58 protein-coding genes and 1 pseudogene (2 of these 59 cut by a window edge) are annotated in these 57,671 nt (G+C 40.4%); 42 read left to right on the top strand and 17 right to left on the bottom strand.

The features are described 5' to 3' along the window. Together KSK55_RS03345 and KSK55_RS03340 are read right to left on the bottom strand one after the other, a co-directional pair. Nucleotides 1-704, bottom strand: the 5' portion of a protein-coding gene (locus KSK55_RS03345) for a UvrD-helicase domain-containing protein (RefSeq protein WP_218608169.1). Its footprint begins 2,755 nt before the window's first position; only the first 704 of its 3,459 coding nucleotides appear in the window; it begins with the start codon at nucleotides 702-704; its stop codon lies off the left edge, out of view. Next, nucleotides 704-4,132 (bottom strand): PD-(D/E)XK nuclease family protein, encoded by a 3,429-nt coding sequence (locus KSK55_RS03340; protein ID WP_218608168.1) that lies wholly within the window; start codon nucleotides 4,130-4,132, stop codon nucleotides 704-706. Before KSK55_RS03340 ends, KSK55_RS03345 begins: the two co-directional genes overlap by 1 nt. 120 nt (nucleotides 4,133-4,252) lie before the next feature. Between KSK55_RS03340 and KSK55_RS03335 the strand changes: the two genes are divergently transcribed. Next, nucleotides 4,253-6,553 (top strand): PAS domain S-box protein, encoded by a 2,301-nt coding sequence (locus KSK55_RS03335; RefSeq protein ID WP_218608167.1) that lies wholly within the window; start codon nucleotides 4,253-4,255, stop codon nucleotides 6,551-6,553. Between the two features lie 16 nt (nucleotides 6,554-6,569). Here the strand turns inward: KSK55_RS03335 and KSK55_RS03330 are convergent, their stop codons facing one another. After that, a complete protein-coding gene (locus KSK55_RS03330; RefSeq protein ID WP_218608166.1) occupies nucleotides 6,570-7,475 on the bottom strand; it encodes a hypothetical protein in 906 nt (301 codons plus the stop codon). A gap of 601 nt (nucleotides 7,476-8,076) precedes the next feature. On the opposite strand from KSK55_RS03330, the gene KSK55_RS03325 reads away from it, so the two are divergent. Beyond that, nucleotides 8,077-8,727: a hypothetical protein gene (locus KSK55_RS03325; protein ID WP_218608165.1), complete on the top strand. Its 651-nt coding sequence runs from the start codon at nucleotides 8,077-8,079 to the stop codon at nucleotides 8,725-8,727. On the opposite strand, the gene KSK55_RS03320 is transcribed toward KSK55_RS03325, so the two are convergent. Both KSK55_RS03320 and KSK55_RS03315 read right to left on the bottom strand, forming a co-directional pair. Next, a complete protein-coding gene (locus tag KSK55_RS03320) occupies nucleotides 8,717-10,033 on the bottom strand; it encodes an ATP-binding protein (protein ID WP_218608164.1) in 1,317 nt (438 codons plus the stop codon). The genes KSK55_RS03325 and KSK55_RS03320 overlap by 11 nt on opposite strands. A 6-nt stretch (nucleotides 10,034-10,039) precedes the next feature. Then, nucleotides 10,040-11,413, bottom strand: a complete 1,374-nt coding sequence (locus KSK55_RS03315) for a PAS domain S-box protein (protein ID WP_218608163.1) — start codon at nucleotides 11,411-11,413, stop codon at nucleotides 10,040-10,042. A gap of 208 nt (nucleotides 11,414-11,621) precedes the next feature. Here KSK55_RS03315 and KSK55_RS03310 point away from each other — a divergent pair, with 208 nt between their 5' ends. Beyond that, nucleotides 11,622-11,873 (top strand): hypothetical protein, encoded by a 252-nt coding sequence (locus KSK55_RS03310; protein ID WP_214418789.1) that lies wholly within the window; start codon nucleotides 11,622-11,624, stop codon nucleotides 11,871-11,873. Between the two features lie 18 nt (nucleotides 11,874-11,891). Here the strand turns inward: KSK55_RS03310 and KSK55_RS03305 are convergent, their stop codons facing one another. Further along, nucleotides 11,892-12,494 carry a DUF2179 domain-containing protein gene (locus tag KSK55_RS03305; protein ID WP_218608162.1) on the bottom strand — a complete coding sequence of 201 codons (603 nt, stop codon included), beginning with the start codon at nucleotides 12,492-12,494 and terminating at the stop codon, nucleotides 11,892-11,894. A 122-nt stretch (nucleotides 12,495-12,616) separates the two neighbouring features. Here KSK55_RS03305 and KSK55_RS03300 point away from each other — a divergent pair, with 122 nt between their 5' ends. The 5 genes from KSK55_RS03300 (at nucleotide 12,617) to KSK55_RS03280 (ending at nucleotide 19,310) form a co-directional block, all read left to right on the top strand. Continuing rightward, nucleotides 12,617-13,060, top strand: a complete 444-nt coding sequence (locus tag KSK55_RS03300; RefSeq protein WP_214418787.1) for a universal stress protein — start codon at nucleotides 12,617-12,619, stop codon at nucleotides 13,058-13,060. A 67-nt stretch (nucleotides 13,061-13,127) separates the two neighbouring features. Next, nucleotides 13,128-14,006: a DUF4349 domain-containing protein gene (locus tag KSK55_RS03295; RefSeq protein ID WP_218608161.1), complete on the top strand. Its 879-nt coding sequence runs from the start codon at nucleotides 13,128-13,130 to the stop codon at nucleotides 14,004-14,006. Between the two features lie 35 nt (nucleotides 14,007-14,041). Next, entirely contained in the window at nucleotides 14,042-15,379 is a 1,338-nt protein-coding gene (gene pyrC, locus KSK55_RS03290; protein ID WP_256664168.1) for a dihydroorotase, read from the top strand. Between the two features lie 389 nt (nucleotides 15,380-15,768). Continuing rightward, complete coding sequence (locus KSK55_RS03285; RefSeq protein WP_218608160.1) at nucleotides 15,769-17,694, top strand: PAS domain S-box protein; 1,926 nt, start codon at nucleotides 15,769-15,771, stop codon at nucleotides 17,692-17,694. 140 nt (nucleotides 17,695-17,834) lie between these two features. Beyond that, on the top strand, nucleotides 17,835-19,310 hold the full coding sequence (locus tag KSK55_RS03280; RefSeq protein ID WP_218608159.1) for a helicase HerA-like domain-containing protein: 1,476 nt from the start codon (nucleotides 17,835-17,837) through the stop codon (nucleotides 19,308-19,310). Here KSK55_RS03280 and KSK55_RS03275 read toward each other — a convergent pair. Continuing rightward, nucleotides 19,311-19,907: pseudogene (locus tag KSK55_RS03275) on the bottom strand (NAD(P)H-dependent oxidoreductase). 86 nt (nucleotides 19,908-19,993) lie between these two features. Here KSK55_RS03275 and KSK55_RS03270 point away from each other — a divergent pair. The 3 genes from KSK55_RS03270 to KSK55_RS03260 all read left to right on the top strand — a co-directional run bounded on the left by KSK55_RS03270 (nucleotide 19,994) and on the right by KSK55_RS03260 (nucleotide 21,845). After that, nucleotides 19,994-20,416 carry an NUDIX hydrolase gene (locus tag KSK55_RS03270; protein ID WP_218608158.1) on the top strand — a complete coding sequence of 141 codons (423 nt, stop codon included), beginning with the start codon at nucleotides 19,994-19,996 and terminating at the stop codon, nucleotides 20,414-20,416. Nucleotides 20,417-20,471: 55 nt separating this feature from the next. Then, complete coding sequence (locus KSK55_RS03265) at nucleotides 20,472-21,500, top strand: hypothetical protein (protein WP_218608157.1); 1,029 nt, start codon at nucleotides 20,472-20,474, stop codon at nucleotides 21,498-21,500. A 63-nt stretch (nucleotides 21,501-21,563) separates the two neighbouring features. Further along, entirely contained in the window at nucleotides 21,564-21,845 is a 282-nt protein-coding gene (locus KSK55_RS03260) for a histidine kinase N-terminal 7TM domain-containing protein (protein WP_214418778.1), read from the top strand. A 4-nt stretch (nucleotides 21,846-21,849) separates the two neighbouring features. Here KSK55_RS03260 and KSK55_RS03255 read toward each other — a convergent pair whose 3' ends face one another. Beyond that, on the bottom strand, nucleotides 21,850-22,413 hold the full coding sequence (locus KSK55_RS03255; RefSeq protein WP_256664167.1) for a DOMON domain-containing protein: 564 nt from the start codon (nucleotides 22,411-22,413) through the stop codon (nucleotides 21,850-21,852). A gap of 85 nt (nucleotides 22,414-22,498) precedes the next feature. Between KSK55_RS03255 and KSK55_RS03250 the strand changes: the two genes are divergently transcribed. Then, nucleotides 22,499-23,767, top strand: coding sequence for a TIGR02710 family CRISPR-associated CARF protein (locus tag KSK55_RS03250; RefSeq protein ID WP_218608156.1), 1,269 nt, complete (start codon nucleotides 22,499-22,501; stop codon nucleotides 23,765-23,767). A gap of 23 nt (nucleotides 23,768-23,790) precedes the next feature. Here KSK55_RS03250 and KSK55_RS03245 read toward each other — a convergent pair whose 3' ends face one another. Beyond that, the gene (locus KSK55_RS03245; protein ID WP_214418776.1) at nucleotides 23,791-24,108 is read right to left on the bottom strand and encodes a DUF2769 domain-containing protein; all 318 of its coding nucleotides are present in this window, start codon (nucleotides 24,106-24,108) and stop codon (nucleotides 23,791-23,793) included. 129 nt (nucleotides 24,109-24,237) lie between these two features. On the opposite strand from KSK55_RS03245, the gene KSK55_RS03240 reads away from it, so the two are divergent. From KSK55_RS03240 to KSK55_RS03220, 5 genes are read left to right on the top strand one after another with little or no spacing between them, the layout of a single operon-like run. Continuing rightward, a complete protein-coding gene (locus KSK55_RS03240) occupies nucleotides 24,238-25,458 on the top strand; it encodes a YcaO-related McrA-glycine thioamidation protein (protein ID WP_214418775.1) in 1,221 nt (406 codons plus the stop codon). After that, nucleotides 25,412-26,053: a TfuA-related McrA-glycine thioamidation protein gene (locus KSK55_RS03235; protein ID WP_218608155.1), complete on the top strand. Its 642-nt coding sequence runs from the start codon at nucleotides 25,412-25,414 to the stop codon at nucleotides 26,051-26,053. Before KSK55_RS03240 ends, KSK55_RS03235 begins: the two co-directional genes overlap by 47 nt. Beyond that, nucleotides 26,050-26,799 carry a HesA/MoeB/ThiF family protein gene (locus tag KSK55_RS03230; protein ID WP_218608154.1) on the top strand — a complete coding sequence of 250 codons (750 nt, stop codon included), beginning with the start codon at nucleotides 26,050-26,052 and terminating at the stop codon, nucleotides 26,797-26,799. Before KSK55_RS03235 ends, KSK55_RS03230 begins: the two co-directional genes overlap by 4 nt. Beyond that, on the top strand, nucleotides 26,796-27,071 hold the full coding sequence (locus KSK55_RS03225; RefSeq protein WP_218608153.1) for a MoaD/ThiS family protein: 276 nt from the start codon (nucleotides 26,796-26,798) through the stop codon (nucleotides 27,069-27,071). The genes KSK55_RS03230 and KSK55_RS03225 overlap by 4 nt, the downstream gene beginning before the upstream one ends. Before the next feature lie 6 nt (nucleotides 27,072-27,077). Continuing rightward, nucleotides 27,078-27,479: a molybdenum cofactor biosynthesis protein MoaE gene (locus KSK55_RS03220; protein WP_218608152.1), complete on the top strand. Its 402-nt coding sequence runs from the start codon at nucleotides 27,078-27,080 to the stop codon at nucleotides 27,477-27,479. Nucleotides 27,480-27,481: 2 nt separating this feature from the next. On the opposite strand, the gene KSK55_RS03215 is transcribed toward KSK55_RS03220, so the two are convergent. Continuing rightward, nucleotides 27,482-27,649, bottom strand: a complete 168-nt coding sequence (locus KSK55_RS03215; RefSeq protein ID WP_214418770.1) for a hypothetical protein — start codon at nucleotides 27,647-27,649, stop codon at nucleotides 27,482-27,484. Between the two features lie 50 nt (nucleotides 27,650-27,699). Further along, nucleotides 27,700-28,623 (bottom strand): DNA-3-methyladenine glycosylase family protein, encoded by a 924-nt coding sequence (locus KSK55_RS03210; protein ID WP_218608151.1) that lies wholly within the window; start codon nucleotides 28,621-28,623, stop codon nucleotides 27,700-27,702. Nucleotides 28,624-28,786: 163 nt separating this feature from the next. On the opposite strand from KSK55_RS03210, the gene KSK55_RS03205 reads away from it, so the two are divergent. The 4 genes from KSK55_RS03205 to KSK55_RS03190 are packed head-to-tail and all read left to right on the top strand — an operon-like array spanning nucleotide 28,787 to nucleotide 32,654. After that, the gene (locus KSK55_RS03205; RefSeq protein WP_214418767.1) at nucleotides 28,787-29,722 is read left to right on the top strand and encodes an ABC transporter substrate-binding protein; all 936 of its coding nucleotides are present in this window, start codon (nucleotides 28,787-28,789) and stop codon (nucleotides 29,720-29,722) included. Nucleotides 29,723-29,755: 33 nt separating this feature from the next. Continuing rightward, nucleotides 29,756-30,442 (top strand): ABC transporter permease, encoded by a 687-nt coding sequence (locus KSK55_RS03200; RefSeq protein ID WP_218608150.1) that lies wholly within the window; start codon nucleotides 29,756-29,758, stop codon nucleotides 30,440-30,442. 3 nt (nucleotides 30,443-30,445) lie between these two features. Then, the gene (locus KSK55_RS03195) at nucleotides 30,446-31,540 is read left to right on the top strand and encodes an ABC transporter ATP-binding protein (RefSeq protein WP_218608149.1); all 1,095 of its coding nucleotides are present in this window, start codon (nucleotides 30,446-30,448) and stop codon (nucleotides 31,538-31,540) included. Beyond that, a complete protein-coding gene (locus KSK55_RS03190) occupies nucleotides 31,527-32,654 on the top strand; it encodes a putative sulfate/molybdate transporter (RefSeq protein WP_218608148.1) in 1,128 nt (375 codons plus the stop codon). The genes KSK55_RS03195 and KSK55_RS03190 overlap by 14 nt, the downstream gene beginning before the upstream one ends. Nucleotides 32,655-32,662: 8 nt before the next feature. Here the strand turns inward: KSK55_RS03190 and KSK55_RS03185 are convergent, their stop codons facing one another. Continuing rightward, entirely contained in the window at nucleotides 32,663-32,950 is a 288-nt protein-coding gene (locus tag KSK55_RS03185) for a SemiSWEET family sugar transporter (protein ID WP_218608147.1), read from the bottom strand. A gap of 64 nt (nucleotides 32,951-33,014) precedes the next feature. After that, the gene (locus tag KSK55_RS03180) at nucleotides 33,015-33,830 is read right to left on the bottom strand and encodes an amino acid kinase family protein (protein WP_214418763.1); all 816 of its coding nucleotides are present in this window, start codon (nucleotides 33,828-33,830) and stop codon (nucleotides 33,015-33,017) included. Nucleotides 33,831-34,053: 223 nt separating this feature from the next. Here KSK55_RS03180 and KSK55_RS03175 point away from each other — a divergent pair, with 223 nt between their 5' ends. The 8 genes from KSK55_RS03175 (at nucleotide 34,054) to KSK55_RS03140 (ending at nucleotide 40,278) form a co-directional block, all read left to right on the top strand. Next, entirely contained in the window at nucleotides 34,054-34,257 is a 204-nt protein-coding gene (locus KSK55_RS03175) for a hypothetical protein (protein WP_214418762.1), read from the top strand. 47 nt (nucleotides 34,258-34,304) lie between these two features. Beyond that, nucleotides 34,305-34,652 (top strand): hypothetical protein, encoded by a 348-nt coding sequence (locus tag KSK55_RS03170; RefSeq protein WP_214418761.1) that lies wholly within the window; start codon nucleotides 34,305-34,307, stop codon nucleotides 34,650-34,652. Nucleotides 34,653-34,979: 327 nt separating this feature from the next. Continuing rightward, on the top strand, nucleotides 34,980-35,678 hold the full coding sequence (locus KSK55_RS03165) for an ABC transporter substrate-binding protein (protein WP_218608146.1): 699 nt from the start codon (nucleotides 34,980-34,982) through the stop codon (nucleotides 35,676-35,678). Nucleotides 35,679-35,912: 234 nt separating this feature from the next. Then, entirely contained in the window at nucleotides 35,913-37,412 is a 1,500-nt protein-coding gene (locus tag KSK55_RS03160; protein WP_218608145.1) for a DUF2193 domain-containing protein, read from the top strand. Nucleotides 37,413-37,422: 10 nt separating this feature from the next. Beyond that, nucleotides 37,423-37,629, top strand: a complete 207-nt coding sequence (locus tag KSK55_RS03155; protein ID WP_214418758.1) for a DUF2180 family protein — start codon at nucleotides 37,423-37,425, stop codon at nucleotides 37,627-37,629. Between the two features lie 7 nt (nucleotides 37,630-37,636). Then, a complete protein-coding gene (locus KSK55_RS03150) occupies nucleotides 37,637-38,377 on the top strand; it encodes an MIP/aquaporin family protein (RefSeq protein WP_218608144.1) in 741 nt (246 codons plus the stop codon). Between the two features lie 77 nt (nucleotides 38,378-38,454). Beyond that, nucleotides 38,455-39,387: a hypothetical protein gene (locus tag KSK55_RS03145; protein WP_218608143.1), complete on the top strand. Its 933-nt coding sequence runs from the start codon at nucleotides 38,455-38,457 to the stop codon at nucleotides 39,385-39,387. Nucleotides 39,388-39,900: 513 nt separating this feature from the next. Continuing rightward, the gene (locus KSK55_RS03140) at nucleotides 39,901-40,278 is read left to right on the top strand and encodes a DUF7123 family protein (RefSeq protein ID WP_306128128.1); all 378 of its coding nucleotides are present in this window, start codon (nucleotides 39,901-39,903) and stop codon (nucleotides 40,276-40,278) included. Nucleotides 40,279-40,404: 126 nt separating this feature from the next. Here the strand turns inward: KSK55_RS03140 and KSK55_RS03135 are convergent, their stop codons facing one another. Further along, a complete protein-coding gene (locus tag KSK55_RS03135; protein ID WP_218608142.1) occupies nucleotides 40,405-40,797 on the bottom strand; it encodes a VOC family protein in 393 nt (130 codons plus the stop codon). 223 nt (nucleotides 40,798-41,020) lie between these two features. On the opposite strand from KSK55_RS03135, the gene KSK55_RS03130 reads away from it, so the two are divergent. From KSK55_RS03130 to KSK55_RS03080, 12 genes are all read left to right on the top strand, one after another. Then, complete coding sequence (locus KSK55_RS03130; protein WP_250545146.1) at nucleotides 41,021-42,115, top strand: glycerol dehydrogenase; 1,095 nt, start codon at nucleotides 41,021-41,023, stop codon at nucleotides 42,113-42,115. Nucleotides 42,116-42,295: 180 nt separating this feature from the next. Next, entirely contained in the window at nucleotides 42,296-45,235 is a 2,940-nt protein-coding gene (locus KSK55_RS03125; protein WP_218608141.1) for an AIR synthase-related protein, read from the top strand. Between the two features lie 2 nt (nucleotides 45,236-45,237). After that, nucleotides 45,238-46,086 carry a phosphoribosylformylglycinamidine synthase subunit PurQ gene (locus KSK55_RS03120; RefSeq protein ID WP_214418752.1) on the top strand — a complete coding sequence of 283 codons (849 nt, stop codon included), beginning with the start codon at nucleotides 45,238-45,240 and terminating at the stop codon, nucleotides 46,084-46,086. A 41-nt stretch (nucleotides 46,087-46,127) separates the two neighbouring features. After that, nucleotides 46,128-48,011 carry a molybdopterin biosynthesis protein gene (locus KSK55_RS03115; protein WP_218608140.1) on the top strand — a complete coding sequence of 628 codons (1,884 nt, stop codon included), beginning with the start codon at nucleotides 46,128-46,130 and terminating at the stop codon, nucleotides 48,009-48,011. Nucleotides 48,012-48,128: 117 nt separating this feature from the next. Then, nucleotides 48,129-48,776 carry a B3/B4 domain-containing protein gene (locus KSK55_RS03110; protein ID WP_218608139.1) on the top strand — a complete coding sequence of 216 codons (648 nt, stop codon included), beginning with the start codon at nucleotides 48,129-48,131 and terminating at the stop codon, nucleotides 48,774-48,776. Nucleotides 48,777-49,182: 406 nt separating this feature from the next. Continuing rightward, nucleotides 49,183-49,803: a DUF998 domain-containing protein gene (locus KSK55_RS03105; RefSeq protein ID WP_218608138.1), complete on the top strand. Its 621-nt coding sequence runs from the start codon at nucleotides 49,183-49,185 to the stop codon at nucleotides 49,801-49,803. Then, entirely contained in the window at nucleotides 49,800-50,744 is a 945-nt protein-coding gene (locus tag KSK55_RS03100; protein ID WP_218608137.1) for an ABC transporter ATP-binding protein, read from the top strand. The genes KSK55_RS03105 and KSK55_RS03100 overlap by 4 nt, the downstream gene beginning before the upstream one ends. Next, the gene (locus tag KSK55_RS03095; protein ID WP_218608136.1) at nucleotides 50,741-51,556 is read left to right on the top strand and encodes an ABC transporter permease subunit; all 816 of its coding nucleotides are present in this window, start codon (nucleotides 50,741-50,743) and stop codon (nucleotides 51,554-51,556) included. Before KSK55_RS03100 ends, KSK55_RS03095 begins: the two co-directional genes overlap by 4 nt. A gap of 116 nt (nucleotides 51,557-51,672) precedes the next feature. Further along, nucleotides 51,673-52,389 (top strand): endonuclease/exonuclease/phosphatase family protein, encoded by a 717-nt coding sequence (locus KSK55_RS03090; protein WP_218608135.1) that lies wholly within the window; start codon nucleotides 51,673-51,675, stop codon nucleotides 52,387-52,389. A gap of 149 nt (nucleotides 52,390-52,538) precedes the next feature. Then, entirely contained in the window at nucleotides 52,539-52,676 is a 138-nt protein-coding gene (locus tag KSK55_RS16670) for a DUF4258 domain-containing protein (protein WP_372238742.1), read from the top strand. Nucleotides 52,677-52,786: 110 nt separating this feature from the next. Continuing rightward, nucleotides 52,787-53,038: a type II toxin-antitoxin system MqsA family antitoxin gene (locus KSK55_RS03085; protein ID WP_218608134.1), complete on the top strand. Its 252-nt coding sequence runs from the start codon at nucleotides 52,787-52,789 to the stop codon at nucleotides 53,036-53,038. 468 nt (nucleotides 53,039-53,506) lie between these two features. After that, nucleotides 53,507-53,893 carry a hypothetical protein gene (locus tag KSK55_RS03080; RefSeq protein ID WP_218608133.1) on the top strand — a complete coding sequence of 129 codons (387 nt, stop codon included), beginning with the start codon at nucleotides 53,507-53,509 and terminating at the stop codon, nucleotides 53,891-53,893. A 181-nt stretch (nucleotides 53,894-54,074) separates the two neighbouring features. Here KSK55_RS03080 and tnpC read toward each other — a convergent pair whose 3' ends face one another. From tnpC to KSK55_RS03065, 3 genes are all read right to left on the bottom strand, one after another. Then, the gene (tnpC, locus tag KSK55_RS03075; protein WP_218607127.1) at nucleotides 54,075-55,553 is read right to left on the bottom strand and encodes an IS66 family transposase; all 1,479 of its coding nucleotides are present in this window, start codon (nucleotides 55,551-55,553) and stop codon (nucleotides 54,075-54,077) included. Nucleotides 55,554-55,682: 129 nt separating this feature from the next. Continuing rightward, complete coding sequence (locus KSK55_RS03070) at nucleotides 55,683-56,057, bottom strand: hypothetical protein (protein WP_218608132.1); 375 nt, start codon at nucleotides 56,055-56,057, stop codon at nucleotides 55,683-55,685. Next, a complete protein-coding gene (locus tag KSK55_RS03065; RefSeq protein ID WP_218608131.1) occupies nucleotides 56,050-57,039 on the bottom strand; it encodes a hypothetical protein in 990 nt (329 codons plus the stop codon). Before KSK55_RS03065 ends, KSK55_RS03070 begins: the two co-directional genes overlap by 8 nt. 340 nt (nucleotides 57,040-57,379) lie before the next feature. On the opposite strand from KSK55_RS03065, the gene KSK55_RS03060 reads away from it, so the two are divergent. Continuing rightward, nucleotides 57,380-57,671 carry the beginning of an IS1634 family transposase gene (locus tag KSK55_RS03060; protein WP_218608130.1) on the top strand. Its footprint extends 1,328 nt past the window's final position, so 292 of the gene's 1,620 nt are visible here — the first part of the coding sequence; it begins with the start codon at nucleotides 57,380-57,382; its stop codon lies off the right edge, out of view.

Genomic DNA, 57,671 nt, shown 5'->3' with positions numbered 1-57,671 from the left:
TCTCCGGTATTTTGATAGATCTTTTCAAATCGAATAAAGTCAGCAATGGCATCTCGTACTTCACCGTTCTGAAAAAATTCCTTTATTACTGGGGTTCTGACCTGTTCGAGAAATATTTCCCAGGTATTGATGATACCATCGGGATCTGACGTGATATCAGCACAAAATTGTGAAAATCTCTCACTTTCGGTAGATATAGATGTTAATATCTGGTATAACTGGTATTTTTCAACCTGCGCAAGCAGACGGACAAGTGGTTCATATATCTCTCCAGGTGGTTTTCGGACAAGTGTATCAAATGCTTCTCTTTGGACTGCGAGATTTTGTCCTTCATCAAGGATAACAAATCCTGGATCCAATCCCGCCTCAATTGCAAACTCACGAAGGATCTGTGCGCAAAATGAATGGAAAGTCATAACTGGTGCAATGACCAGTTCCTCATGAGCATCCTTCCAGATCTGGTTTTCAGGATCATCTCTCAAGCGGTCAGCAATAGTCTTCCTGACTCGTTCTTTCATCTCTGCAGCAGCCTTGTCGGTAAATGTAAGGGCCAGAACATCCCGAATTCGAAAACCTTCGTCCTGAATGAGGTTTAAATATTTTTCAACAAGAACAAATGTTTTTCCGGTTCCTGCTCCTGCTGTTACCACCATACTCATATCATGCCTGGTTATTGCCTGATGTTGACGGGGAGTAGCAGCCATTATGCATCACCTTTCTTCATGTCACTGTACTCTTCGGATGGATAGTGGGACCATTCTCCAAGTTGTGATCCCCTGTCCGGCTGAAATCTACAAATGGTCTTGTAGGGACAGTACCAGTCAGTATTGCATTCTGATGTTGCCTGAATGGGAAATTGTCCGTCACGAATAGTATGAACATGTGATATGGAAGAGTCAAGAGCACACTCGAGGATGTCACGCCATTTGGGCTCTGACTTTGGTAATTTTCCTTTTGGGAGAGTTCTTTTATGAGCTGGATCGTAGAGGATGAGACTATGCATAATTTTTCGTTGTAATTGCACATACGATCCAAAAGCCGGAGTGAGGTGTGAGATTTTGTGATATGCCAGGAGATAAAGGGGTAGTTGTAAAGCGGTCATCCGGGTGAGATCTGACGGGCCTGGAATTTTTTTTCCGGTTTTATAATCAATGATACCAAATAGTCCATCAGGAGTACAATCAATCCGGTCTATTTTTCCAATAAACCGTACGATATCAGATGATTTTTTGCCTATTTGATCTCCGTCAGACTGATTCCAGTCTTTTTGTATGTCTATGAGGTCAACTGGTTTATGGAGAGAATGTGGATCATCATCAGGTCCTTTCACTGCTCCAAATGAGAATTCAAAAAGGGAAGGTTTGTAAGGATGGGGTACTCTTCCATCATCATCTTGTTGTAACCGTTCAATCTCTGCAAAAACAAACCGATCAAGCATCCCATCACCAACCTTGTCATCACCCATGAGTTGTCTTTTTTTCGCATGCCAGAGCGGGGTTGCATAAGGGACTTTGTCACATTCTTCTATTGCAATTTCCTTTATTGTTGAAAGTGCTTGATCAATTATGTCTTCGTGTAATGGTAGAAGGTTTCGTTCATACATAGTACGTTCAAATCTGCTCAAAATTGTATGAATCAGATTACCTTTTGTTTCCGGGGGCAGATCGCTTCCTATGTCTGGGAGAGGTCTTATGTGAACTACTCGTTCGAGATAAAATCTGAATGGACATTTTGCATACGTCTCAAACATTGACGCTGACCAGTGATAGTCGGTACCAAATTTTTTGGAAAGCATTTTTCGTATCACGTGGTCGTATCCAATAATCCCATCATATTCTGATCGGTTCAGACGAAATCGATATGACCGTTCTATAGTAATCCGGTCAAAAAGAGAGAATAATGAAACATCATGAGGGATGAGGGACTGTGCCTCTCTCCATCTTTTATTGTGGATACATTTACCCGCGACTATGGATGCCTCAATCGCACCATACTCATATGGATGAGGAGGATTTTCGGTTTCATTCGTCGCTCTGTATTCCCATTCAGGAAGGAGAGTGGAGGTTCTCAGGTGATCAATGAATACTGATGGGAGCGTTGTTCGTTCATCTTTATGTTCATACCAACTGAGGTAGACATGGGACGTGCCTGAAAGAAGTGCAGCAATGAATTGATATTTTTCCTGTCGTAAGATATCGGAAAGAGTACGAGTATCCATCCGTGCATTTTCACTAGCATTGGTAAATGGTAGTCGTGTTGTAAGGCGGGGGATAAACCCTTCATTGAGAGAAATAAGGAACACATATGGATAATGCTGATGAACAATCTCCCGAATACCAGTTAACATTATTCCCGGAATACCTGGTTCTGTATTCAGGGTTTTATCCTGAATCAGGTGTCTGAAAGAACGTATAAATTTTATAAATGAAATGGGGCCTTTTGATGAGATGGATGATACGATACCTGCTCGTGAGATATTCTTCAATTCTTGATACACACTTTCAAAAGACTTCAAAAGAGAGAATTCTTCATCCGAAAGCCATGCATTTTCTGGAGCATCTCTATCTGTTCCAGGAACAGGTGATCCAAATTCGCGAAGAATGTTGTTAAACTGATCAATATGTTCAGGTATTGTTTGTTTTTCCTGAAGAGTTCGGAGTAAGGCAATAAACCGTAGGATCCCGCTGACTGTAATTTCAATTTGCTCAACAGGAAGTGGAGGACGAGGCGAATATGAATGAGAAGATTCAGACTTGCTTTTTTCTTCAGTATTCTGTTTTTGTTCCTTCGAAGGATCCTCCTTGGTTTCTTTGCACATCCGCACAATTTCGGAAAGTCTGAAATCCCAGTCTATATGACCTCCGTCAAGTCCATAACTCCGACATATAAGATCCACGTGGTCATATAATAATATACGATAATTTCCTGTTTGATCAGTAATTGCTTTATCTGGAGAAATGTCTGAATAGCCTGTTTCCCCATACTCAGTCCATCTGAATCTGCAATAGGGACTTTGGATTACCCTGATAAGTTCTTCATATCGGAACCCCTTCTCTATAACATCAAAAATTGTAAGATAATATGCAATGAGTGGGGTTGTGCTTATATGAGGGCCTTGTGAAGAGGTTATCGGAATATGAAAGTCTGCAAATGTTTCGGTTGCATATCCAAGAGAGGTTCGAACATCAGGAGATACAACAACAATATCATCATATGAAGCTCCTAATGATAACAATCGGGAAATTTCACGTGCAACACTATTCATTTCCATAACAGGATCAGAAAATCCCATTCCGGTTATATGAGAGAAGGAAAGCTGATCTCCGGTTTGGGAAGGTTCATATGAAAAAATCGTCGTTATCTGGGATTTTTCGATATGTATATCGAGATCCTCTTCATAATCAGGCGATAACCAGGATCCTGAATCTGAAAAAACTTCTGGATCTCTCCCGAATGGGATGGTATATGTCAGAGATGAACACACTTTTTTGATGGATGTAATCAGTCGTTTTTCAAGAGGCAGCGGCTCAAAAAGTCCATATAGGTGAACATGTCCGAGAATTGATGTCGCATGTTCCTGGTTTATTTTTGATAAAAAGTCAATCACCCAAATAAGAAGTGTATCAGGATCGACGAGGTTTTTTTCAACAAGTCTGTTTTTGTAGGCTGATATGAGAATATCAATCTGATAACTTTTTTCTGAAGCAAGTGAGCCAAGACAGGCCGGATAGTTAATCTCCCTTCTGATAATGACCTGCAACAATGTCTGAAGATCCTGAATCGCCCTCGGTGATGGATTTTTATTAGTGAAAAAAAGGGTAAGGTCATCTTCATGTTCATGCATGATATCTATCAGTAACAGTCGGGATGCTGTGGAGTTGATTCGGACAATTTCCTGCCCGTGTTGGTCTATGAGATGTTCACATAGTTCGTCTAATGTACAGATATGATCCGGGAGGAAAGACTGTTTCATTTCAATAAGTTTTCCCTGTACCATTTTGACAAGACGTCTGGTCGGAAGAATCATCCAGGAATTAAAGGGATAATGTGTTATTTGAGAACAAAATTTTAAAATCTCATGTTCAAGGGTTTCCCCTGGAATAGCATGAACAAGAACTGACTGACCAGCCATACGACTAATGGGTTGGTGCTGGTGCTATATCTGGTATATGTATAAACATCCTGCAGAAAAATCCCCAACGTCTGGTTATAAATCCTCATCAGTCAATAATCCATATAACCAGGACAATCCATGTTCTCAGTTCTGTATATTGATGATGATACACCACTTCTGGAAATAGGTAAGGTTTTTCTAGAGCGGTCAGGCTTTTTACATGTACAAACGGTTATTTCTGGAAAAAATGCTCTTGAATTATTGCAAAAAGAGTCGTTTGACGTAATTATATCAGATTATGAAATGCCTGAAATGGATGGATTGCAATTATTAAAAGAAGTCAGAAGTCGCTATCCACGCATCCCGTTTATCATCTTCACAGGAAGAGGAAGAGAAGAGGTTGTCATTGAGGCCCTTAATTCCGGAGCTTCGTTTTACCTTCAGAAAGGAGGGGATCCCACATCACAATTTGCTGAACTCATTCATATGGCTGAAAAAGCCATCACCCATTTTCAGGCAACATCTGAACTTGAAAAAAAGAATGAAGAATTATCATCTTTAAACGAAGAACTTGCTTCGATAGAAGAAGAACTTCGTCAGAATTTATATGAGATGAATATCCAGAGCAAAATTCTTCATGAGAGTGAAGAACGATACCGACTGGTTATGGAGGCGACCAGCGATGGAATATGGGATCTGGATTTGAAATCAAAAAAAGCATTTTTTAGTGATTGGTATTACAAAATGATTGGATATGAACCAGGTGAGTTTGAAGGGAGTTATGATAACTGGCGAACACTGGTTCATCCTGATGATATAAGCCGGGCTGAATCAGAGGTATCATATTCTATAACTCATCCGGGGGCAGAATTTAATGTTGAATTCAGAATAAAAACAAAGCAAGGATTTTATCGGTGGATTCATGGGAGGGGGAGAGTAGTCTCCTGGGATTCTGATGGAAATGCTGTCCGAATGGTGGGTTCACATATTGATATTACTGACCGGAAACGAATAGAGGATGCCTTACTTGTAAGTGAAGAAAAGTACCGGATACTTGCTGATAAATCCAAGGATCTCATCTTTTTGTTAAAAATTCCGGAAATAATATATGAATATATTAGTCCTTCAGTGAAAAACCTGACCGGATATAGCCAGGATGAGTTTTATCAATCTCCTGAGCTTCTCAAACATTGTATTGCACCATCATTTCAGGATTTTTTTGAGAAAGCATTTGATGATCTGATTCAAGGAAATATTCCTGATGAGTATGAATTTCAGATTATCACAAAATCTGGTGAGATCAAGTGGGTTAATCAGAGAAATACCCCTATTTATGATGATGGAAACCGACTTACCGGATTACAGGGAATTGTTACAGATATCACCGAACGAAAAATGAATGAGGAAATTATTCGGGAGGCGATGAAGAAATATGAAATACTTTTTAACAATGTTCCATCCGGGATTGTTGTAACAGATGAATCCGGAAAAATAATTGAAGCGAATCAGGATGCAGCAAAAATCCTTCAGGTTACACGGGATGAGTTGATTACTCGTGGTATTACAAGGCCTGAATGGTCAATTTTTTCACAGGATGGAACTCCCATCATCAATGATGACTCCTCTATCATTACTAACCTCAAAGTAGGAAGGGGGTTGTCCGGTATTGAACTTGGTGTCCAAAATCCTTATGGACACCTAGCCTGGATCGTCGCTACTTCATCAAATTTAAATATCAAGGGGTATGGCTCTATTATTTCTTTTCAAGACATAGGTGAACAAAAACGGACAAGTCAGGCTTTATCAATGGTTAATAAGAAATTATCACTTCTGACAAGTATTACACGTCATGATGTGAAAAACAGCCTGACCGCTTTGAAAGGATTTCTCTACCTTTTATCTGAGAATATGAAAGATGCTGGTGACAAGGAGTTAGTTCAAAAAATCACTTCTATTGCAGGTGACATTACCAGAAAAATTGATTTCACCAGCGCATATCAAAAAATAGGTGCAGAAAATCCTGAATGGCAAAACCTTTCTGCAATTATTGGATCCATCTCACTAAATGGCGTGCAGTTTTCTCATGACGTTTCAGGTATTGAGATTTTTGCAGATCAAATGCTTGGAATTGTGTTTGAAAATCTTATCCAAAATAGTGTTATGCATGGGGAGATCGTAACACATATTGCTCTTAAAATTGTGAATGACGGACAAAACCTGTTACTTGTGTTTGAGGATAATGGGGTAGGAATACCTTCATCTGAAAAAGAAATGATATTTGAGAGAGGATATGGAAAAAATACCGGCTTTGGGTTGTTTTTGATCCGGGAGATACTTTCAATCACTGGCCTTTCAATAAAGGAAAATGGAATACCAGGAAAAGGAGTACGATTTGAGATTACCGTTCCTCAGGGAGTATATCGAACTATTATGGAATAATATTAGTTTATAAAAATTACCTCTGAATCTGATGGTGTTCTCTCATCAGATGCTCGGCATTTCGAAGACCATATCCGTCCATAAAAAACCCGAAACCAATAATCCCGACAATTGCGGCAAGTATTCCAACCAGAATTTCAAGTAATATATCCGGTGCAATAATCGTCAGCCCCCCAAAAGCCAGTGACCCGAGTCCCATTCCCATTGATAGCCAGAAACCTTGCGGGATTTTTGTTTTATCTCTTAACACTCTTTTTATAGTTACAACAGCACTTCCGAAAAACCATATTGCCAAAATGAGGAGAATGATCGCGAGATAGAATACCCATAATAATGACATCAGGACAGCACCGACAATAATCAGGAGTCCATTCATAATATCATTCCTTGAATATTCATTTCTCCTCTGCATTATCAGACCGTTCATGAGGACGAGAATGCCTCCTATAAATACTATGGCAGGAAGGAGAGTTGAAAACAGCACAGTATTTTGCTCTAATGCAATCAATCCAAGTATACCTGCTGTTGTCAGTAGACCAATTCCAAGAATGATCCTGAACTTCCATGTTAATCGTTGATCCTGAATAAAATCCGGACCAGGATTTTTTTTAGCATCTCGAGCGGTTATGTATAGCGTTTCCAGAGTTTCATAGATCATGAGAACCAGCGGAGCATCGTCAATCAGATGAAGGAAAGGGTTTTTTTCTGGATCATACCTGTCCAAATGAATACGATATTCATCATTTGTCACATGCATATGGTATTGCCCGTTCCGGTAACTGGCAATGGTTTCATGGCTCGGTACATTAATGGGTGAAAACTTCCATTCTGGGCCAAGAGGGACTGTCAGGAGATCTTTTGGAATGACTACTTCCCATACTCCCTGGTGTAGAGCAGGCAAAAATTCGTAAATATCCGGCATACAAAATGCAACCTCTCGTAATACACAGGTAAAGTTATTTGAACATTTAGTATATCTGTGTTCATCAGATGAAAATTCACCGGTTCATTCGATCTCCTTATGAAAAATGGAAATAATATACTATATGGTGAATACCATTTTTGACTCTTCTAATGATGTGCCTCAATCTCATGAAGGAATATTATCATCCTTATCAGATGAGATAAACCGCTTATCTGGTATTCGAGAAGATATCTCACAAGAAAAAATAAGCCCTGTATCGTTTGGAGTGTTGATAGGAATATGTTTCCTTAATATTTTGTTAATTGCGTTTTTAAAATTTGATTATCTCTTCTTCTGGGTCGCATCAAGCCTTTATTTTTATTTATTTTATCCAATGTTACCTCTTTTTCTTTTTCCATTCAGAATGATATATCAAAAAGCTACCGGAACTGCGCCAATAAAGAAAAAAAGCCAGTCAATGGTAACCTGGGCAAAGAATCTGCATATTTTCTCCAATAAACGGATTGGATATAATCTGTTCATGAGATTTTTTCTCTTAAGCATGATTCCCATTACATATGGAGTATTATGCATCTATGGAATATCAATTACATTTACCATGATAATTGGGTATTTCAGTAATTTCTCAAATGAGACACTTTTTTTAATTTTAATACAATGTATGGGAATAATTTTATTTTATAGCGAAATTTTTTTATTTAAAGGCAGGATGCTTTATAATACTCATATCCGACTTCAAAGTAAGATTGAAAATCACAAAAGGCTGGTTTTTATGGCTATTATTGCGTGTGTCCTTATTCTGCTCTCTACAGTCCTTGTCATCCTGATGATAATTGCGATGGTGTTACCCGCATTTACATTAACAAAATTTGTGAATATGGCAGGTTTTTACTATGCAGGAAGAAGTATTATTGTTGTATTTTTGCTCTGTTCTCAGTTTGTGATTATGCAGTTTCTCCAAAGTATTCTGAGCCGAAAAATCGCTTATGATATGGTGGATCAAAAATATGAACAACTTACCGATGCTCAAAAAATAGTATTAACCTCTGAGACAACTCACATGGTTTCTTGTTTACAAAGAATTGAAAGTCTGGTATTAGAGAGCCGGCTATATGCATATAACAGACGAAAGATGCTAGGTTTATATCCATCATATTCAATCGGGGTAAATATCCCTGTTTTGTTATCTATCAATAATCTGAAATCATTACAGGATATCTTTTTACCTGATCAAAAATCTATGGAATAAATTCATGATGTCTGAAAAATCCAGATGGTACGACCAATTCAAATATAACTCCTTTTCCATTTATTCCAATCTCCTGGATTTTTATATGTGTTATAGACAATATTTCCCTAATTAAAAAGAGTCCGTAACCGGTGTGAGAACCGACCCCCCGGTCAAATATTTTTGATTTCATATGTTCTTCAATGCCCGTGCCATTATCAGAATACACAATTATCAAAGCATCATGCTCTTCTTTTCCTGAAATACGGATCTCAGACACCGTTAATCCGTGACGAAGAGAATTATCAATAAGATTGAAAAAAACTCTTCCAAGCATAGCATCAGCATAGAGATCATAGTCAATATTGTCAGTAATTAATGTGACATGTTCTGGGATGTTATTTCTGACCTGCTCTTCTATAAGCGTTGGGATGGATTGCCAGACTGGTGCAGTAACTCCAAGGTTTTGATAATCCCTGGTAAACAGTATTTGACGATATATTGTATCAAGTGCTTTTTCTGCAGGAACCATATAAGAAAAAACATCAAGATCCCGGATCTCATCCTTAATTAAATCCATTGCACCAGTAAGCACAGTCAGAGAATTCAGGATGTCATGACGGGTGGTTTCAGCGAGTAGATTGAGCTTTTTGTTTGCTTGTTTAAGACCTTCTTCGTTCATCATCTGTTCTGTAATATCTTCAAGAGTTTCGAGAGCTCCCCATACTTCACCATCAGAATCACGAAGCAATGCCCCGGTAAAATATAGCCATATTCCTTTATTACCAAGATGAGGGAAAAAATCAATGGATGAATATGCGTCCTGAACCAGCGTTGATTTTTTTGCCCGACCTTTATACCAAGTCTCAAGCTCATCCTCTTTTCTATCAAGAATGATGTCTGCGATACATGGACGCGGCTCAGGGTAAAATGCCCGCCAGTGTTTTGATGTTCCAACTATTTCATGAGATTGAATCCCGCTATATTTTGACAATGCCTGATTCCAGTATAATACCCGATGATTTTTATCTATTACAAACTGAGGGATTGGAGACTCCTGTAATATTGCATTGAGCATTGCCCGGCTTTCTCTGAGAGAATGTTCAACAAGTTCACAAATACCTTCAGCAAAATGAATTGTACCTATACAGGCATGTTTTCCTTTATATTCTCCAATTCGTAAGGAAAGCAGGACTGATATACGTTTTGTATTATCTTTATGCAAAAATTGTGTTTCATATGACTCCAGAATCACTTCATATTCATCAGTTGTATGACACCGCCAGATAAGTTCATCTCGATATTCCGGAGAAATATATTGAAACATTGGTGTTCACAGAATTTCATTTCGTGTGTAGCCAATAATTTCTGCAAATTTATTATTACAAAAAACTACAATATCATTTTGAACGATAAAAACCCCGTCTTCAATATGCTCCACAAGAAACCGGTATAACTCCTCACTTTCGCGGAGAGCATTTGAAGCTTTTTTCATCCTCGTAATGTCCCTGATACTCCCTTCTACCCCGGCAATAGATCCATCCTCATTGTAGTAAAAATGTGCATTCGTGGATACATATATCTGAGAGTTGTCCTTTTTTACGAGATATGCTTCAAAATTATAAACCTGTCCTTTTTCATGCAATATTTCCATCAGTCGGTCTCGTTCTGAGGGATCTTTATAGAAAGAATCTGCAATATTCTTCCCAATAATCTCATCAAGAGAATCATAACCGAACATTGCCAGTGCACTCGGGCTTGCCATAACAAGGTTGCCTTTATTATCACTGCGGTAAAAAACGTCCTGAACGTTTTCTACAACTGACCGATATCGCTCTTCACTTTTCCTGAGTTCTTCTTTACTTTCAAGAATCTCTCCAAACTGATGTTTTAACTCATCTTCTGATGATGCTATCTCTTCATAAGCTGCATTTAATTCATCAAGTGCTCTTTTTGTTTCTGTTACATCAGTTGCAACTTCAAGTCTTACATCTCGCCCGTCAGGCCATTGGATTATCCGGTCAACAATGGAGTAATACCTTTCATATACTGCATTAAAATGTTCCCATGAATATGGCTCGGGTTTATTTTTTAAAATAACTGTATTTGTACAAAATTCACAGGGAGACTTCTTATTCTGAAATTCTTCATAACATATTTTTCCAATTACATCTCTATTGAGAAAATTTCTGAAGTATTTATTTACATATAATATTTCGTATGTTAGGGGATCTGAAACATATACCATCTGTTCAAGACTATCAAATATTGATAGTAATTGTTCACGCTCTTGCTGAAGAATCCCCTCGGCCTTCTTTTGACGGATAGCATGTTCTAGTTTTGATTTTAGTTCTGCAAACTGGGATTTTGGATCTCCACCCTTTTGGAGATAAAAATCTGCTCCGTTGTTTAGGGCATCGATAACTACTTCCTCTCGTCCTCGCCCGGTAAAAATAATAAAAGGAATTGAAATGTCATTTTTTCTAATTTCTTTAAGAAATTCTATTCCATTCATTCCAGGCATTTCATAATCTGATATTATTGCATCATATTGTGTATCCAGTTGTTTATTAAGTCCTTCTGATGCAGACAGGGCCGTATCAACTTTAAAATCCCCTTCTCTTTCAAGAAACAGTTTGCTAATATCTAAAAGAAAATCCTCATCATCAACACATAAAACATGATAAGGAGCATCTGTTTTGGGCATCTGTTTCAAATCTCCAGTTATTATACCTAGCATACTCCAGAGGTATAAATCCTTTGCAGGTCTTAAAAAAAATAACCACTAACTATAAGGAATGATTCAAATATGAGATGAGGTTGTTATCATGTATTTTTTCTCCATACAGATAAGCCTTAATTTAAGAATAGTAAAAAGATAGGGAGAAAGGATACAATTTTTTGGATATATTCAAATGATACCTCCAGTTTATATCAGGCAAATCCGCTCGTGTGAAGAATGTGTCTTTTACAATACGCTGGAAGAATTCTGTACTCTTCATGAAGAGACATTATTTCCGGAAAAAATAGAGCGATGGGAGTATGACGATCAAACAGTACCTTGTCGGTATCATTTTACTCCGGATGAAATGATGGAATTTATTGAAGCAGAACCCTATAATGGTCATCACAATGGGGTCAATGGGAAGATTTGGATGGCGCAATGAATTAAGTGGTTAAAAGTTTTATTTTCTTTTACCAATAAAATAAAATGGTCTTTTAAAAACTGAAAAGGGATCATTATTCATTTCTATTGGGAAAATCCCCTCACAAGCAGATCGGACATCTTCTATCGTATAAAATGCATGAGGATTAAAATCACGAATGAGCGGTATAAGATGGGGTATCTTTGATCGCTTTACGACCATGAATATGATGGTGACTTGTCCATTTGCTCCCTCTGCAGAAATGTTTGTTACTCCATATCCATACTGACGTAAACGGGCGACAAAGTCAGTGGCGGGGAGTGGGGTAATGAGACGGATAATTGCCATACCCAGTTTCATTCGCTCTTCTATCTCCATACCGATGTATGTTCCTGAAGCAAATCCTGCTCCATAGGCAATATAGCAGATCGGATTTGTGATATTTGCCATGACCTGTCCTATTGCAAGAAGCCAGATTGTCACTTCAAAAAAACCAAAAATGGGTGCAATATACTTAAATCCCCGGGATATCATGATGTACCGGATAGTACCAATAGACACATCCACTATTCGGGCAAAGAAGATCAAGAGTGGAATTACGACAAATGCGAAAATGTCTGTTGATAAGAATCCTATGTCCATACGTAATCCTTTCAGGTCAATATTCAGGCTTGCAGCTAATTATAGATGATCTCTGGTCCTGATCCATAAATGATCTTCATTTCGGTATCCTCATATGGTCTTGGGTATATAACCATTCACGTATGTCAGGAACAATGCTTGTTGCTGTTGATGGATCGCCTGAAGGATATAATGCATTAATCTGGGTTTTAGAGCATATCAAAGAGGAAGGAAGAGCATGTGCCTTATATGTTATCTCTCCATCAAAATATGCTGCAATCGACGGAGCTGCAGGATATGAGGGTATATCAACACTCCATGAAATTCGTGAACGTATCGTTCAGGATGAGAAAGAGCAGGTTATCAGTCGGGTGAAAGAACTTGCTCATGATCGGGGAGTGGATGTAGAAGTGATTGTAAGGACCGGTGATCCAAGAAATGAGATTTTAACTGCCGCGGATGAGATCGGAGCAGATCTAATCGCAGTTGGGTCTACCGGAAAGGGACTGGGGGCCAGAATTTTGCTTGGTAGCGTGAGTACATATATTCTGAGTCATGCAAAGGTATCAACAATAGTTGTTCGATGAAAAATGTGACTTCAGAATATTCTGAAGTCAACAGTGCTCTTTTATTCATATCTCACCAGTATAGTGCATGAAATTGTATGTTGTATTGAGTCTATTGATTCTTACCGGTACACTTCTTTTTGCCGGATGTATAGGTTTTGAAGGTTCGCAGTCCAATCCAAAGACAAAAGAGGCATTTTCTCTTGATAGTGGATATGTAAGTGAAGAATATGCATATAGCCCATCTCCAGATGTCAAAAATGCACCTTCTTCATCTTATGGTGGAGAGATACCTTTAGAACAATCCTTACATGAACAAAAAATTATCAGAACTGCAAATATTCAGCTTGAAGTTAAAAATGTTACATTTTCAACAGGGGAAGTTCAGGAGATTGCAAAAAAGTTTGATGGTCTTGTTCAGTCATCATCTGTTCAGGCAACCAGCAAAAACCGGTATTCCGGAACAGTCACCATTCGGATTCCTGCCGAACATTTTGATCTGGCAATTTCAGAGATATCAGCAATTGGGATAATTCTTTCGAGCTCGGTGAATGCTGAGGATGTGACTGAAGAATATGTGGATCTCCAGGCACAACGTGATGCTTTGTCATATCAACTCGATCAGTATAACAGGTTACTGACGAAAGGACAAAATGTATCAGAAATACTTGAAGTACAAAAAGAGATTGAACGAGTCCAGGTAGAACTTGACCGGATTGTCGGAAAAATGAAATATCTTGATAACCGTATTTCACTCTCGACGATAACGGTCGGTCTTTCAGAACCTGCGCAACTTGAAACCCCAGGTGGGTATTCACTTCCTTCAGTCATCAGTGAAGGAATTGCTGGTTTTGTAAACACAGTTGTGTGGCTCTTCATAGCAATACTTACGATTCTTCCTCTGGTTCTCGTGGGAGGAGCAGGATATGTACTTTACAAGCGGTGGAAAATAGGGAAGACAGAGTAATGATATTCTGAGCTGATACGTACATAAGTAATATCATGGGAGATCAACAGGAAACTCTCATCCTCAGAGACGTTCTCATTCCTGGAGGGAGAGTTGCAGATATAACCATTCGGGATGGTCTGGTCCTTCACATTGGTGCTGCAGGAAGAGGTGATGTTGAGATTTTCTGTCAGGACACTACTGTTCTTCCAGCCGGAACGGATTTGCACGTTCATATGCGTGATGGTGTACAAAAATTTAAAGAAACATGGGAAAGTGGAACGAAGAGTGCCATCGCTGGAGGTGTTACTGCTGTTGTTGATCAACCAAATACCATTCCCCCGCTGATCTCACCGGACCTTGTCAGGGACCGGGTATTTCTTGCAGCCTCACAGGCTTATTGTCGGTTTGCAATCAATGGTGCAGTTACTGGAGATTCAGATCTTACCGGAATGTATAGAGCTGGAGTATTTGCATTTGGGGAGACATTTGCCGGGCCTTCTAGTTATGGTGAGGCGGTAGATTTTGAGGTACTTTCAAAGACCATGAAACAGATATCATCCTGGAATGGCATCATGACAATTCATGCTGAACAGGTTACTGAAGGAACAGATGATTCTCTGACTCGTCATGATGCTCTTCGATCAGTATCAGGCGAAGTCCAGACTGTTCAGGATGTCCTGAATTTGAATTCAAGTCAATGTAATCTTCATTTCTGCCATCTCTCATCTGCACAGGCCATTCAGTCAGTTCCAGTAGGAACAGCAACTGTTGAGGTTACACCTCATCATCTATTTTTGTCAAAAGATACTTTTTCACCCGATGATCCAAGAGGGAAAGTGAATCCTCCTCTTCGATCTGAAAAAACCAGGAAAGAAGTATTCTCATGTTGGGATCGCATCGATGTCATTGGATCAGATCATGCCCCTCATAGTATTGAAGATAAGGATCAATCGTTTGAAAAGGCGCCATCAGGAATTCCTGGAGTTGAAACGATGATTCCTCTCCTTATGGGATGGATGGTTGAGAAAAAAATAACGATTCCTGAAATTATCCAGAAAACTTCCACAAACCCGTCTGAAATGCTTGGTCTTTCACCTGCAGGGTTTTTACCTGGAAACCGTGCAGACTTTGCAATATATCCGGAAGATTGCACAACAATACATGCTGACAGTCTCCATAGTCGTGCGAAGTGGACTCCCTTTGAAGGTATGAAAGCGATATTTCCGGAAATTACAATATTAAGGGGAGCGATTGTTTTTGACGGGGGGGAATTTATCCAGCCTGATTTGAGTAGTTCAAGATGTGATATTCATCAAACTTCATTAGCAGATGATCCTGGTCTCTCGCTGTGGATTCCGGGAAGAGGTTATACACTCGAAAAACCAATATAGATATAGTGCCTTCTCCTCGTTTCCATAGGTCCCCGGGTGATACGATGAGGTCTCATAGAGTGATCTTCGGGACAACCCGGAAACGGTACATTATTATGGCACCGCCTGGCTGAGGGCGTTTAATAGGTGAAGTACGGTAAAATCCACTTGTGATCCATATTTGTTAGTGCCAGGCGACAAATCTTCAAAAAATCACGTTATTACTTTCGTTTTTTAAATTATCCATTCCTATTAAAAGTCAATTGGATTTTGCATATATCTCCTGATGTAGCGTACAGGGGAAATTGTCTGAAGATCTCATTCTATAAAAGCGTATATACCTGGGTTCTAATCCGCTGAACAGATCAGCATCTATTTCGTCAGTTAGTAAAAAATAAATTGTTGTATGTATGTATTCAGTTCTCTATGTCGATGATGAACCTGATTTACTAGAACTTGGACAGGTCTTTCTTCAGAAGTACTGGAATTTGTCTGTTACAACCGTTTCATCTCCGGAAGAGGCCTTTCATTATCTGAAGATCTCAACATTTGACATTATCATTTCAGACTACCAGATGCCCACAATGGATGGCATTACTTTTTTGAAAAATTTACGAAAATCTCAGTTCTATGAACCCTTTATCCTTTTTACAGGAAAGGGAAGGGAAGAAGTTGTCATTGACGCGATAAATAGCGGGGCAGATTTTTATCTTCAGAAAGGTGGCCCTCCAAAATCTCAATTTACAGAACTATTTAATATGATCCAAAAAGCCGTCGGAAAAAGGCGGGCTGAATTGGAATTACAACGGGTCAGTTATCAATCAAAGGCTATCATCAATCATCTTCCTGATCCTACTTTTGCAATAAATGAGCAGAGGGTAATTATTGCCTGGAACAAAGAGATGGAATCTTTAACAGGATTTCATGAATTGGAGATGATTGGGAGAAACCTTTCAGAATATTCACAGGTAATTTTTGGGATGCCTCGCCTGTCTCTAGCAGATTATATTTTATCTCCTGAAATCCCGATTCAAAAATGGTATTATCATATCCACAGTGATGCAAGGACAGTTACTGCAGAAACCCAGATGGACATCGGTTCTCTTCAGGACCGAACGGTCTGGATCAAAGCAAGTCCTTTGTATGATGAGCATGACTGCACTATAGGGGCAATAGAAACCCTTCGGGATATTACCATACGAAAAGAACTCGAACTCGAATTACAACGTAAATACGAAGAGCTTGCATCATCGTATGAAGAGATTGCTGCACAAAATGAAGAGATCCGGGCAAGTTTTGATGAAATTGAAAAACAAAAGGATCTTTTATCAAAAAGTGAGCGGAAATTTCGGGGATTTATTGAGCATCTTCCTGACGGGGTTATCATACACCACAATGATCACATCCATTATGTAAACCCAATGGCTGCACATATCTTAGGGTATAGTGATCCTGCTGAACTTACCGGGGTAGGATCCCTCGACGTCGTTCATCCCAGATGTCGTGATCAGTTATCGTATCGAATATCACGAACTGGAACCATTGAAAATCCATTTGTGAAAGAGTTCTTTTTAAAGAAAGATGGATCCGAAGTACCTGTAGAGGTTGCTGCAATTTCTATGTCGATGGAGGATTCTATTTCTGTTATGACCATATTCAGGGATATTACCAAAGAATTCGAAAGAAAAACTGCACTTCTTCAGGCACAGAATAAATTAAAGATCTTATCTTCAATAACTCGTCATGACATTAAAAATGAACTCGCGACTATTATGGCAATCGTTGATCTGGTAAGTTCAGGTGACATTCCTGAGTCTGAAGCAGAGTTGCTCAAAAGGGCGATTAATCCTTGTAAAAATATTCTTGACCAGTTGCAAACTACGTTTGAATATCAGACCATTGGGATTTTGGAGCCAAATTGGTTTTACCTTCGTTCACTCTGTTATAATGCTGCCAAATACCATCGGGTTGAGCCTACAATTTACTCATTTATCGGAGAAAATGTACAGATATTCGCCGATCCGCTGATTGAAAAAGTTTTTGAAAATCTAATTGATAACACCATTCGTCATGGGAAGGATGTGCAATCAGTTCGTTTTCGATCTGAAAGGCGGAATGGAGATTTGTATGTTCTGTATGAGGATGATGGCGGGGGAGTTCCAGATACAGAAAAACATAAAATATTCGAAGAAGGATTTGGAAAAAATACTGGTCTTGGATTATTCCTGATCAAAGAAATCCTTGCTATGACTGGTATTTCCATCTGTGAATGTGGAGAACATGGAAAAGGGGTAAGATTTGAGATGTATATTCCCCAGGGAAAATGGAGAATTTAAAAGTCTGACATTACTCTGACATTACAATAACATCTTAAAACTCGTAGTAGGCGATCAAAATTTTCCTTGTTCGCATTCCATAATTTCCTCCTTCTAACTGATCATAAAGAATTATCTGGAACCAATTCTCATATACTCACATGGCAGGATTCCTTTCCTCTCCAATTGCAAAAGGAGAGAGTGATATTTTTATCGAACCATCCATGGCGAATCGTCATGGTTTAATAGCAGGTTCAACTGGAACAGGAAAAACGGTAACTCTTCGTGTTCTTGTAGAACAGTATAGTTCAATGGGTGTTCCGGTTTTTTTACCAGATATGAAAGGTGATCTCTCCGGCCTGTGCAGACCTGGTGGTGGGAATAAGAAAATCGAGGAACGTGCTTCTCTTTTGCAATTATCTGGTTTTTCTTACGAAGGATATCCTGTTCGGTACTGGGATCTCTATGGGAAAGATGGTCATCCGGTTAGAACAACTGTTTCTGAAATGGGTCCACTTTTACTCGCTAGAATTCTTGATCTGAATGAAACACAGACTGGTATATTGTCCATGCTCTTTCGGTACGCGGATGATAACCAATTATTGCTGATAGATATTGCAGATCTTATCGCACTCATTACCTATGCTCTTGAGAATATTGCGGCAATAAAAGGGAAATATGGAAATATGACTCCTGCTTCCCTTGGGGCCATTCAACGTGCCATTCTGACTCTTGAAGAACAGGGGGGTGATCTTTTTTTCGGTGAGCCTTCGTTGGAACTGGATGATATAATGTCAGTTCACGATGGAAAAGGAACTATCAATCTTCTTGCTGCACGTAGTTTAATCAAAAGCCCGAAAATTTATTCTACATTCCTTCTCTGGCTTCTCTCCGAACTATATGATGATCTCCCAGAAGTTGGAGATCTGGAGAAACCAAAGTTCCTTCTCTTCTTTGACGAAGCTCACCTTCTCTTTTCAGATATTCCAAAGGTACTGGAAGAAAAGATCATTCAGATAGTTCGACTTATCAGATCAAAAGGAGTTGGTGTATACTTTATCACTCAGAATCCTGGAGATATTCCTGAAGATGTATTGGGACAATTAGGAAACCGGGTCCAACATGCACTTCGTGCTACAACTCCTGGTGAGATGCGGGCAGTTAAAACTGCTGCAAAATCTTTCAGGCAAAATCCAAAGATTGATACTGAAAAGATAATTGGACAACTTGGAATAGGGGAAGCATTGGTATCAGTGTTAGATAAATCAGGTGTACCAACACCGGTTGACCGGGCCCTTGTGCTTCCTCCTCATAGTAATCTCACTCCCCTTACTGAACCTGAGCAACAAAAAGAGATTCAATCCTCACCACTATATGGCAAATATGAGGAACAAATCAATCGCCACTCTGCTGCTGAAGAATTAGCCGGACGAGAGAGAGAAGTAGTTGTTGAAAAACAAAAAAATGCAACACCAGCACCCAGAAATACCACTCCTTCCCGGAGTACACGAAGAAAATCCAAAGATGTCGGGGATGTGGTTGGAACAATAGCGGTCAGGACTGCAACAAATATTGGTACCCAGATCGGAAAAGAGATTGTTCGTGGGATGTTTGGTTCCTGGCTGAAAAAAAAATAATTATTCTTTTGGAAAAGCCTGTACAACCATTTCTTTTACTTCAGTGAGCCAACTGGCTCTGCGGATTTCATCGCTAGTAACTATTATCCTGAACATTCGCCGATGGAACTGTGAAACACCACACAGATCAAAGATACAGTCTTTCCATATTCGCTCTAGTGGATCTCCAAACACAGCATTTTCCCGTTCCTCTGGTGTATTGGCTGTGTTAAATACTATCACAGCACGAGCTTTTAATAAACCGACCGGAATTCCTTCACCATTATCTCCTTCTAAAAACCGGTATGCTATACCCGGACGTATTACCCGGTCAACCCATCCTTTGAGAATTGCGGGGGGCTGACCCCACCAATTAGGATGCACAATAATGATACCATCAGCATTTGCAATTTCATGACAATGACATGCAATAATTGGATCAAGAGCTGTATCCCGAGGTATCTCTTCAGTATACAAAATTGGATCAAATTACTCTTTATAAAGATCATGAAATCGGACAGTATGACCACCATCGATAAGGGCATCAAGAGCGGTATGTGCAATGGCATGATTAAAGCTGTTCTGGTCCGGATGGGCTAAGATCAGCGAAATATCCATATAATTCTTGTTTATGTATGTCATATCTGGTTTTCGGTCAAAAAAGAATTCCGAAATTTTTTGTGGATCAACGTTGACCATGTACTATGACAGGAAAACCTTTTGCCCTCTGTGTCCGTCTTATTCTGTTTGACAATCAGGGCCATATTCTTGTATTAAAACGTTCTTCATCATCAAAGACCAATCCAGCAAAATGGGAACTACCTGGCGGAAAAATTGATGCCGGCGAAACATTTGATGAGGCACTCAAACGAGAGATCTTGGAAGAGACCGGATTTACCGTTGTAGTTCACTCTGCTGCCGGGACAGCTATGCAAGAGACTGAAGATTTTCGTGTTGTTCACCTGGTCATGATAGGGAGCATTCTTTCTGGTGGACTCTCTATTAGCAAAGAACATACTGAATATCGTTGGGTCGGACTTCCGGAACTTGCATCACTTGAAAAAGCGGATTGGTTTTCTGAATATTTTAATATGTACATGGGGGGCGGCGCAAAGCCGTCTGAATGATCGAAGGAGAAATCTTTATTGCATTCAGCCTACATAATGACGGATGGAGGTTATTATGAGTAAAACAACGATTCAAAAAATCCTGTTCATCCTGTTTTTGATTTTTCTGACCGGATTTTTTATCTCACCAGTGTCTGCATTTGATACAAGGTCCGGAGATAATATCGTCATTAGTGAGCCGATTGATGATGATCTCATTGCATCAGGTGGCTCGATGATTGTTAATGCACCGGTGAAGAGCATCACATGGGCGGGTGGAACACTTATCGTAAATGAACCGGTAGAACGTAATCTTGTAGCAGCAGGTGGAACGATTCAGGTCAATGCTCCGGTCGGAACCGATCTTTTCGCTGCGGGTGGGAATATAGACATTAACGGAAATGTCGGCGGCAAGGTGATGGCCGTTGGTGGATCAGTTACCATGTCCGGAAATGCTGAAAACATCGCTGCATCAGGTGGCACCGTTGTTCTCGGTAAAAATACCGTTATCTCGAAAGATGCCATCATAAGTGCTTCTGGCTATACCACCCAGGCAACAATCCAAGGCAACTTAACGATCGAAGAAGAAGATGAGTCCGGTTTTGATATAGATAAGATTGGTGAGGCAGTCGGAGCCTTCATTACCATGGCAATGATCCTGTGCTTTATTGGATTTTTGATTTTGGGCATCATTCTCATAAAAATCTGTCCGGCATTCTTTACCGCACTTGTAAAAACAGGAACTGAAAAAACTCTGTTATCATTAGTTGCCGGGATCGCAGGACTCGTTATCGGTTTCATTCTCTTTGTAATTCTGTTAATAACTCTTATTGGAATACCAATTGCCTGCCTCTTAATGCTTCTGATGCTTATAGGACTCTCACTTTCCACTATCATGTCTGGAGCAGTCTTGGGTTCGTGGGTTTTGAATATCGCGAAAAAAGAAACAGGATTAATTTGGGGATTTATCCTTGGTTTTATCATACTGCATATTCTGTTCTTTATTCCGGTTATCGGATTTTTCATCTGGGCGATAGCAGTATTTCTTGGATTTGGTATGCTGATTCTTACCTGTTATGATGTATATAGTGACTCTGGTCTCTAACCTTTTTTTGACACATTTAAAGCCCTCATAGATCCTAAACCAGATGTACCAAAGAGGCAGATCGTGACAGAAGAGATTGGAGCAGAAGCATCATTGCTGTTTGTTGGGATAATTCTGCTCATCTCCACTATCTTTTTGTATATATTTACAGGGAAGCCCCGGCTCCGGTTTTTACTCATCCTTAATATCAGTCTTCTTTTCTGGATTGTTAGTTATGGAATGAACCTCGCAACCAGTGGGCCACAAATGACCGGTACCTGGCAAATCATCAGTCTTATGGGATTGACTATGGTTGTATTATCATTTATTGCAGCATTTGTCGATTATATGAAAAAAGAGGAGTAATGGATCAAAGAGGAAGGCTGCCTTTTCCTTTAGAGGTATTGTGTTTGAATTTTGGATCATCATCTGAAGCCATTGCCCATATTATTGAAACATTTTCTCCGGTTGACAATTCTGCATCATAAACATCACCAGTTACGAGGTCTCTTGAAAACTCCAGTGTGGTAACTCCATCTTGTTCGGATACAGAAAGGTTGAGAATGTCATCTGTCCCCCCAAGTTCAGTATCGTCTGGATGCGGGCCGAATACTCCTGTTGAATAAGAATCGGTCCAGTATACCTCCTCTCCTCTCATTCCTGCAAGAATAATATCTGCATCTTTCATCATTTGTGTTGGTTTCAAACCGATACCTACCCATCCGGTTGTTTTACCCTGAATTGCCATTGAAATATGTTCATCCGCTACAGTCCAATAAAGTACATAATTCCCATTGTCAAATGAAATGGTGTGTGCATATTCATCAGTTTCAATTGCTCCATCAGACTTTTGTTGAGGTTCTGCATTTAGTGAAGGGAAACAAAGGAATAACGTCATCACTACAATCAGAAGTGTCAGTCCAAACTTGTGCATAGAATCAGAATGAGGGTCTCATGGTTAAAATTCTTTGTATACCGGATCAGAAGAATGATATCAGGGATATGCTGAAATACAATCTATGCTTCTTCTCATGACACTAGGGACAGGGATTGGCACCAGTCATGCAGATGCCTTGTCCCGACTTGTCAGATCCTGTAGTTATGCTATTCACTTTTATCATCCGGAAAAGATCATCTATTTTTGTTCAGAAGAGAGTAAAGGATCTATAGATCCCATACACAATGCCTTAAAAACTGAATATAATACTTCTCCTCCCTCTTCAACCCTCTGCATGATTCGAGATCCGAATGATTTCAATGGATGTTTTGAAGTCATGTACGGTGTTGCTTCTCTGTATCAATATGATGAGATGGTAATCGAAGCATCTACCGGAACCAGAGAGATGATTCTGGCAGCAGAGATTGTATCATTTCTCACCAGAAATCCCGTGTCTCATGTTACCGGGGATAAACCTGATGGAATGATTATTCCAGGAACGGAAACGGTCAAAGAGATGGTACTCTTTGCTGCATATGACCGGCTTTTAATTCATCGGGCAATCTATGCATTTAATAATAATCATTATGGAAGCTCACTCCGCCTGCTGGAAGGAATAAGCAATCTGCCGGAACGTGACATGTATTACACCTTATTTAATGGATATTGGCATTGGGACAAGATGGATTATGAGAAAGCATGGCGATATCTTCAACATGTCCCGGATCTTGATATTCTCATTCCTCTAAACAGGAAATTTCTTAAAAAACTCCTTGACCTTGATCGGATGGATGATACTATCCTCAACCGAAAGGAGCGGCTCCATGTCAGACAGCAAAAATATACCTATATGCTCATTGATCTGCTCCATAATGCCAAGCGACGGATTGACGGTGAGCGATACGATGATGCTCTTGCCAGATTATATCGTGTTGTTGAGTTAATTTCCCAGGTTTTACTGCTAAATTATGGTATTGATGACAATGAAGAGAAGATTCGGTTTTCAGATCTTCGAAAATTACTCAAAAAACAGGATATCTCTACCTATGCCAGGAAAGCTGATCGAAATGGGATTATCAGGATAGGGCTTCGGTACAAGTTCCTTCTTCTTGAAGACCTTGGAATGAAAGGGGCTGATCAGTGGTATTCTGACTTGCAGCAGTATATTATGATTCGAAATGATTCAATTCTGGCCCATGGACTCACGCCTGTTCCTGGTGATATCGCTCATGAGATGTGGTCTGAAGTGAGAAATGTAATTACGAAAGCCTGTAAAGGGACATGTGAAGATCTTGAAGAGTTATACCGGTCATCAGAATTTCCCATTCTTGAGAACCACCACTTGGAATAGAATTTCCAATTATGAAAAAATGGTTATTCCACGGTTGAGCCCCAGACTGAGTTGAGGTACCGCTGACCTTTTTCATCACCACGAGTGCAGAAATACTTATAATCAAGTCCGTATTCTTTTGCAATCGGGCATTCTTCACATTTACATCCCTCTTCGTATGATATACACAGGAAACTCTGTCCAATCATACAGAAGAGTTTTTCGCGCTCAACAATTGCGCATTTATTATAACTTGGACAAGTAGGACAGATACATTTTGTTTTTTTCTCTTCAATGATCTTATCCTGTTCTTCTGCCGGGAGTTTCTTTAAGTCCCGGATAAAGGTTGTAAAATCGTCCATCGAGATCCCTCGGTTGTGTGTTGTGATTTCATTCGTATAAATCTGTCCATCCTAATACTTTCAGGATCACACTACCTTATGCATGAACCCCGTACTCTTTTGTATCCAGATGAAAACGTATATGAGCACATGTTACTCTCGTCCTGTAAAAAACTCTACCAACAGGAGACTCATCGGACTAAGTCACCTGAAGAAACATATGAAGCGGTCCGCGATCTCACTGGGCCGGCCGGAATAACCAGGGTTGCTGATATCACGGGATTAGATCGAATTGGAATTCCTGTTTTTTCCTGTATCCGTCCCGTTGCTGCCGAAGGAGCAATTACTGTATATAATGGGAAAGGAGCAACACCTATTGCTGCCAGAGTATCGGCAATAATGGAAGGGCTTGAACGATATTCAGCAGAAGTTCATGACAGAACACCGGAGATTATGACATATGATCAGATCTCGTCAGTCAAAAAAACAATAAATCCTGACTCTCTCATTCTTCCGGAGAATACTCCCACTGACTGGCCGGTTCCCTGGTATCAGGCGTGGGATATCATAAAGAATGAGGAAGTCTGGGTTCCTGCTCATGCTGTATTCCACCCGGTTCCGCGTATTATGGGTAAATTATTCAGGACGAGTACAAATGGAATAGCTTCAGGAAATACTTATGAAGAGGCTGTCTTTCATAGTCTGTGTGAACTAGTGGAGCGTGATGCCTGGTCACTGGTTGAATCAGCAAACAATGCAGGACCAAGGATTACTGAAATAACTCATCCAGTGGCACAAAGCCTGCTGGAAAAGTTTGAGAAGGCAGGGGTTGATGTGATATTGCGGGATATTACGAGCGACCTTGGAATCCCGACCGTTGCGGCAGTATCAGATGATCTCCAACTTCGTGATCCTACCCTTCTGTGTATTGGGATGGGATCACATCTTTGCAGTGAAATAGCTATACTCCGGGCATTAACAGAGGTTGCACAGAGCAGGGCCACTCAAATTCATGGAGCACGAGAAGATACCCAATCAACCCATTTCCTTTCAAAAGTGGGATATGATCGGGCCAAGCGCCTTAATAAAAAATGGTTTACATTAGAACCTGAACTTCAATACCGTGAGATGCCTTCGTACCATACTGATGACTTCCTGGACGATATTCACATTGTCCTTGATCGGTTCAAAGCTGCAGGGCTTGAACGGGTCCTGGTAACCGATCTTACCAGGCCTGAAATTGGTGTTCCGGTAGTTCGGGTCATTGTTCCAGGACTTGAACATTTTGCCATGGATCCTGAAAGACGAGGAGAACGGTGCAAACGTGCACGACGTAATTATATTCCTGGGACCAAGCCTGTCGGTTCATAAGGCATCAGAGATACTATCTGCAGAGTATCGGCCTCCGGTCAGAAGAGTTGATCTGCTTGAAGTTATCAGGATGAAACCACGGATCATTGGAATCATCGACGGTGTCTTCTTTGAAGATGCAGCTGTCGGGCATCGGGAAGTATTGGAAGTTATGAAACATGGTATCACTGTAGTTGGTGCTTCGAGCATGGGTGCGCTTCGGGCTGCAGAACTTGAACCATTTGGTATGATTGGTATTGGTGAGATTTTCAGGATGTATCGGGATGGGATAATAGAATCAGATGATGAAGTGGCACTCATGTGTGATCCCACAACAAACATGGCTTTTTCTGAAGCTTTGGTAAATATCAGGGTAACCGTTCATTATGGAGAAAAGACCGGTTTTTTCACATCAGATGAATCCCAGTCGATTATCAGTATCGGAAAATCTCTTTGGTATCCTGATCGATCATGGCCCCGAATCCTGCAGGCAAGTTCTTTTAACCAACAGAGAAAAGATGAGATTCTCGCCTGGGTAAAAGATCATGCAATTGATCAGAAACAGGAAGATGCCAGAAAAGCTCTCAGTTATATCAAGGAAACGTTCTACACATGAATTCTACACATAATCCGGGATATCCAAGCCATCGGTTTGAACGTCAGATTCCTCTTATTGGACCTGATGGGCAAAAAAATCTTGAGGATGCAACTGTTCTTATTGCTGGAGCCGGGGGGCTTGGATCACCGGCTGCAACATATCTTGCTCTTGCCGGTATTGGAGAACTTATCATCGTCGACGATGATATTATCCAGGAGTCTAATTTAAACCGTCAGTTTCTTCATGCTGCTGGTTCGGTTGGTCTCCAAAAAGTATACTCCGCAGAGGCAACAATTCATGGATTAGCACCAGATACCTCCATAATTGCTCATTCAATCAGGATTGATGAGAATTCTGCAGACCGGCTTGTCAAAGATGCTGATATTGTTATAGATGCTCTTGACAATTATGAATCAAGGTTTATTCTTCATGAATCTGCATGGAATGCTGATGTTGCATTCATCCACGGAGCAATAGAAGGATTCTCCGGTCAACTGACCAGTATTATTCCGGGCTCATCTCCATGTCTGTCTTGTCTTATCACTGCCGTTCCTCCATCTGCAAAAGTCCCGGTTATTGGAGCAACTGCCGGAGTTATCGGTTCCATGCAGGCACTAGAAGCAATTAAATATCTCACCAAATCCGGAACGATGATTTCAGGCAGACTTTTGATATGGGATGGACTTTCTGGTAGAACTGAATTTCTGAAGATTGGCAAAAGAAATAATTGTCCTGTTTGTGAAGAGGGGAAAGATCGTAAATGAAGGTTACAATTCGTTGTTATGCCCGGTTTCGTGATGCTTTTGGTGATGAACAAGAACTTGTCATTCCTGACAGAGCTACAATTTTAGATGCCGTCAGAACACTTGCAGGGACCGGTCCTGATGCAGAACTTTTGATTGATGAAGATAAAAACATCCGAAGTTATGTGATGATCATGCATCGTGATATCAGGATTTCACCTATGGATGCAGGTACAGTGCCCCTGTCTGATGGTGATTCTCTTATACTCTTTCCACCGGTTTCAGGAGGATAATTTTAGATGATAGCAATTACCAGAGAACCAATAGATCCATATGCATTTATTGAATCTGCAAGAAAACCGGAGACCGGAGGTATTGTGACCTTTGTTGGTACAGTTCGGGATGATGGAATCGAAGCACTTGATCTTGAAGTGTGTGAAGAGGTTGCACTTGCAGACCTGAACACGATAGCAAAAAAGGCAATGAACGAATATCACCTCCAGACAATCGATATTGTTCACCGGGTCGGCAGAATGAATCTGACCGAAATTATTCTTGTGATCGTTGTCGGAGCTTCTCACCGACAGGAAGGATTTGCTGCCTGTTCATGGATTCTGGAAGAGATCAAAGCATATGTCCCCATATGGAAGAAAGATATCTGCACAGAAGGAGAAAACTGGCATTTTTCCCAAAAAAAATAAAATTAAAACCTTTTCCCTGTTTTATACCCATATGCACCCAGTATCAGGATGATAATACCGATGATAAATGTGACATAATGCCACCAGTGGGTGCCATTTACTATGTTTATGATCCCAAGACCGATGAAAATAACACCGGCAATCATGGTGATTATATTTGATGTTTTCACATCCATACACAATTATAGGCGTTTTCTAAATAAGAGCGTGCGCATAATCATCATACAAGGGTGGGTTTTATTCCACAATGCTCAGCAACTTCCAGATAAAAAGAGGCAAGTCCTTTATACGTACCCCATTGCATAGCGGTTTCTTCTGCTTTGGATGGAGAAATTTTCTCTCCATTAAAATACCATGCGGATATCATCCTGCGAAGAGCAATATCATCTGCTGGAAATGCGTCCATACAATGTAATCCGCGGATCATGGTTAATTCTGCAGTCCATCTGCCAATCCCTCTGATTGAACATAATGATTCAAGAATTTTTTTCGTATCTGAACATTTTTTTAAGATTTCCAGATCAAGTTCTCCATGAACGACATTCCGGGCTATATCTCTGATATACTCTCCTTTTCGTGATGTAAGACCACAAGACCGAAACTCTTCCAGTGGGATTTCTGCTAACCGGTCAGGTGTGGGATAACAATAATAGTCTTTCTTTTCAACCTGAAACTTTAGTCCGAATTTTCTAATAAACCGATATTCTAATGAGCGTGCTACATTAAGTGATATTTGTTGCTCTATTATTGAATCAATGAGAGCTTCAAAAACGGTGGGAGTTGTTGGACTTTTCAGCCCCATGAGTATCCGGGATACATATGTCATAACTGGATCTGTCAGAATGGATTTATAAAAACCAGAAAGATCATCATCAAGGCTGAAGTACCAGGTCATCAGGCTGGCTGCTTCTTTTTGAGTTTCTGAAGAGATTTCATGGTCTGATTGGATGGAGAGTATTATTGGTGAATTTGTATTGATGGATTTTGTAGTCAGTCTTAAAAGAACAGGTCCGGATGAAAGAAGTGCAGCATATGTAAATGACCTGTTTCGATATATCCGAATGGCAGGATCATGGTTCTCAAATATAATTGCACTCCAGTGCAGAGAAAAAGGTTCTTTGGCAACAATTGGTACGGTTATCATATATAGGGAATTATTAAATTTCTAATAAGGTTTTTATTGAATTTTTAATTCTTTATTGTGATATATCACATGATAATCAATTGTTATATCTGTTGATTAACATTTGGTTTACTTTTTAGCCAATTAAACAATTATATATTACTGCACAACGATCTGTTATTGTATGATCGGTAAAATATCGTTTGGGATCATTGCCCTCGTGCTGGGAGTAATGCTTCTCTGTGGGGTAGTATCAGCTGAGAAGCTTACTACAGAAGGACTTGAAGGATCCGAACACGCAAGTGACCGTCTCCTGATTGGAACAACCACAAGCCTTGATGCAACTGGAGCACTAGACGAACTCTCCAAACAATTTGCAGAGAAGTATAATGTTACCGCCGAGTGGGTAGCAGTTGGTACTGGACAAGCTCTCAAATATGGGGAAAGTGGCGATGTTGATCTCGTTATGGTTCATGACAGGGCAGCAGAGGATAAGTTCCTCGATGCTGGATACGGTCTTGATCGCCGTGTATTCGCATCTAACTACTTCCTTGTAGCCGGTCCCGAATCTGACCCGGCAAAGATTGCAGGTAAGACTGCTTCTGAAGCTTTCAAGTCAATTGCAGATGCTGGAGAAAAAGACAACTCAGTATTCTTTGTATCCCGTGGAGATGCTTCAGGAACTCACTCCCGCGAGAAACTTATCTGGAAAGCGGCTGGATACGATTATGCTGATGTAAACACCTCGTCCTGGTATATTGATGCAGCAGCTGGAATGGGTCAGACTCTTAATATGGCAGAAGAAAAGCAGGGATACACTCTCGCCGATGGTGCAACATGGAACACTATGGAGAAAAACCTGACAATTGTTCCATTCGTGACCGATGGAAAAGACCTTCTGAATATTTATGCTGTTATGAGAATCAATCCGGAAAAATTCCCTGATGTAGCTATCAATGTTGACGCAGGAAAGAAGTGGACGAACTTTATTATCAGTGATGAAACTCAGCAGTTCTTTGCGGATTTCAAGAAAGACGGAAAAGCACTTTTTGTTCCAGCAAAGGGTGATGCAGCTACATTAAACGTCGCTGAAGAAGAAATTTCAAGTCCGGTTGAGTAAATTCTTTAACCGTGACATCTCTTTTTTATATTAATGATTGATTTTGTAGCAGCTTTTTTTACGGCAATCAATCTGATAATCTCCCAAAATCCGGACGTTATGGAGATTACATTTAAGACGCTCGAGATTACATTTAGTTCTGTATTAATCAGTACCATTATCGCTTTGCCTCTGGGAACTGCGATAAATTTTAGTGAATTCTGTGGAAAAAAGACTCTTATTAGTCTGATCCAAACTCTTTATGCGCTTCCCACGGTAATTGTAGGGCTGGTCTGTTTCATGCTCCTTTCTAGATCAGGTCCTCTCGGATTTCTGGGATTTCTTTTCACTCCAAGTGGAATGATATTCGGGCAGGCTTTCCTTGTTATTCCTATCATGACAGGACTTACCATAGCAGCTCTGCAGGGAGTAAACCCAACCTTGACAGATACGATACGTTCGCTTGGTGCCACAAAAAGCCAGTTTCTTTTGAGTCATTTACGAGAGACAAGGTATGTGATCATGGCTGCGATTGTGATTGGCTTCTCAAGAGCTCTTTCTGAAGTTGGGGCAGCAATCATGATTGGAGGTAATATAAAAGGGCATACCCGTGTTCTTACAACTGCGATATCCTTGCAAACCTCAATGGGCAACTTTGAACTTTCACTTGCTTTAGGAATAATTCTTCTTGGAATTGCTCTTATTATAAACTTGGTAATGGGTTTCCTCCAGCAGCGGTGAATCATGATCAGATTGGACAATATTTCTAAATCCTTCGATGAGAAGATAGTTCTTGATCGAATATCTGCTGAAATTTTAGCCGGAGAAATTTTTACTATTATCGGCCCATCAGGGCAGGGAAAGACAACTCTGCTCAGGCTTATTAATCTGCTTGATACACCATCCGGGGGAGAAATTTACCTCGACGGCATCTCTCTACAAAAACCAGGTCAGGATCTTACTTCATTACGGCGAAGAATGGGGATGGTTTTTCAAACACCAATATCATTTAAAGAGACAGTTTTTGAAAATATCGCTTTAGGTCTTCGATACAGGCACGTTTCCTCCGCAGAGATTACCCGAAAAGTAGAAGAAAAGTTAGAAGAGATAGGACTATCCGGGTATGAAAAAAGAAAAGCCTGGACACTTTCAGGTGGAGAGATGCAACGAGTTTCACTTGCGAGAGTAATGATTACTGAGCCGGATCTCCTCCTTCTGGATGAACCAACGGCAAATCTTGATCCAGTTTCAACCAAAAAAATTGAAGAGCTCATCAGGTACTACAATCATGAATTTGGCACTACCGTGATTATGTCATCCCACGATCTCTTTCAAGGTCAACGGCTTGCAGATAAGGTCGCAGTGATGATGGGAGGCAGGTTTGTTCAGGCTGGTGATACAATCAAGATTTTTTCTGAACCTTGTTCTGCTGATATTGCACGGTTCATCGGGATTAGTAATGTCCTTTCTGGCACCATCACAGGACATGAAGATGGGATGATCCTGGTAGATTTGGGAGGTGTTACTTTACATGCACTCAGTTCCATTCAAAGTGGCAGAGTCACAGTTGCATTACGACCAGAGGATATTACATTATATAATGAACCTGATGGAAAAATGAGTGCAAGAAATGTAATTCAGGGAAGAATTACAGATATAAAGCCTTATGGTATTATAAGTCATGTTATCGTTTCATGTGGCTCCATCTCTCTTGCAGTGCAGGTAACCTGGCAGTCGATCAGGGACCTGAACCTGGCGAAAGGTCAGGATGTTATCCTCTCATTTAAAGCTCCCTCAGTCCACGTAATGCCGGAAGAGAACGATAATGGATGTCTTTGATCTGTCAATTCCCCGGCATTCATATATTATTTCAGAACTAGCTGGTTCAGCGGGGAATTTTGGGACCGTTCTCCCCTTACTTTTTGCTGTCTCTGTTGCCTGTGATATGAACATTACTCTCATACTTTCATGGGCTGGAGTCTGGTATATTCTGACAGGTTTATACTACCGTATTCCAATCCCGGTAGAACCACTCAAGGCAGTTGGTGCCCTTGCAATTGCAGATCATCTCTCTCCACATTTAATTGCTGCATCCGGAATACTGATGGGGATCATATGTATTGGTATCGGTTTTTTGGGATGGATGGATCGGGTCAGACGAATAATTCCTGAATCGGTTATTCGTGGAGTTCAACTGGGCCTTGCTCTAATTTTTATCCGAAGTGCAGTTATGGGATTTGTTCTTCCTGATATCCTTTTTGCAGGAGTATCCGCATTTATCGTTTTAGCATTTTTAATAGGAAAAAAATATGCTCATATTCCTGATCTTTCAGCTTTCTGTATTATTATTTTTGGATTTCTGGTGGCTTTTTATCTTGTGGGATTTCCATCTTTTTCATTCATACCAATCCCTGGATTTACAATCCCAACAGCAGATGAATTCATTATGGCTACAATCTTGCTCCTTCCTCCTCAGTTACCTCTGACTCTGACAAATGCAATACTAGCAACATCACTTTTGATTTGTGATCTCTTTCAAAAAACAGAATCTCCTGACCGACTTTCAAAAACAGTCGGCGTAATGAGTTTGAGCTCATCACTTTTTGGAGGTTTTCCAATGTGTCATGGAGCAGGAGGGCTTGCAGCCCATTACCGGTTTGGTGCCAGAGGGGGTCTGTCTTTAGTATTTGGAGGTGTCCTTCTGTTCCTTATTGCCGGAATCTGTACTGATTCGGATATTGTAAAGGCTCTACCTGTTGGGATTTTTGGAATTCTTCTTATTGTTGTTGCGACAGAACTCATCCGTCATGGATTGAAAACGAATAATTATCTGGTAACTATCATCATTGCGGCATTATCTGTCCCTTTTGGTCTGGCAGCAGGTTTTTTTACCGGTCTTATCCTTGCCTGGATAATTCAATATAGAGATGAAAGAAAAATCCATTTAATTTGATTCATACCTCATGGGGCGTTGCGGTGATCAAACCACCACTTCATCCCAACAATTGAGACAATAAATATACTTGTTACACCATTTGCTAGCATAACTGGAATATCTGCACTTACAATCCCATAAATCATCCAGAGAAAAACTCCGATAAGAAGTAAAAACAAAAGTCCCCAGGAGAGATCATGTGCCGACCTGCTGTTCCACGTCTTGACTACCTGGGGAAGAAATGCAATCGTAGTGCATATCCCTCCGATATACCCGGTATAGAGCAACATATCCATACCTGATATTTGTTCCATATTCATAAAGTGATATTCAGAATCAGGAGTGAAACCTCAAATCTTTATTTTATCAGGAACATTATTACTCAGCTCGGATGATTGTTCCTACTTTTTCCCCTTTAATCGCTCTGGTAATCATTCCTGGTTTGTGACCATTTACAATCTGAACCTCTTTCACATTCCTGCATTCTAGCATGAGTTCAACAAGTTTTCTTTCAAGAACCAGGTCTTCCATATCCATAGCTATAAGTTCACTCGCTGAGATCTCTGGAATTAACTTTGCATCAGGATACTTGAGTGGATGTTTGTCATATAATCCGTCAACATTTTTGGCTAGGATACAACTTCTGGCTCCAAGAACCTCAGCGGCGAGAAATGCACCGGTATCTGTTCTATGAGGTGGTATTCCACCGTTCGTTCGTTCAGATGGGTGTTCATAAAGTCCATATGGGGGTGTTCCATGAGTTACCGGCAATGCGCCCATTCCAAGGAGTGTTGGAAGTTCCAGAAGATCACTTGTATGAATTCTCTTTGCCTTGTATGGGGCTAAGAGAGTGGCAAGCATCATCGCATTTTGTTCAGAAATTTTACTGGTAAGTTCTGCTAACACTCCGGTTGGCATCCCGAGATCAAGCCCGATATCCATAATATGTCTGACTCTGACACCTCCTCCGGTTATGATCATGAGTTGATGATCTTTGGATAAGGCACCAATTTCGTCGACAAGAGGAAGAACCACATCCCGACCATAATCAATGATTCCATGGCCACCAATTTTGATTACATTTAATTCAGGAAGTATTCGCATGAGCGGCCGTTCATTATACCTGTCAAATAGTCCTTTTCTAACCAGGGTTTCTCCCTGAAGTTTGTTAAAAATTTCATGTCGTTCGTGCATGGATCACCAAAATATGATTTATAAAAAATCAGAAAAAATTTATCCTGATTCTTATCTGAATAGTGTACTATCGCGAAAATATCTTATTTCTTTTTGATATGGTGAGATATATCAACGAAGGCACACTTATATATATGGGAAGAGACTATAGATAAATTGTGACAAACCAGTTGCTATATCAGATGTAATTTTATATCAACTGGTAAACAGAGGTGACAAGCATATGAAAATTTTTGTGCGAGAAAGACAAAAGGTTGGTGCAGGTGTAAAACAGCCCAAATACCGGATCGTGGCAGTAACCGGCGGACAAATCCAGGTCGTAGCAACCCACTTCAGAAAAATTGAACTAGAAATGATAGCAAAAGAAGTTGGTGCTGAGATCGTGTGGCTCGAACCTGTAGCAGATGACCAGAAGAAAAAACACTAAACTTTTTTCCTGTATCCTTATTTGTTCAGAAATCTAATGTTGATCCCATGCCATCGCTCTCAATCGAAGGCCTCTTTGAATCTGCGGTTAAAATATTTCTTTTTGAAGATAATGCAATAACACTTACATTTTCAAAAGATGGGATACATATCAGATTTCCAACCACCCGTCGGCTTGCAGAATATCTTGAAGTTCCCCATTATTACATTCTCCCGTATTTTGCCATGATGGAAGAACAGGAACTTGTTACACGAGCAGAACGTGTTGGTATACTGACTACAAATAAAGGTTCAAGTAAACTTGTTTGCGTAATGCAGGAACTTCATCCTGAAGAAAGTAAAGCACTCCTTGGGGATCAAGTGTTTCAAGAGATTGTCCGTATTACCAGAAAATAAAAGAGGAATGAGAAATTAACTGCCGGACCGGAATGTTTGGATCGGATGTCCCGTTTTGGCAGATAAGTATTTAGTAAAAGTGATTTCTCACCTTCCCTATCACCTTGAATCTACATAATTAAATATTTTGCATTGATTAAAAAAAAATTGCGTTAAATCACATATATTAATCAATTGGTTTGCAATTGTTATATCAAGATATATTCTGTTTCCTTTTTAAGAAGATAATCAGTAAAATTCTGATACAGATCAGAAGTATGATACCTTTCCCGGCTTACCTGTAAGGAAGATCAAATCCGGAAGAATCCGGAAAATGGGATTAAAATCATGATTTTGTACATTGCACTTGATGATACAGATATGCCCACAAGTCCGGGGACCGGGAGACTTGCACGAGAAATTGCTCTTCATATAAACCAAAAATATACTGTTCTTGGGATAACCAGACATCAACTGTTTGTCCATCCTGACATTCCATATACATCGCATAATAGTGCAGCAGTTCTTCATCTCACTGGTGTTCAGGATGAATCTTTGGATTCTCTCTTTGATGAAATCGCAGAAATAATAAAAACCAAAGCAGCAGAAGGAAGTGATCCTGGTGTGTGTATGGCTTTCCATGACCAGGTAAACCCGGCAGTAGTGATATTTGGAAAAGATGCCAAATCGATGATTTTAACCAAGGATCAAGCTATAACGCTGGCAATGAATTCTGGAATCCGGCTATTGGGGCTTGGTGGTACAAATGGGGGGATTATTGGAGCACTTGCCGCAGTAGGTCTGGCAGCATCAGGATCAGATGGACGATATATTCAGGTTGGAACGATACGTGATCTCCATGGAGAAGCTGATGTTAAAGAAATTCTTAAAGCCGGGATCTCATCAATCATATCCGCTGATGGCAAAAGAGTATCTGAAGGCAGAATCCGGTTTAGAAAATTCCCCCAACCCATGAGGATACAAAATACACCCATACTTCTGGTTCGTGAAATCGATGGAGTGTGGGTTGTTGATCGTCGGGATTGATAATTAACATTTCTTTTTGTGTTCAATTCCAAGATCCTTATATATCACGAATACAATCTCTCCTATGTCAGGTCTGGTTTACTGGTGATCCTGTACAGTGTTGGACCGAGGATCGAAAGCATAGTGATCATCATCATCCAGGCCGGCTCATCTGGCTGAGGAAATTAATATCTGATTTCCTCTGTCCGTTCAGGAATATACCCGGACATACCAGATTATCCAGGAGAGAAAAAAATGAAAGACCTGTATGAGAAGATGATCCATGAAGCAATGGCTGCCCAGAAAGCAGACGTTGAAACGATAAAAAAGAAACGCGGCAACTCATTTAAATTAACTGACGCAAAGGTATACCTTGATGCAGTTTCTGGAATGAAAGCGATTGGAAAACAGAGCCAGGCGGTCATCGACTTACATAAGGAGTCAGTAAAAGCGCATTATAACATATTATCCAAATTAACAAAAACCGTCCGTCCTGAAGATGATCCTTTTGTAGAACATTATCAGACACCGGTTATCCTGGAAATTTTATACGAAAAAGATCCGGAGTTTAAAAAGAGCGTCAAGGCATTCATTGCCCAGATAAAAAAGAGTGAAGCAATCATCGGTCTTGAATCAACACGTAGGTACGGAGGTTTTTACGGACCTACCTGTGTTGTGGATTTTGCACTTGTTCCAGGAAGCACCAGTAATGTTGTAAATCAGATCTTACGAAACACCTCTATTCCGGATGATCATAAAAAGACGATATTAGCAGCCAAATCGTGGGGAATGAATACCAGTTATGGTGTCGGCGATGTGTTTGCCCATGCTATTGAGGGCGGAGATACACTCACGAATGCAGTTAAGAAAGAGATTGAGATGCTTTCTTCAATCTATGATCATCCGGTACGGGCCCAGGCAGAACTCATGGAGAGTGTGGGTCAATCATCCTTCGATGTCAAGGCATATATGGATCAGTATAAAACTGCCATGAAACCAGTGGTTGAGGCAGCTATTGCTGATAAGGTGCATTATGCCAATATTGTGACGATTCCTGCATATTGTGTCGGTGATGTTGCCCACCATATCTCCCAGTCCACATTTAATATGTGTAAGGATGATATGGTCATGGGAATCATCGAAGCAGTAACCGAGGTCATAGAAAAAACTCTTATTAACTCGGTTGGTAAGATTAAAACTCCTGAACAGCTCCTCTCGCTTGCAACCGGAGCAAGTGCAGCTGCAACAGAATACATTCTGGAACTTGATGGGTTTAATGCCCTGATGATTATTGATCTCCTCACCAAGCGGTACCACAATTATGTTCAGCTCTATCCAAAACGGGGAGCTGCTGCAGAACTGCATAACTGTGACTTTATGGACATGCTCTTTCGTGGATGGAATATTATGGACCGTTCACGAAAACTGAGAAATGGCAGTGGTAAAGATCTCAAGGTTACCGTTTCAGGATTACCTGTGGATCTTTCTCCGGTTTTGAGCCATGAGATAATTAATAATCCACAGTGGTATGCCTATCCGGCCTGTGCAATAACTGTGCGAATGTCTGCTCTTATGCGGCTTGCGGATTATCCCTGTCTTCTGACAAGTGAACCAATCACAGCCACACTGATGACAAATATTATTGCACTCAAAAAAGACGTAGCTGCAGCTCCGGCCCGGATCTGTAAGGGATGCGCATCTGCATCATGTGTTGATTTCAGGCATGAGTATTGTCAGTATCGTGAAGCAGTTTGAGGAATTCTCTATGAAATGCTACATATGTGCGAAAGCCGGAAAAGAAACTGATGCAGTGGGTATCTGTATCGTCTGTGGTATGGGTCTTTGCATGGACCATGCTATTCGAGAAGATATGGATATCTGGGAAGGAGGGTATCCCTTCCCTATAAAGAAGACAAAGGTGAAAATGCCCCGGATATTGTGTGAAGAATGCAAGAATGCCATGAATGGGTGATATTCTCATGAATCTTATAAAACGGTCAGTAGCTGAATGTATCGGAACCCTTTTCCTTGTTTATTTTGGAGCTGGTGCTGCGGCAATCACCCTCATGATCGCTTCCGGATTACAGACTCCAAATCCATTTAATATTGGTATTGGGGGGCTCGGAGGACTTGGTGACTGGCTTGCAGTGGGGCTTGCATTCGGGTTTGTCATCGCAGCGGTTATCTATGGACTTGGCAGAATATCCGGGGCACATATCAATCCGGCGGTTACCATTGCTCTTTGGGCAACAAAGCGGTTCCCAACCAAAGACATGGTGTGGTACGTTGTTGCTCAGATTATCGGCGCATCGCTCGGAAGTCTTCTTTTTGCAGCTTCAGTCGGGATGGATGCTGTCACTATTGGTGGCCTGGGAGCAACTGCTCCATTTCCAGGGATATCATATGGACAAGCGATACTAGCAGAATTTATCGGTACATTTGTTCTGATGATGGCGATTATGGGCGCTGCTGTTGATCGGAATGCACCGTCAGGATTTGCTGGATTGGTGATAGGATTTACTGTAGCAGGCGTAATTATCACAACCGGTAACATAGCAGGTTCATCACTGAATCCTGCCAGAACATTCGGACCATATCTGGGAGATCTGCTTCTTGGTGGTTCAAATCTTTGGGGTTTTTTCCCGATTTACATTATTGGGCCGATTCTTGGTGCTATATGTGCCGCTTTTTTTTATGATTGGGTATCAACAGAAGACTAGTCTCTTTTTTTAAATCTTATATTTTTTAAAAGATATAATCGAATATTTGATTATAAAAGAGATGAGAATAAAAATGGTTGTTAGAAAATAATTATCAGGCATATGAAAATGCCCTTCGTGAATATTACACATGGCACAATAGTATTCATAGTCAGAGTTCTCTTAATGTCTGTTCAGTATGTGGAAAACATGAAAAGGGAATACCATATATATCAAAACGTTCCCAGGTATGTCAGTCCTGTGTCGATAAAATTGCCTCACATAAAAAACTTATAAAAGATTTTCTTTTCAATAAAACAATCAGGCATGAAAAGGTGAACTCTCAGGAGATTCCTTTTCTGATATCACTCTCTGATGAGGATAAGTATGATTTTCTCTTCAGACTTCTTGATTTTCATGATCATCTGAGCTTAAAAGAAGCGCTTGAACTGGTCAGGGAATTTATTGCGCTGTTTCAGATTCCAACAGACACTCCTTATTTTTATGAAACATTTTTCCCTGCTTTTTTACAAGAATTTACCACTGATCCGAATCTTCTTCCCGTCTGGTGTGCTGATATCCCGATAGGCTTTCAAGATGTTAAAAAGCCAGGCGAAATGGTTCATTATATTGATAAAATTACTATTTTGCATCAACAACCTGTCCTGAAAAAGAAAAAAGCCGGGAAACTGTTCACGTTAACCTGGGGCCGTGAACAAATTTACTCTCATGCACGAGCTGGAGAAGGCACGGATTTTGAATTTTTTGAACAATATCAGGGAACAGTAGTGATTACATCTAACCGGATTATCCCTCTTCATTCTGATGGATCATCACCTTTTATATTCCTAATAGCCCGGATTTCATCCTTAAAAATTGTATCATCCGGCATAGAAATCACTCTTGATGGACATGACCGCCCATACCAACTTATCGGATTGAACGATAAAAGGGGACAAAATATTGGATTTTGTATTATGCATCTTGTTAAGAAAGGAACCCAGATAGTGTCACTGGTGGATACTTTCTGATGCTCTTTTCTACCGATGAAATCTTCCATACATCATGAAGTTTCTCCCATGAAAACTGGTTGCAACCAGTTGTAACATTAGAAATCGCGTGTTTTTCACCGAAAAGACGAATTATCTCACCTATGTTCTGATCACGGATCGAGATTTGCGAACTGGTTACAACAGGCAGTGTGGTTCATAATTCAATATACTGTGAAAAGATGTCATATTACTTCAAAATAGAACTAGATTTTAATAGAAATCAATTTCAGACTATTCATCACCGGTTTTGTCTACAGACCTTATACACTGTTTCATACAATACTTGTGTGTCACGGGGAGACCAGACAGACACGATTCACGTCTGAAGACCTGAACCACATGTGTCATCTTTCCGTATACTGGATCATACGTGTGCCTTTGCATGTCCTCCTACATTGCGATAATCATACACATCCGGTCAGGGAAAGAGAAACAGGGTATCTACCCGTAACTCATCCATAGGAAAAATCACAGGAAAAGTCAGATGCCATCATGAGTCTGGCAGGGTGCCGGACTCATCCCTCCTACATTCGTTATCTGATGTATCCTCACCTAACAAACACAGAGGCAAAAAAAATGTTAACAAAAAGCAGATTCAGCACCAAATATAATGAAAACCAGGTAACCCTTATCAATTATCTCAAGACCCAGCTTCACAATGGAAGATGCTTTCTAAAATCCAAATATATAGCAAAAGAGCTTGGATTATCTTCAAAAGAAGTAGGGACTAATATGGCTATCCTTTCAGAGATCTGCCCTGATTTTACCATTGAACGGTACAGTTATTCAAACAGTACAACATGGCTTGTATCTCCAGGAAGCACACAGGGTTTTCAGAGAAGAATGGAACATCCGGTTGCATCTGTATAAGTTGGTAGAAACTGCTCATACCCCCCCTCACTTTTCTTGTCAATTAGAAATTTCAATTTATAATTTTCACACTGGTTTTACGCATATATCATTTGTTAAAAAACGTGGGGATTATCATTACCGGGTTTATACCATATTGAATGGCTGAAGCACACCTACCCGGTTTCCTTCGGTATCCTTCATTGCAACATACATTCCAATGCCTGGGATTTCCATAGGGTTTCCAAGTATCGTTCCTCCGGCACTGGTGATCTGTTCAATCGATTTTTCCAGGTTTTCAACTGCAATCACAACAGAAGGGCATTTTGGCATGTCCTGGCCCATTGGGTAAAATCCTCCGCCAATGGCTCCTGCTTTTAATGGCATATTATCATTATCCATTTCCGTTGTTGCAGCGGTTACGTAATTTCCCATTTCCTGGCCATATGATCTCATCTCCCAACCGAAAACAGTGGAGTAGAACTTTTTTACCCGCTCATTATCCTCATATGGCATTTCAAAGTGTACTACCGGATCCATTTTTTTCTCCTCTGTTAGAAATGAACAGATAATGTATCCATTCTTTTTCCTTGTTAAATAATTTCTGATTTCTATAATGAATTGACGACAAAATGAAAATCCGAAATTTAAAATATAGTCTAGGTTTTTTTATTCTGCCCTTTTCTTCGAACGGTTTCGACTTGATTGGACTTATGAAATAATCAATCAAAAAGCTCTAATAGAAAAGAAAAAAGAGTTCCTCATGATGACCAAGGTGTTAGCGTCCCCTTCTCACTATATTCAGGGCCCTGGAGAACTTCTCCGCATCAACAAGCATATTGCCCGTATTCATGGACCGTACCTTTTTGTTATGGGAAATCATGCAATGCACTTTTTAAAAGGTATAATTGAGGAGAGTTTCCTTCAATCAGATAGATCATTAATTTTTGAAAAATTCAACGGTGAATGTACAAAAAATGAGATCCATCGGTTATGTGAAGTTTTTGATAACAATCACTGCAAATGTGTAGTGGGCGTTGGGGGAGGAAAAACATTAGATACTGCGAAAGGAGTTGCCTACTTTAAAGGATGCCCTGTAATATCGATACCCACCATTGCCTCAACTGATGCACCAACGAGTGCAATCTCTGTAACGTATACTGAAGATCATGTGTTTGATGGAAATTTGATCTTACCAAGGAATCCGGAGATCGTTTTAGTCGACAGCGAGATTATTGCTCAGGCACCGGTCAGATATCTCGTTGCAGGCATGGGTGATGCACTATCCACGTATTTTGAGGCCCGTGCAAATGTCAATTCTGGGCATGAGAATTTTGTTGGAGGATTGTCTACAAATTCATCTTATGCCCTAGCAAAACTCTGTTATGATATCCTTATTCGTGATGGCCTGAAGGCAAAGCAATCTGCTGAAATGAATAGTTGTTCAAAAGAATTGGAGAATGTTATTGAAGCAAACATTTACTTAAGTGGTGTCGGATTTGAAAGCAACGGGCTTGCCTGTGCACATTCGATATATAATGCAATGACGGCTCTTCCTCAGTGTCATAACCGGTACCATGGAGAACTTGTGGCATTTGGTGTAATTGTTCAGTTGGTATTAGAAAACCGTCCGGAATATGAGATAGCAGAGGTGATTCAATTCTGTACGAATGTCGGATTGCCAGTCACATTTGCAGAATTAAGTGACACACCTTTCGATTATGACGATCTCATGAAGGTTGCAGATATCGCATGTAGTCCGATTAATTTTATGAATAGTGAACCATTTGATGTCACATCAACAATGGTATATGATGCGATGGTTCAGACAAATGAACTGGGTTTAAAATTCCGATGAGAAACCTATCTTCACTCATAAACCCGAGAAATTATTCAATAAATTCAGGATAATCAGGATGATTGTTGGTAATTTTTAACAATCCTATAACTTATTATATAATAATCTATCCATAGGTTGAGATCTCTCATTTCTTGATACTTATTTTGCTATTCAAAACCAAGTACTACCCAGGTATACATGGCATATGTCCACCGGATAGAAGTCCAATATAAAACCGATCCCAGACTAAAGGTTAGAACTGATCGGATCCGTTCACTTGGGTTTCCCATTGATGAACTTCATGTGATTGATATCTATACCATCTCAACCCATTCCCGTGACTTTACTCCGGAAGAACTGCGTGAGATAGGTTCAAAGCTCATAAACCCGGTGGTGCAGACTTTTACCGTTGATAAAGCCACGATTGCACACTTTGATACTGCTATTGAAGTCGGGTTTCTTCCGGGGGTGACTGATAACGTAGGCACTACCGCACGCCAGACCATCGAAGACTTTACCAAAAGAAAATTCGAGCCAGGAGAAGCGGTATACTCATCTCAGATGTACTTTGTCTGTGGAAGGCTCTCCCCGACCAATGCCGAAAATCTAGCTGCAACACTTGCCAATCCGTTGATCAACCGTGTTCATATGAAAACCAGGACTGAGTATGGCACGAAAGGAATGGATATTGTTGTCCCTCTCGTCAACTTGCACGAACTCCCAACTGCTGAACCGGTTGACCTTGGTGTGGATGACCAGGAGCTTATCAGAATCGGAAAAGAAGGCATCATTGATTCAGAGACTGGACAGAGAAGGGGCCCGCTTGCATTAGACCTGGCACAGATGCATGCAATCCGTGACTATTTCACATCATTGGGAAGAAAACCAACTGATGTTGAGATTGAGTCACTTGCCCAGACATGGAGTGAGCATTGTAAGCATACGATCTTTGCCTCACCAATGGACGATGATATGCCAAAGGGGCTTTATAAGACCTGCATCCAGGCGGCTACCAATACTATTCGGGCACAAAAGGGTGACAAGGACATCTGTCTAAGCGTCTTTTCCGACAATTCAGGAGGGATTATCTTTGACGACCATTATCTCGTCACCCACAAGGTTGAGACACATAATTCTCCGTCAGCACTTGATCCCTTTGGGGGAGCTCTTACCGGAATTGTAGGAGTGAACCGGGACACCATAGGATTTGGTCTTGGAGCAAAACCCTGTATCAATATCTATGGATTTTGTGTCGGAGACCCGGAAAGCAATCCAGCCCTTTATCGCGGCAAAAACAATTCAAATCCAATCCTTTCCCCACGACGGATTCTTGACGGTGTCGTATCAGGAGTTGGCGTTGGTGGGAACTGCTCAGGTATCCCGACACCCCAGGGATTTGTCTGGTTTGATGATCGGTATGTAGGAAAACCCCTGGTCTTTGCCGGAACCGTAGGCATAATGCCCCGCAGTGACGGGACTAGAAATCTCTTTGAGAAACAGGCACACCCGGGAGATTACATTGTCATGATAGGAGGGCGGGTCGGGAAAGACGGAATTCATGGGGCAACCTTCTCATCAGAGGCATTGGACCCGGGCAGTCCGGTCACCGCCGTCCAGATTGGAGATCCCATCACCCAGAAGAAGGTATCAGACGTTATCGTCAAGGAAGCACGGGACCGGGGCCTCTATACCAGTATCACTGATAACGGTGCTGGTGGTATCTCCTGTTCGGTAGCAGAGATGGCGAAGGAATGTAACGGATGCCATGTCTATCTTGATAAAGTCCCACTTAAATATCCGGGAATGGCACCCTGGGAGATCTGGATCTCGGAATCACAGGAACGAATGACTCTTGCGATTCCGCCAGAGAAATTGAATGAGTTCATGGATCTTCTTGCCAGCCGGGAGGTGGAAGCTACGGTTATTGGGACTTTCACTGATACCGGCCGGTGTGTAGTGGAGTTTCATGGAACGGTTGTGATGGATATCGAGCTCTCCTTCCTGCATGATGGTCTGCCGATAAAACTCCTGAAGACAGAAGCACCAGTTCCTGTTCAATCAGATCCCATGCCGTCATGCCCGGAGCACCTGGATACGACACTCAAGGAGATGCTTGCCAGGAAGAATATCTGTTCCAAGGAGTTTATTTCTGTTCAATACGACCATACCGTGCAGGGCGGGCATGTACTGGGTCCGGTTCAGGGAGCAGGACGAGTTCAGGGGATGGCAACCCTTACCAAAGTTGTTCCGGATTCAAAGAAAGGAGTCGGTCTTTCACAGGGCATCTTCCCATCATACTCAGAGATTGATTCCTACCGGATGACGATTGCCTGTATTGACACCGCAATTCGTGGTCTTATCGCGCTTGGTATTCCACTTGATTCTATCGCCATCCTGGATAATTTCTGCTGGTGTTCATCAGATAAACCAGAGCGACTGGCCCAGCTCAAAGCTGCAGCCCGTGGATGTTATGACGGAGCCACCGGGTTTGAAACGCCGTTCATATCCGGAAAGGACAGTATGTTCAACGACTTCAGAGGATATGACGAAAATAACAATCCGGTGTTAGTCTCCGTGCCCCCGACGCTCCTTATATCCTCCATCGGTATCCACCCGGATGTGACAAAAGCAGTCTCTCTTGATGCAAAGATCGAAGGGGATCTTGTCTACCTGATTGGGGAGAACCGGGAGGAACTTGGCGGGTCGGAATATTCTGCTTATCTTGGTATCTCCGGTGGCATCGTCCCTGCTCTGGATATTCCAGCCATGAAAGTCCGGTACCAGCGGCTAACTCATGCCATTTTACACGATCTCGTTGTATCGGCATTCCCGGTTACCCATGGAGGACTTGCTGTGGCCTTTGCAAAGGTAGCAATCGGCGGAAAACTGGGATTGGATGTCACCCTCACCGGAGACCTACGACCAGATGTCCTTCTTTTCTCAGAAACCCTTGGACGATTCATCGTCACAGTAGATCCTGATAAGAAACGATCATTTGAACTGGCGATGGGATCTGACGCTACCCTGATTGGCAGAGTAACCGGGAAGAATCTGCAGATAACCGGACCGTCACTTCGGATATCTGTCCCGGTCAGTGAACTTGAATCAGCATATAAGAAACCATTCGGGGGGTATTAATCATGAATCCGATAGCGACAGGACAGGCCTTTGGACGGAAGGAACTGGAGTTGATCCCGGACAAGGCACTCATCATGAGCGGGTACGGGATTAATTCAGAGATGGAGACCCGGGAGGCCCTTTTACGTGCGGGTATGGATGCAGATATCATCCACATCAATGATCTTATCGACCGGAAATACCGGATGTGTGATTATCGTCTCTTGGTTTTCCCTGGTGGATTCTCCTATGGTGATGATACCGGGGCAGGAAATGCCTATGCCAACCGGGTCAGGAATAATCTCTGGAATGATGTGACTGAATTTCTCGAGGAAGATAACCTGGTGCTTGGTATCTGCAACGGGTTTCAAATCCTCGCTAATCTTGGGCTTGTGCCGGCATTTGATAAGCAATATAAGCGGGATATCGCACTCATGCCAAACCGGAAAGGAGTGCTTGAGTGCCGGTACGTGACCATCAAACCCGCTGCTGAAACGCTCTGGACGAAGGGCATTGAACGAATAGTCTGTCCGGTCTCTCATGGAGAAGGGAATTTTTCCTGTTCAAAGGAGGTACTTACCCAGCTCAAGAACCGGAAGATGATCGCGTTTACCTACTGTCGGGAAAATCTGAAACCAGCTGATGGAGAGTACCCCTATAATCCCAATGGGTCGGTTGCGGACATTGCCGGAATCACCTCTGCAGACGGAAAAGTCCTTGCCATGATGCCTCATCCTGAGCGAGCGATGGAATTTGTCAATGAATATGACTGGCCTTTACAAAAAGAAAGGCTACGCCGAAATCAGCAGCCCGTTCCGACAGAATCCATGAATATGAAATTATTCAGAAATATCGTAGGGTATTTCTGTTAATTTATTTCAATTTATTACAATAAAACAGGTTTGAAGACCATATGGTGAAAAAAGAGAAAAGTTCTCCTCAGGCTCCACCGATTACATCACTGTCCGGAGCACTTCGTATCTTTCAAAAACGATTCTCATTTTCACCACGAATGTCCCGTATTCCTGTTCAGGATTCTCTTGGACGGACAACTGCCGAAGCAATTTTTTCACCGCTTTCTGTTCCAGCGGCTCATCTTTCAGAAGTGGATGGAATAGCGGTTCGGAGTAAGGATACTCTTGATTCATCCGGAAAAAAACAGGTATTTCTTACTGATGTAATTCCAGTAAACACGGGTAATGTTGTACCCTATGGGTATGATGCGGTCATCATGCTTGAAGACCTGAAGGAGAAGAATGGAGGATATTGTATTGAGAAACCCATTCCTCCCTGGCATCACATCCGTCCCATTGGAGAAGATATCGTCCAAAATGAGATGATTCTCCCCAGAAAAAGCAAAATCCGGGCATCAGATATTGGTGCTCTTTTAAGTTTTGGGATTACTGAAATTCTGGTCTGTGATCTCAAAGTTGCTCTCATTCCCACGGGTGATATGATTGTTCCTGCAGGAACGCATCCTGAACCAGATCAGATGATTGCAAGTAATCTGCACGTTGTTGCTGCTCTGCTTGGTTCCATTGGAGTAACGGTCACTCATTATCCAATCGTACTGGATGATAAGAAAAAGATTACAAAAGTTGTAACACAAGCAATTGCGGATCATGACATTATTCTCATCTCCGGAGGATCTTCGAAAGGGACGAAGGATTACACTGCTTCAGTTATTGAGGAACTGGGGACCATTATTGTAAATGGTATTGCAATCATTCCTGCAAAAACGACTATTCTTGGAGATATCGAAGGAAAACCGATCATTGGAATGCCTGGATATCCTATTGCGAATTATACGATCCTTCGTGAGATAGTGCTCCCTCTTCTCTCCTGGTTCGGATGTGAAATTCCTGAGTATCCAGCTATTCCGGTTATTTTAGGAAGAGACGTTCACTCATCAACCGGTTTTGAAGAATTTGTGCTGGCATCGGTTGGAAAAATCAAGGATCATTGGATTGCAGTTCCATTTCCCCGTGGAGCTGGTGTCCAGATGTACATGGTCAGGGCACAGGCATACCTGAAGATTCCATCAAGCAAAGGTGAATTGAAGAGTGGTGATAAAACAACCGCATATCTTACAGTTCCTCATAAAACTGCAGATCAGGTGGTGCTTGTAACCGGGAGTCATGATCCAGCGATTGATTACCTGGCTGATCTTGCAAAGGATGCGGGGATTACTATTGCATCTTCTCATGTAGGAAGTACGGGAGGTTTGCTTGCGTTACAACAGGGATTTTGTCATCTGGCTCCGATGCACCTGCTTTCAGATGACGGTGAATATAACATTCCTTATCTCAAAAAACATTTTCACAATGAAGAACTCGTCCTGGTATGTATCGGTGAACGGATTCAGGGAATTGTCTCTAAAGAGATTCTTGGATTTGAGTCTATCACAACTCATCGGTTTATCAATCGCCAGGAGGGTTCAGGGACCCGGATGCTGTTTGATCATCTTCTGAAACAAAAAAATATACGGCCTGAATTAATTGACGGATATGATGAAGAAGTTCCAACGCACCTTGGTGTCTGCCTTGCAGTAATGAATGGTGATGCAGATCTTGGGATGACCATTTATAGTGCAGCTCGTGCATTTTCGCTTCCATTTGTTCCGGTCGATGTGGAACGATATGAACTGGTAACCACAAAGGAGATGTTTGAGAAGGATCATCGTATTAAAATAATTATCGAGTTGATAAAATCCCAGAAGTTTAAGGAGATACTCATACACCTTGGCGGATATGAGATAGATCAGACTGGTAATATCCGGTATTGCACTATTCGATGACGAGCATTTGCATAGATACACTGTTTCATTATGTGTCTTTTATAATTGCATGGTGGACTACCGTTTCTGATTCTCAAATCTCTTTATTTTATCATCATTGTCGCAAAATACCTTTTCATGAAAATTGATACTGATATTCTCACCACTTTTCCCGGGCTTTTTGTTGCAGAAGGTGATATCGGACCACTTGCTATTACCGATGTGAATCCTGAGCTTGAAGATCTGAAAGATGTAATTATCGCAGAAATAAAAGATCGATACTCACTTGAACAGATTAAAGATGAACCGCTCTTCAGAGCATATAGGGATTTCTTCTGGAGCGTCGGAGTAGACCCGACAAAAACTCGTCCGGCCTCTGAAGCTCTGGTCCGAAGGATACTCGCAGGAAAACCACTCCCAACAATAAATACGGCTGTGGATGCGTATAATCTTGCATCAATCCGGACCGGTGTTCCAATAGGGGCCTTTGATGCTCACCTTCTGCATGGGGATCTTACTATGCGGTTTGCACAGGAAGGAGAAGAATTTCTTGGGATAGGCATGAAAAAGCCGATAATTCTGCAAAAAAATCAGGTTATCCTCACCGATGAGAAAGAGATCATTGCAGTCTATCCATATCGGGATTCAGATGGAACAAAGATAACTCCTGCCACAAAGACGATACATATCGTAGCATGTGGTGTCCCGAAAATTGATAAAGAGACGGTATTTTCTGCATACAAACTGGCATCTGGTTACCTGAAAGAGTATAATCAGGGAAGATGATTGGAGAGTTATCCGGTTACATGCAGGTCAATCGGGAGGAAAAAACCACGAGATGAAAATCAAGCCGTGGAGTTCTATTCGATCACGACCAGATAATTCATTCACTCGGCTTTACCGATTCTCACATCCAGATCGGAGTATTATCTGCAGTTCCTTATTGTGCTACACTTATTGGCATGATTTTCTGGTCCCGTCATTCAGACAAAACCGGTGAGATTAAACACGATATGAAGATTTGAAAATGCGAGAACAATCCCAAGCACAATCGGAGAAAGACTCATGCCGACATATTCATGCTGGTATATATGTAAAAAATTACCTCCCTTTATAAAACAAAGGGTTGCATTGACTCCAGTTAGTAAACAATATCTAATTATGTGCTGAAATCCGATTATTGAGAATAGAAATGAGTACAGGGATTTCACCAGGTATTCCCGGAGCATCATATGCCGGGATTCTCTTTCTTCTGGCCGGTTCTCTTCTCTTCATGGGAATTATTACGGCAGAAATTTTTTATCCCCAGGGCTACACGACTGCCAACAGTGAAATAAGTGATTTAGGAGCCACCAGACCGCCGGACAGTATCTCATACCAGCCATCAGCCACTCTCTTCAACTGGACTATGATACTGAGTGGCCTTCTGATTATCGGAGGAGCACTTCTCTTATTCCGAAATAAAAGTGAACGGATATTCAAACTTTTTCCTCTTCTCCTCGGTATCGGAGTACTTGGTGTCGGGATATTTCCGGGGAATGTTGCAATATTACATCCCATTTTTGCCTTGATGACATTTATCTCCGGAGGGCTTTCCTGTATCCTCTCATGGAAGATGACAAAAAGCCCCCTAAAATTTGTATTTGTGATTCTCGGAGGAATGACATTACTCTTCTTATTCCTCCAATCGTTTTTTATTCCAATCCTTGGTGACGGAGGTACTGAACGCTTTGTTGCTTATCCGGTTATTATCTGGCTTATCGGATTTGGCGGATTTCTAACCGGAAAATACGGAACACCGGAGGAGATATGATCACCATAATTCAGGCGGACAATCTTCACAAATCATTTCCCACGACCACGGCAATCGATCATATCAGTTTTGAGGTTTTCGAAGGTGAGGTGTTCGGTCTGCTTGGTCCAAATGGTTCAGGCAAAACAACCCTTGTCCGTTTGCTGAACGGTGTGCTTACTCCAACCTCGGGAAGAGCATATGTCTTTGGGAAGGATGTCACAACGGACGGGTCATGGATACGGGCCAGGACCGGAGTTCTTACTGAAACCCCGTCACTGTACGAAAGACTAACGGCGAAGAAGAATCTCTCGTTCTTTGGAAGGTTTTACGGAATTCCTGATTATGAGATACCAAAACGAACAGACGAGATGCTCTCACTCATGCATCTTTCAGACCGGGCAGATGAACCGGTTGGCGGATTTTCGAAAGGGATGAAGCAACGGTTAGCCATTGCCCGGGCACTGATGCATGACCCGCCAATTCTGTTCCTTGACGAACCAACATCAGGACTTGACCCCGAATCATCCAGGCAGGTTGAAGATATTATCCAGGAGCTTGCATCAGACGAACAAAAGACCATATTCCTCTGCACTCATAATCTCTCGCAGGCAGAACGGTTATGCAGCAAAGTTGCGATGCTCAATACAGGGAAAATTCTTGCAGAAGGAAGTATTCAGGATCTTTCCCGCCGTCTGTTCTCTGCTGTTCCGGTTGAGATGGAATTCCTTCACGAACCTTCACCGGCAGTTATTCAGGCAGTCAGGAATACGAGGGGAGTCACAGTTGATTCTGTGGAAGGGACCACTATCCTCTTTCATGTCACCGATAAAGAACTGATTCCATCGGTTATCAGGGCCGTAATTCAGGAGGGAGGAGATATATTCCGGATAGCACCGCAGGATTATTCTCTTGAGGAGATTTACTTCACCGTCCAGCGACAGGGAGGAATGACCGTATGAATTACCGGATAATCAGGGCAATTGCAGAGAAGGATATCGAAGATGCACTTCATAACCCTATCAATATCTATGGTGCTCTTATCGTTTCATTCATCTTTGCAATCCTGATTCCCCTTATCATTACCAATGCACCGACATTTGATCCGAATTTCACCGGACAGGAGGCGTTTGATGAGATTGAATCACTCATCCCGACTACGCTCCAGTCACTCATCGATACCCTGACACCCGAAGCATTGTTTATTGTGATTATCCTGGGATATCTCATCGCTCCGCTCTTTCTGGTCATCCCCCTGATGATCTCCTGTATCATTGCATCAGAGGCATTTGTCGGAGAAAAAGAACGAAAAACACTTGAACCGCTCCTCTATACGCCGGCAACCGATACCGAACTGTTCCTTGGAAAGATTACAGCAGCCATGATTCCAGGGATAGTATTTACCTGGTTGAACTTTCTCATCTTTGCCCTGATCGTAAATATCGCAGGGCTTCCAATAATGGGCTCATTCTGGTTCCCGACCATGAATTGGATCGTCATGATGATCTTCCTGGTCCCAGTGATATCTCTTCTTGGGGTATCAGTGACGATTATCATCTCTACCCGGGTCAAAACCTTTATGGAAGCCTACCAGGCGACGGGAATCCTGGTCCTTCTTGTGGTCGGGCTGATGATTGCCCAGTCTATTGGGTTATTATTTCTCTCTCCGGAGGTTACCGTGTTTGTTTCGCTCGTGGTTTTGGTTGTCGATGCCCTTCTGATAAAAATTGGGATTAAAATATTCAGCCGAAGCGAGCAGATAACGAGGGTATAATTATTTTCTGACAGTAAAATACCTTGATTTTAATATAAAAATAAAATATATGGAAAGATATGGGTTGTGTGGATTTACCCATTTTTTAAAGTGATTATTTAAAACATAATCAAAAAATGGATATTGTTGGGAAAGATATGAGAATAGTGACTTGGAATTGTAATGGTGCATTTCGGAAAAAGGAACATAAATTAATAAGTACTTTATACCCTGATTTAGCCATTATTCAAGAATGTGAAAAACCAGACCTTAAATTTACCTCTCAATTTCCGCACTACCTTTGGGTAGGGGACAATAATAATAAGGGTCTTGGTATTTTTTCATTAATGCCAATTATAAAAAGTGAAGTCCACGATAGTAAATCTAAATATTACCTCCCTTTTTTACTTAATGATATTTTGATTCTTGCTTTTTGGACAAAAAACGATACTAATTCACCTCAAAACAGGTATATCGGTCAGGCATTTAACGTATTAAGAAATTATCATGATCACCTACAATCAAAATGTATGATTATTGGAGACTTGAATTGGAACGTTTGTTGGGATTCTGCAACTCAAAAAAATCCAGTAACGGGGACTCTTACTGAATTCAATGCGATTTTAGCAAATTTTGAAATATTCAGTGCATATCATTTTCATGAAAATATCAAATTTGGATTCGAAAAAAAACCAACATTATTCCTTTATAGAAAAAAAGAGCGACCATATCATGTTGATTATATCTACACTTCAATGGATTTTCTAAAGAATCTCAAGATGTTAGAAATTGGTAAATTTGATGAGTGGATTCAATTTAGTGATCATATGCCTGTTTATATCGACATTGAATAATTACTCTTTTTACTGAATAGTAATAATGATTTGAAATCATAAATTTTACACTCGTAAAAAACCAAATTTATAGAGTAGAAGTCTATGAGAATATTTTTACCTAAAACATGGGATTAATCCGTGAAAGGATTGAGTAGTTGATTCCATAGATAGCACGTACTGAAACTAATGATTTACCGATCACAAAAAAGGTTGAAGATATTATTCGATCAGGAGGGATTATTGAAAGTTATCCTGATGATTATCCACTACCTAGTGCTCTTCTCTATGGATATTCAAAAAGCTGATTATTACATATTGTCGTTGCATATAACAGGGAAGAAAACGAGATTATTGTAATCACTCCATATGAACCTGATGAGATTTATTTTGAATCAGGGAAAAAGAGGAGGTCATTATGAAATGTGCTATGTGTAAGAGAGGTGAAACAAAGCCAGGTATTACTTCAGTCTTACTCACTCGTGATCATTTTACCCTTGTTATGCGGGATGTTCCTGCAGAAATCTGTGATGTTTGTGGGGAGGACTATATTGATGGAGAGATTGCAAAGAATCTCTATTATATGGCCGAAAAGATGCAGGAACAAGGTACGCTTCTTGATGTCCGAAAATACCAATACCAGAATGATCCGGTTTGTGTAACTGAGTGATAATTTCTATTTTCCACTTCTTGAAAATTCATATCAGGCATAATGGAATTGATCTATTCGTTGATTCATGAGGTAATCTGTAATTCCCTTTTTCGGAAATGAAATCCCGACATCGTATCCAATAATTAAAACGTGGGTACTCTGACCTGATTCATCCGCCTCCTTCTGCTCATAGCCCGGTAGGATTAGCCGATGAGATTTCGTCTTCGATTGTGTGTGACGGAGCAATATAGGTCTTTTCGTCTGTCCTCATACCTGATTCAGCATATGCCAGCAGTTTTTTCCGACCGATCTTAAATCGCTCGTTAGAACCTGCAGCTTGACGACTCCCTAATAGTGCTCACCTCCGGAGAGTCGTCCGGACAGATGGGGATTGATGAGTATTCTGAGTAGGAAACCGAAGATTCGGGGGACTCTTCCGGATGTCTGTTTTCCCTTCCGGAGAATGTGACCGTCAGGAGGAGTAAGATGGTATCTTCCGGTCTTTTGTCTGGGGGGAAGTCCGTGTCTTCCCGGCAGATTCGGGATGCTCTTACTGCTGAGTATTTTGTGAACGGTTCCGGGCTGTTTCTGACGAGGGCAGTGTCAGATGACGGGAACCGGACGATGAGGTTTGGTTCTGATGTGGGAGGAGTGATTGGTACTGAGTTATTATTTTCTGGGATTTCTCTTGGTATTTCGGTGGTGAATTGTATCGGGATTGTCGGATTGTGGGTCAGATATGTCCGGGATCTCCGGGGAGCTCTCCAAATAGTCCGGGTGAGTGAAGAAGGGGATGTAGAGGTGAGGGGATTGAGGTTAAAAAGAAGAAAATATTATTTTATGAATTATTTTATTATGATTTTTAAAATTTGATAATTATTGAAATTATGAAGACCAAAATTAATATTTCAACTTTTTTTCTCCATTTTTAATACCAAATCTCCTCGCATTTGAGCATAATCTGCAATAAATTTTACAAGGTCAAATAATGCAAAAATCATATAAAAAAATGCTGAAATCGTAAAATAAAAAAAAAGGTAACTATTCAGTCGGCTTAGGCTAATGCAAGATTTTGAGAGAGTAACGACTCTCCACTAATATCTTTGGTTCTATTTGGTGACCATGGAAAATTATGAAATGCTGAAACAATTCCTTCAATAACATTAATTCCATTTTTTCTTATAGTTGAGATGTAACTTCTGATCAGAGCAATCGCACTGGCTGTATCGAAGCTTCTAAATCCACCTGATATTTTCATTTTTACCTTCATCATACGAATATCTCTCTCGGCCTGATTATTGTCGAATGGAACGAGAGGATCATTTATAAATCTCAACACACTCTCTCTCCACTCTTTTAGCCTTTCGAGTAAGTTTCGTACAAATCCCTTTTTCTTCCTGCCCCTTTTTACTTCATCTACAACCGGTGGAGGATTTTCATCCAGTCCTATCTGTATCAATTCATCGTATGACTCCATCAGACTGGTACGAATGATTGGAGGAATAGGAACCCCAACTCCATGAAATATCTCTTTGTTTTCTTTTGCCCCTAATAATAACTCAATAAGATCATAAGGCCATTTTTGAGAGGTTTCTTCTTCAACCCGGATGAGTTCTCGGATAATATGAGCACAACAAAAACTGTGTTCGCAGGAATAGGAAAGATAAGGACCCCAGAAATCATGAACACTAATCCCATGAAATTCAGGAAGGATTCCAATATTATCCATTCCTTCTTTACCTCTTTTTCTCTGAAGGGAATAATGAGTTAGGTTAGGAGTACAGGTCACATGAAGCCAATGAAGTTTTCCTTCTACTCTGACTCCAGTTTCATCATTATGGATTACGGGCTCATTTTGAAGAACGTTTACAATATCATCCTTAAATGATTGTAATTTCTTCGCTAGATTGTGAGTTAAATTTACGATTGTTCCAGGACTAACAGAAAAACCGAAAAGAACTGAGCAGATTTCAGTTACTCGTTCATAAGGGATTAATTGATGATGAGAAAAATAGGTCAGATAAGATTTGACTCTGGATCCATATTGAACTGGATGTGTAACATCTTCGGGAAAATCCCCTGATGTTTTTAAACCACAATGAGGACAGCAGATAGTGAAAGACTGATGTTCTGTTATCTCGATTGTGGGAGGAGGGGGAAGATCAAAAACCTGTCTTTTTTCAATGCCGAGTATTTTTCCAGAAACAAGGCTATGTCCACATTTGGAGCATTCATGAGGTTTATGATATTCGATATGATCTGGATGAGGACTCTGCCTTAAGGTTGTCCCTTTATGGCCGGGTTGACCTCCCGGATATTTCTTTCGAGAATCTGATTTATTTCGATTCTTTTTAGCATACCCATCAGAAGATGGTGGTTTTCCGCTATTTCGACTATTGAGGTTTAGCCTGGATTCGAGTTCTTTGACTCTGGATTCTAATTGATCAATTCTTTCATGTAGGTGAACAATATATGCAATTACTTCAGGAGGACATTCAAGTATTTTGGCTTTGAGTTCTTCTGGAAAGTCCATTTGATAATTTAACGTTAATAGTCATTATAAAAAGATCTTTCGGTAAAAATGAATTTTTAGAAGAAGAGGACTAATATTAGAGTAGGTTTTCAGATGGACGGGATAAGGGCGCTGAGACCGGCTGAATAGTTACAAAAAAAGAATATTTTGAGTAAAAAAAAACCAATTAAATAATGCAATTAAAATGACTACTAAAGGAAGATATAAGTAAAATTGAAAGTAGGTAATTAGTCCACTATATTTCTTAATTTCAATCCAAGCTAAAATATATTCCTTATCTGTATATGTCGTAATAATTGCAAATGCCATAATAATTATTGAAAATAATGCAGCAGAGACTGAAATTATGTTACTGAGAAATTCACTTTTTTGAGTTTCACATAAAGAATATGAAAATAAATTTAATAAAATAAAAATTAAAACAGAAATTAAAAAATCTTTAGCTAAAAATATATTTTTTAAACCATAATCCAATATTTTTGAGAGAAAATTATTTTCATTCATCTTTATTCTCTTCTAAAAGTTCTTCGAGGTTATGAATATTCTCTAATAATACTTTTTCCTTATCGGTTGTTTTTTCAAATGTAGATAAATCAGTAGATACGGAGTAAGGATAATTATATGTCTCGATAACAATGCCTTGATCTTTATTATTTTTTTCGACGATTCCCTTTACTTTTACTTTTCCATACCCTTCTTCAGCAAGAGCAATCCCACTCACAAAAAATGCTTTAAAAAAACCCATATCTAGCCCTTTCGGTGAATTAACGTCCATTTCCATCCCATCAGCATTCATCCTCTTTATATACTGTCTCATAGGTTCAGACAAAGGAGTACTATTTGGATTAGGAAGTGATAATTTTAAACTAATTTTCGTAATTTTCTTCATGCTTTCAGTATTATCTAAAATGCTTTTTCTTTTTGTAATGAGATTGATCTCAATTTGTTCTACACCTCGGTGAAGTGCGTTAAAGGCATCTTGAATTAAAATGATTGGAGCTAAATGCCCTACTGTATTTTTATTTTCAAAACAAATAATTGAACTCTTAATATCAATTAAAAAATAGCAAAAATCTTTTGATTCTATAAATTCTGAACGAAAATCTTCTGTTTCATCATCTTCAACATTATATTGATGGCTTGTATTTTTTCCCAATTTTCCAAAAATTGTATTATCATTAATCTGAATTCCAGCAAATTTAAACAAACTCTTATTATAATACCTAGAATCTCTGATTAATTCAATATAAGACCAATCATCTAAAATTATTTTTTTTGTTTGTTTTTCCTTTTTATTAATCTCTTTTTCTTTTTTTTTCATTTCCTCGATTTCTTGTAAAATTATTTTATTAGGATTCATTGAATAGGAAATAACTCCCAATAAGGATTTTTTTCTTAATTCTAATGTTTTCTTAATTGAAAGATCTAGATCAGATGGATTTGCATGAAAAGTTAAACGAGCAAATAGTAATTTACTTTTTGTCATCAAATGAAATGAGATGAAGTTAACAATAAACTTTTTGAATTGTTTTTTTTTACTAATTTAAGAGAACTGTCTATAACCTCAGCATTAATCTAAGAAAATCAATTATAATATGTGAGTTTTTCTTCATTTTTCATCTCGAAAAATTATAAAAAATTGCTGTTCTTATAGATTGATTGGGTGATGCGGACAAAATAGTTACTTGGGAGAAATTACTTCTATAGTTTACGACATAACATTTTATTAATATATCGTAAACATATAACCTACATTCGCCAGATCTCATAAATTAATTATATAATAGTAAAATATATAACTAAGTTTTAGTCGATATCTATGAAGAATGGAATCCCTGGAAATTCCTCTTCAAATAGACTCGATTAAATCAATTGATCATCTTGGAATTGTAGCAGGAACATTCCATAAACTTGGTTTAGCTCAAATAATTGATCGAGCTCTCCCCAAAACCGGACAGCACCGATTATCCAGTTCTCAAATATTATTAGCTTTTATTCTCAACGGCCTCGGATTTACCGAGAGACGTCTCTATCTTTTTCCGGAATACTGTCAAAACCTTGATCTCGAAAGACTGATAGGTCCAGATATTTCAGCCAGTCATTTCAACGAATCTGTAT

This window comes from Methanospirillum hungatei (assembly GCF_019263745.1).
In the GTDB taxonomy this organism is placed as follows: domain Archaea; phylum Halobacteriota; class Methanomicrobia; order Methanomicrobiales; family Methanospirillaceae; genus Methanospirillum; species Methanospirillum purgamenti.
The sequence above is the reverse complement of the archived record's forward strand: the minus strand, read 5'-3'. Positions and strand labels throughout refer to the sequence as shown.

Bases quoted from the DNA above. Each gene is read 5' to 3' on its own strand.
- KSK55_RS03240 (WP_214418775.1), top strand. From the start codon at position 24,238: ATGTTACTCTCGTCCTGTAAAAAACTCTACCAACAGGAGACTCATCGG.
- KSK55_RS03095 (WP_218608136.1), top strand. From the start codon at position 50,741: ATGAATTACCGGATAATCAGGGCAATTGCAGAGAAGGATATCGAAGAT.
- KSK55_RS03245 (WP_214418776.1), bottom strand. From the start codon at position 24,108: ATGGACGATTTTACAACCTTTATCCGGGACTTAAAGAAACTCCCGGCA.
- KSK55_RS03285 (WP_218608160.1), top strand. From the start codon at position 15,769: ATGTATTCAGTTCTCTATGTCGATGATGAACCTGATTTACTAGAACTT.
- KSK55_RS03265 (WP_218608157.1), top strand. From the start codon at position 20,472: ATGAGTAAAACAACGATTCAAAAAATCCTGTTCATCCTGTTTTTGATT.
- KSK55_RS03195 (WP_218608149.1), top strand. From the start codon at position 30,446: ATGATCAGATTGGACAATATTTCTAAATCCTTCGATGAGAAGATAGTT.
- KSK55_RS03155 (WP_214418758.1), top strand. From the start codon at position 37,423: ATGAAATGCTACATATGTGCGAAAGCCGGAAAAGAAACTGATGCAGTG.
- KSK55_RS03310 (WP_214418789.1), top strand. From the start codon at position 11,622: ATGATACCTCCAGTTTATATCAGGCAAATCCGCTCGTGTGAAGAATGT.
- KSK55_RS03140 (WP_306128128.1), top strand. From the start codon at position 39,901: ATGAGTCTGGCAGGGTGCCGGACTCATCCCTCCTACATTCGTTATCTG.
- KSK55_RS03330 (WP_218608166.1), bottom strand. From the start codon at position 7,475: ATGCCGGATATTTACGAATTTTTGCCTGCTCTACACCAGGGAGTATGG.
- KSK55_RS03255 (WP_256664167.1), bottom strand. From the start codon at position 22,413: ATGCACAAGTTTGGACTGACACTTCTGATTGTAGTGATGACGTTATTC.
- KSK55_RS03125 (WP_218608141.1), top strand. From the start codon at position 42,296: ATGGCATATGTCCACCGGATAGAAGTCCAATATAAAACCGATCCCAGA.
- KSK55_RS03335 (WP_218608167.1), top strand. From the start codon at position 4,253: ATGTTCTCAGTTCTGTATATTGATGATGATACACCACTTCTGGAAATA.
- KSK55_RS03080 (WP_218608133.1), top strand. From the start codon at position 53,507: ATGGTATCTTCCGGTCTTTTGTCTGGGGGGAAGTCCGTGTCTTCCCGG.
- KSK55_RS03270 (WP_218608158.1), top strand. From the start codon at position 19,994: ATGACAGGAAAACCTTTTGCCCTCTGTGTCCGTCTTATTCTGTTTGAC.
- KSK55_RS03220 (WP_218608152.1), top strand. From the start codon at position 27,078: ATGATAGCAATTACCAGAGAACCAATAGATCCATATGCATTTATTGAA.
- KSK55_RS03325 (WP_218608165.1), top strand. From the start codon at position 8,077: ATGATAATTGGGTATTTCAGTAATTTCTCAAATGAGACACTTTTTTTA.
- KSK55_RS03230 (WP_218608154.1), top strand. From the start codon at position 26,050: ATGAATTCTACACATAATCCGGGATATCCAAGCCATCGGTTTGAACGT.
- KSK55_RS03085 (WP_218608134.1), top strand. From the start codon at position 52,787: ATGAAATGTGCTATGTGTAAGAGAGGTGAAACAAAGCCAGGTATTACT.
- KSK55_RS03210 (WP_218608151.1), bottom strand. From the start codon at position 28,623: ATGATAACCGTACCAATTGTTGCCAAAGAACCTTTTTCTCTGCACTGG.
- KSK55_RS03320 (WP_218608164.1), bottom strand. From the start codon at position 10,033: ATGTTTCAATATATTTCTCCGGAATATCGAGATGAACTTATCTGGCGG.
- KSK55_RS03205 (WP_214418767.1), top strand. From the start codon at position 28,787: ATGATCGGTAAAATATCGTTTGGGATCATTGCCCTCGTGCTGGGAGTA.
- KSK55_RS03185 (WP_218608147.1), bottom strand. From the start codon at position 32,950: ATGGAACAAATATCAGGTATGGATATGTTGCTCTATACCGGGTATATC.
- KSK55_RS03250 (WP_218608156.1), top strand. From the start codon at position 22,499: ATGCTTCTTCTCATGACACTAGGGACAGGGATTGGCACCAGTCATGCA.
- KSK55_RS03180 (WP_214418763.1), bottom strand. From the start codon at position 33,830: ATGCACGAACGACATGAAATTTTTAACAAACTTCAGGGAGAAACCCTG.
- KSK55_RS03070 (WP_218608132.1), bottom strand. From the start codon at position 56,057: ATGAATGAAAATAATTTTCTCTCAAAAATATTGGATTATGGTTTAAAA.
- KSK55_RS03120 (WP_214418752.1), top strand. From the start codon at position 45,238: ATGAATCCGATAGCGACAGGACAGGCCTTTGGACGGAAGGAACTGGAG.
- KSK55_RS03110 (WP_218608139.1), top strand. From the start codon at position 48,129: ATGAAAATTGATACTGATATTCTCACCACTTTTCCCGGGCTTTTTGTT.
- tnpC (WP_218607127.1), bottom strand. From the start codon at position 55,553: ATGGACTTTCCAGAAGAACTCAAAGCCAAAATACTTGAATGTCCTCCT.
- KSK55_RS03135 (WP_218608142.1), bottom strand. From the start codon at position 40,797: ATGGATCCGGTAGTACACTTTGAAATGCCATATGAGGATAATGAGCGG.
- KSK55_RS03200 (WP_218608150.1), top strand. From the start codon at position 29,756: ATGATTGATTTTGTAGCAGCTTTTTTTACGGCAATCAATCTGATAATC.
- KSK55_RS03165 (WP_218608146.1), top strand. From the start codon at position 34,980: ATGATTTTGTACATTGCACTTGATGATACAGATATGCCCACAAGTCCG.
- KSK55_RS03170 (WP_214418761.1), top strand. From the start codon at position 34,305: ATGCCATCGCTCTCAATCGAAGGCCTCTTTGAATCTGCGGTTAAAATA.
- KSK55_RS03150 (WP_218608144.1), top strand. From the start codon at position 37,637: ATGAATCTTATAAAACGGTCAGTAGCTGAATGTATCGGAACCCTTTTC.
- KSK55_RS03130 (WP_250545146.1), top strand. From the start codon at position 41,021: ATGATGACCAAGGTGTTAGCGTCCCCTTCTCACTATATTCAGGGCCCT.
- KSK55_RS03175 (WP_214418762.1), top strand. From the start codon at position 34,054: ATGAAAATTTTTGTGCGAGAAAGACAAAAGGTTGGTGCAGGTGTAAAA.
- KSK55_RS03305 (WP_218608162.1), bottom strand. From the start codon at position 12,494: ATGGACATAGGATTCTTATCAACAGACATTTTCGCATTTGTCGTAATT.
- KSK55_RS03340 (WP_218608168.1), bottom strand. From the start codon at position 4,132: ATGGCTGGTCAGTCAGTTCTTGTTCATGCTATTCCAGGGGAAACCCTT.
- KSK55_RS03315 (WP_218608163.1), bottom strand. From the start codon at position 11,413: ATGCCCAAAACAGATGCTCCTTATCATGTTTTATGTGTTGATGATGAG.
- KSK55_RS03225 (WP_218608153.1), top strand. From the start codon at position 26,796: ATGAAGGTTACAATTCGTTGTTATGCCCGGTTTCGTGATGCTTTTGGT.
- pyrC (WP_256664168.1), top strand. From the start codon at position 14,042: ATGGGAGATCAACAGGAAACTCTCATCCTCAGAGACGTTCTCATTCCT.
- KSK55_RS03105 (WP_218608138.1), top strand. From the start codon at position 49,183: ATGAGTACAGGGATTTCACCAGGTATTCCCGGAGCATCATATGCCGGG.
- KSK55_RS03100 (WP_218608137.1), top strand. From the start codon at position 49,800: ATGATCACCATAATTCAGGCGGACAATCTTCACAAATCATTTCCCACG.
- KSK55_RS03300 (WP_214418787.1), top strand. From the start codon at position 12,617: ATGTCAGGAACAATGCTTGTTGCTGTTGATGGATCGCCTGAAGGATAT.
- KSK55_RS03280 (WP_218608159.1), top strand. From the start codon at position 17,835: ATGGCAGGATTCCTTTCCTCTCCAATTGCAAAAGGAGAGAGTGATATT.
- KSK55_RS03065 (WP_218608131.1), bottom strand. From the start codon at position 57,039: ATGACAAAAAGTAAATTACTATTTGCTCGTTTAACTTTTCATGCAAAT.
- KSK55_RS03090 (WP_218608135.1), top strand. From the start codon at position 51,673: ATGGATATTGTTGGGAAAGATATGAGAATAGTGACTTGGAATTGTAAT.
- KSK55_RS03295 (WP_218608161.1), top strand. From the start codon at position 13,128: ATGAAATTGTATGTTGTATTGAGTCTATTGATTCTTACCGGTACACTT.
- KSK55_RS03115 (WP_218608140.1), top strand. From the start codon at position 46,128: ATGGTGAAAAAAGAGAAAAGTTCTCCTCAGGCTCCACCGATTACATCA.
- KSK55_RS03190 (WP_218608148.1), top strand. From the start codon at position 31,527: ATGGATGTCTTTGATCTGTCAATTCCCCGGCATTCATATATTATTTCA.
- KSK55_RS03160 (WP_218608145.1), top strand. From the start codon at position 35,913: ATGAAAGACCTGTATGAGAAGATGATCCATGAAGCAATGGCTGCCCAG.